The organism is Streptomyces sp. NPDC020747 (assembly GCF_044334695.1).
Taxonomy (GTDB): Bacteria; Actinomycetota; Actinomycetes; order Streptomycetales; family Streptomycetaceae; genus Streptomyces.
On sequence record NZ_JBIRTJ010000012.1, the window covers coordinates 57672 to 111769 of the forward strand.

The window sequence follows — 54098 nt, forward strand, 5'->3', positions numbered from 1 at the left end:
CAGCCCGCCGGCAAGGAAGGCGCCCCGCACGTCGGCGAATGGCAAGACGAGTGCCCCGAGTTCCGCGCCGGTCGCGATGATCTTTAACTAGGCCGTCTGACCTGTGGTTTCGCGGGTCGCATCGCCCACCTGTCCGCACCCGGTCCGCAGGGCGCCGAGAACGGCGTCCATGACGGAGCGGGTGCGGTCTTTTTGTTTCCAGCCCTGGGAGCTGATGCACCGGTCTCAGATGGCTCGGGATGTCGGTGCTCGGCAGCCGGCCGCCGTAGAAGACGGCCTCTTCGGCGAGGTCGAACCCGGTGGCTGCGACGTGGGCGATGTGATGTGACCGCCCGGGCTCAGCCCGACCACGCCGACGCGGTGGGTCATGCCGTGGCTGCCTTTGGGGAGAGGCGGCGCAGGTTGGCGGTGAGGATGCGGTCGAGTGTGCGGTCGGACAGGATCGGGCCCAGGCGCATGACCAGGGCGGCATCCCGGCCGGCGGTGTAGCGGGTGCGCGGCCTGCGGGTCGTCACGGCCTTCGCGATGACCCGGGCGGCGGCGTCGGCGGTCAGGCCCGATGCGGTGCCCGAGGCCATCAACTTGTTGTTCGCCTGGACCAGGCTGCCGTAGCGCTCATCCTGCTCGGGTGTCATCTTGGCCGCCAGGTCGTTGGCCGTCGCGATCCCGCGGTCGGCGATCTGTGTGCGGACGCCGCCGGGCTCGACCACGACGACCTGTACGCCCAGCGGTGCGACCTCGCGGCGGAGTGAGTCGCTGACTGCTTCCAGGGCGAACTTCGCGCCGGCGTACGCGCCGTATGTGGCCATGGCGTACTTGCCGCCGATCGAGCTGATGTTGACCACGCGGCCCTTGCTGCGGAGCAGCGCGGGCAGGAGCGCCTGGGTGACGGCGATGTGGCCGAACAGGTTGACTTCGAAGACGCGCCGCCACTCGGCCATCGGCAGGGCTTCGACCGGGGCGTTCACCTGGATTCCGGCGTTGTTGACGACTGCGTGCAGTGCGCGCGAGTCGTCGGCGACCCGCGCGGCGAGTGCCTCCACGTGCTCGGACTTGGTGATGTCGAGGATGACCGGCTCGATGCCGGTCGACCGGATGGCGTCGGCGTCGTGGTCGCGTCGCACGCCGGCCAGGACGTGGAATCCCTGCCGGGCCAGTTCGCGGGCGGCTGACGCGCCCATGCCCGTGGAGGCTCCGGTGACTACGACCAGCTTTTGGGTTTCGGTTGACGTCATGATGTGTCCAGTCGTGGGGGTTGGTCGGCTGGGCCGAGGAGAAGAACGATCGCGATCTGAATGTGCCGGGCTCGGTCGGCGGGCGGGACGGTGAGTTGCTTGACGCCGGCCGCGACGGCGAGCAACTGGAAGGCGAGGTCCTCGGCGGAGACACCTGGGATGCGCTCCGGTGCCCCCTCGGCACGGAGAACGTCGGCCACCGCATCGACGACGAAGCGCTCCAGGTCGTGCACGAGCGAATCCCCCAACGTGCTTGCTGCGGCGAGGAGTTCGTTCACCGCCTCGCTGGTCGCTGTGGCGGCGGGTCCATGCAACGCATGGAAGGCGCCCATCAGCCGCTCGTGCGCCGGCAGGTCCGCTCTGGCCAGTTCCTGGGCGACGGCGGCCTGGGTCTGGGCGACCGCGCGCCGCAGGCTGGCGTGGAAGAGCTGCTGCTTGTTCTTGAAGTGCAGGTACAGGCCCTGACGGGAGAGCCCGGCCGCCTCGGCGAGGTCGTCCATGGAGGTCTTGCGCAGACCGAAGCGCAGGAAGACCGGCATCGCGGCGTCCGCGATCTCCTCACTGCGCGACAGCGCCCGCCCGCTCTGGCTCGTCACGCGGGCACCTGCGCTTCCCGCCGCCTGAGGGGCGCGTGGTCCATACCCGTCAGGTCCGCGTTCGCCTCCCCGCGGCCGACGCGCCATTCGCGTCCTGGGCCCGTACGGCCCTGCGCCCTGCGCACGCTGGACCGCGACGGTCGTACGGATGGGTCCGAGTCCGCCCGTGTCGCGATCGGCGTTCGGCCGGCCATGTCCGAGATTCGGCTCCCGGTCCAGGTCTGCGTCGTCATCACACTCCTCACTAGACTCTGGCTCAAACTTGACACATTGAGCCTACATTGTCTACTCAGACAAGTGAGAGCCCGATGGCGACCACGCCACGGTCCACGCGCACGACGGTGCCGAACACTGACTCCCGGACGAACTCACCAGCGGTGGACCCAATCGCCGGCCGGTGGTCGGCTCTACGACAACGCGGCGGTCCGCACGGGGGACGGCCGGCGCCTCAACCGCGTAAAAGATCACCTCGACGTACCAGGAGAACACGCACCCGGCGAGCGCCGCCATGCCCCTGGACAGGCACGCCGGCGCCGAAGGCCGAAGTTCCACGCGCTTCTTGAGATGCGGCACGCGATCCCTCCGAACAGGAGGCGAAGCGCGGCGCGAGGCGCACGGGCCACCGTCCAGGCCAGGCGGGAAGCCACAGTGAGGGGAGGACGACCGGATGCCGCGGATCCGGGCAGCCGGCGTCGAGGAGCACCACGAGACGGTGTGGGCCGACCTCGCCGAGGCGATGTGCCGGCTGCCGCTCGAACGCGACTACGACTCGATCAACACAGGCCGTATCGCGGCCCGGTCCGGTTACCGTCTCGGTCCCGCGACGGCGTAGGCCGCGGTGCCGGCAACCGTGAGGACCAGGGCCGTCCAGGTGCCCGCTGCCGAGCCGGAAGGCAGCAGCAGCCATGTCGCCACCTCCAGCGGCACGCTCGTCGGGGGCGGGGCGAAGAACGAGTACAGGAGCCAGGCGAACGGCAGTGTCCACGCGTGGTGGCCACCGGAGAGCGCCGCGCCCAGAGCGACCAGTCCCATCAGGCCCGCGCTGTCCCGGACGACGAACGCGGTGGTGGCCATGGACGCGCCCATGGCCTGCAGTGTCAGCAGCGCCGCGGCGACGACCGCACCGGCGAGCAGCACGTGCGTCGCTCTGCGGGGCATCCAGCGGATCGCGGCCGTCCGGTCCAGCGCCACGTCCTGCCCGCCGAGCCCGATCGAGAAGGCCATCGCCCCCGTGGCGAGGACGAGCACGGGCAGCCGCGGATCACCGGGCCCCGCGCCCTCGTCCCGGGCGAGTGCCCACACCGCCACCACGCCGATCACCACCGCGGCGAGCGACGCGGGTATCTGACGCGAGCGCGCGTACAGCGTCAGCCATCTCACCGGGACGCACCGCCGGACAGCACCTCGAACGGGTCGCCCTCGCAGGAGAGCGCGGCGGCGCGCATCGCTTCGATCCGAGAGAGCTGCCCGGCCCGTGGAAGCGCCTTGAGTTCCTTCCACACCGGGCGGGTCTCGGCTTCGACCTCTCCGCGCATACTCGCCGGCGTGCCGCCGAGCGTCTTCAGGTCGCCGAGAACCCAGGCCACCGCGACGGTCTGCGCGTATTCGTCTCCCCCGAAGCCGCTCCAGCCGACGGGAGTGCACCCTGGCACCATGCCTTTGGCGATCAGGGCCCGGGTGAGCTCCTCGCCCTTCGCGGCGGCGACGATGTCGTCGTCGAAGTCCAGGAGCACGGTTTTGCGGGACCACTGTGGCGTGGAGCCCCACGGCAGTACGGCGGCGTTCTCCCGGACCGAGACCGGCGCCTGATCACCCAGGGCACCGTGCAGCAGGCGCAGCGCCTCCTTGCCGGGGCCCGCGAGGTCCGCGAGTCGTGCCTGCTGCGTCCTCGTCACGCACACCGGGCCGTCGCACACCATCTCGGCGGCGGCCTCGTCGACGACGTACATCCGTCGCGGGTCGGCGGGGAGGACGAGCAGGGCGATCGCCGCACCCGCCAGGACGGGCGTCAGCGCGGTCAGCCGGGCGCGCGGGGTCGCGGCGACGAGCAGCGCGAAGCCGGTCGTGGCCATGCCGAGCAGCCAGAGCGTCTGCCCGACGTGCACGGAAGCGGACAGCGTGACGAACGCCTCACGCACCTCCTCCACCGTCGGTGACAGCAGCGAGACCCGGTTCGGCTCCGTGCTCGTGAGCCCGTCCCCCGTGTCCGTCTCCGTCCGGCCCAGCGACATGTGCATGAGGGCTGTGAACACGAAGGCGCCCATGGCCAGCGCGGGCGGGGTGAGCGGGAACGGCAGGGCTCTCGCGGCCCCCATGCCCAGCACGGCCCCCGCGACGAGGAAGAGCACTCCCACCAGCGAGATCGGCAGCCACCCGAGGTGCGTGTACTCGGTGTGGGCGATCACCTGGACCCCGCCCACGAGGACGAGGAGCGCGAAGGCCGAGGCCAGCGTGATCGCCGTCGCGCCTGCCAGGGTGGCCGCGCGGTGCCGGGCGGGCCGCGGGGTGCTTGTCAGCAGTTCGGACATCTTCGAGCGGTGGTCGCGCAGTCCCTGCAGCGCCCCGAGCCCGATGGCGAGCGGCCAGAGGTAGAACAGCAGGGAGCGGGTCCACATGGCCAGTGGCGTCCACTGGGCCGTCCACGCCGTGGTGCCGTTCCACCAGGCGCCGCCCAGCACGTACAGGAACGCCAGCGCCGGCGCCAGGACCACGACGCCGGCCCAGGGGGCGACCGAACGCCTCAACTCGATACGCAGGACACGGCCGTTCACCAAGTGCCCCTTCCCTGCTCGGGGTTGAGCAGCAGCGCCGAGTAGCCGCGCTCCAGCGGGCTGTCGCCCACGTGCTCCGGGCCGCCCACCGAGACCAGTTCGTCCGGGGGACCTTGGAAGACCAGTCGCCCCTCGGCGAAGACCAGCACGTCGGTGCAGGCGGCGGCGACGTCCTCCACCAGATGGGTCGAGACGAGAACACAGGTGTCCGTACCCAACTCCTGCAGCAGTTCGCGGAAGCGCAGCCGCTGCGCCGGGTCCAGACCGACCGTCGGCTCGTCCAGGAGCAGGATCGTCGGGTCGTTGACGATGGCCTGGGCGATACCGACCCTGCGCACCATGCCGCCCGACAGGGCCTTCATCCTCTCGTCGGCCCGTTCCGCCAGACCCACCCGCTCCACGGCGCGCTGCACGGCGGCGGGGATGTCCGCCTTGGGCACCTCCTTCAGCCACGCCATGTACTCGACGAACTCGCGCACCGTGAAGCGCTTGTAGTAGCCGAACTCCTGTGGCAGATAGCCGATCCGGCGGCGCACCGCACGGTGCTCCCCCGTACCGCCCACGGACTCGCCGAGCAGCTCCAGGCTGCCCTCGGCGGGGCGCAGCACGGTGGCCAGCGCCCGGATGAGGGTGGTCTTGCCCGCCCCGTTGGGGCCCAGGAGGCCGTGCACGCCGGTGCCCAGCGACAGGTCGAGGCCGTCGACGGCCATCCGTTTCCTGCCGACCCTGACCTTCAGGCCTGTCGCCCGGATCTCCCAGGCGTAGGCCGTCGGTGCGATGTCGGCCGCGCTCACGGCGGACGTCATGTGATGTTCCCTTCCCATGTTCTTTCCGGTGGTCATCGATGAGTTCCCAGCACGGTGTACGCCCCTCTGCGGGCGATCACGACACCGATACCGAGCGCGAGGATCAGCCCCCACGCGGGCAGACCGCCCGTCTGCAGGGCGAAGGCCGTACGGCTGGTGGCCAGGGTCGGCGCCACGACCACGACGGCCCAGACAGTGGCCAGGGCGACGGCGGCGCGGGTCACACCGACGACACCGCCGAGCGCCAGGGTTGTCGAGGTGAAGGCCAGACAGGGCAACAGCCACTGGGCCACCATCACCCCTGTCGCCCAACCGCCCACCAGCAGCAGAGGGACGACCACACCGAGCACGGACGCGGTGCGGCGCAGCACCAGATAGAGCCCGGCCCTGGGCGCGGAGGCCGTCAGTTCGTACGCCGGGTCCAGACCGCGCGACCAGGACGCCGCGACACCGAGCACGGGCAGGACCGGCGCGAGCAGCAGCACCAACGACACCTCGCCCGAGCCCGTGTCGGACAGATCGAGCAGCAGGGCCAGCAGCGTCACGACCACCACCATGGCCAGCCACGGCACCATCGTGGGCGTCATCCACCTCGACAGCGGCGCCGACCAGCGCCGTCGGCGCGGCATCGTGGCAGTGACCGCGAGTTGGGGTTCGAGGCCGGACCACACGGTGTCGACGAGCGACGCCACGGCGGGCACCCCGGCACCGACAGCGGCGGACAACCGGTCACGGCAGACCCGGCACATCTCCAGATGCGCCTCCACGGCCCACACCTCGTCGGCGGAGAGATCCACGCCGCCGCGCGCATACCCCTCGATGATCCGCTTCGACGCGTGTTCGACACTCATGCCAGCGTCCTCCGCATCTCGATACGGGCCCGGCGGGCACGGGTCTTGACCGTGCCCTCGGGCAGCCCGAGCAGGACCGCGGTCTCCCGGACGGACAACCCGTCGAGGACCATCGCCTGCAGTACCTGTCTCAACTCCGGCGCGAGGCACCGCAGCGCGTCCCCGACATCGCCACCGACGGTCTCCGCGAGCGCCAACTCCTCGGCGGCGGGCGCCACGTCGGGCGGAGCGGCGGCCGGCGGCGGCTCCGCGTGGTGAGCCCTGCGCCGGAACGCGTCGACGAGGCGGCGTGCCGCTATCGTCCACAGCCAACCGACGGCCGTCCCCCCGACCGCGGCCCCGGCGAACGCACCCGCCGCGCGCCACACCGCCAAGTAGGTCTCCTGCATGACCTCCGCGACGATCTGCTCGTCCACACACCGGCGGCGCAGCCGTACCGCCATCCACGGCGACGTACGCCGGTACAGCTCCTCGAACGCGGCACGGTCGCGTTTTGCCACCAGCCGGACGAGACGCTCCTCGTCCATCTCGTGCAGCGCTGCCTTGATTGGTCTCACACCCGGTAGACGCCCGAGCCGGGCCGCGGGTTTTCCCTCCGGTGTGATCCCCGCCACACGCGGGAAGCCCCCTGGGCTCCGCTTGATCAAGCATCGCCTTCAGGACCGTCCGGCCCGGTCCGGACCACGCTCCCGGATCATCTGCCGCGGGCCCGTACGGGCCAGGACCCGCTCACACTCGTAGGCGTGACCGGCGAATGGCCGGAGCTGGGCGCGGCACGGTGATCGTGGCGGGCGACGCCGTCGCGGCCGGTCCCGCGACACTCCGGCGTCCGCCCGTCCGCGGCCCCTCCCAGGCGGATACCTCGTCGTCCGCAGCACCTTCTTCGGTCTCGGCGACCACAACGCGGGCCTCGGATTCCGCGTGAACGGCTGACTCCGAGCTGCGCGATGAGCCCGTACTCGCAGTCCCCGATGTCGCCGTCCTGTCCAACACCCGGTGTCGCCGTATCGGCATATGATCGCCCCTCAACTGACCGTTAGCGGTAACACCTGGCAAAGTACGGGGCGTTGAGCGGCTCCCCTGCCGCGGGAGCCGACTGGCGGCACCTGCCGAATCGGCCCCGCAGCAGGGGAAAGGAACCCACGGTGTCCGACGAAGGACGGCTGATAGCCGGCCGCTACCGCATCCTCGACCGGGTCGGCGGGGGCGGCATGACCACCGTCTGGCGCGCTCACGACGAGCTCCTCGGCCGTCTCTGACGATTCCCGTCGACCTCTGAGCATCCCGCCCCTCCCCGCCCCACGGTCAACTCCCTTGTGCGTCCGCACCGTTGACGCCGCCTCTCCCCCTCACTACCTTCCGAGAGCGCTCTCATGTTCGTTTCCCCAGCCCCGGCCTTCGCTCGCACCGGTGTCTTCCGCGAAGGAACGAGACCGGTCCCACGGCAAGGCTCAGGGGCGTTGCCCTGACAGAGAGGCCCCATGACTCTCCTTCCTGGACTCCCGATCCTCAAGCGGTCGGCGACGGCCCTCGCCCTGGCCCTGCTCGCGGGCCTCGCCCCGCAGTCGGCGTCCGCAACCGACACCGCCGCGGCGGCCACCATCTGCAACAAGTACTGCGACGCCCGCGACCCCGCCCTCTCCCCGAGCGAACGCACCCCGGTCACGGCGGCCGTCCACGGGCGGTCGATCGCCCTCCACTTCGACGACACCGACGCGATGGGCTGGGCGTCCATCGGCAACGGCAACCCGGGCGACGAGGTCTGGCTCGACCGCTCCTTCGACGGCGGGCGCACCTGGAGTTCGGGCAGCAAGCTCGGCGACACGACCGTCCCGGCAGGCCAACGCGGCTGGCGCACGCTCATGTACAACGTGGACGACTGGAACAACCGCGGTGTCGGCGCCCTGCGCGCCTGCGGCAAGGCCGGGGACCGTACCGAGATCGCGTGCACCCCGTGGGCCCGCACCACGTGGAACGCCGGCAACCGGCGCACCGCGGCGGCCACCGGGCTGATGACCTTCTACAACTACGGAACCGGCCTGTTCGACACCACCGGCTGGTGGAACTCGGCCAACGCCCTCAACGCCCTCGTCGACAACATCCGGGTGACGGGCATGAACAGTTACTCGTACGCGATCTCCCGCACGTACGACCTGAACCTGAACTCTCGCGACGGGCAGTTCCGCAACGAGTACATCGACGACACCGGCTGGTGGGGGCTCGCCTGGGTCGCCGCGTACGACCTGACGGGCGACCGCCGCTATCTGGACACCGCCCGCGCCGACGCCGACCACATGGCGGCGTACTGGGACGGCACCTGCGGCGGCGGAGTGTGGTGGAGCACGGCGAAGACGTACAAGAACGCCATCGCCAACTCCCTCTACATCCAGCTCAGCGCCGCCCTGCACAACCGCATCCCGGGTGACACGACGTACGTGAACCGGGCCCGGGCCGGCTGGTCGTGGTTCCAGGGCACCGGCATGATCAACGGCTCGAACCTGGTCAACGACGGAGTCGATCTGTCGACCTGCCGCAACAACGGCCAGGCGGTCTGGTCGTACAACCAGGGTGTCCTGCTCGGCGCTCTCACGGAGCTGAACAGGGCGACCGGCGACGGCGCACTGCTGACCCGTGCACGGCAGATCGCCGACGCCGCGACGACGACCTCCTCGCTGCACACCTCCGACGGCATCCTGCGTGATCCGTGCGAGGGTGGCGACTGCGGCGGCGACGGGCCGTCCTTCAAGGGCGCGCACGTGCGCGGTCTGGGCAAGCTCAACTCCGCGCTGCCGGACCACCCGTACACCGCCTATCTGCGACGCCAGGCGGACCGTGCCCATTCGAGCGACCGCAACGCCCTCGACCAGTACGGACTGCGCTGGTTCGGGCCGGTCGACAAGGTGGACGCGGCGCGGCAGCAGAGTGCCCTCGACCTGTTCAACGCGGCGCCATGAAGCGGGAGTTCACCGATCTCTCGACAACGTTGTCCGCACTTGGTCTGGTCAATCGGCCGGGTGAATGCTGTGGTGTTCGCGCAGCGAGTTCTCCCGTGTCGAACAAGTTCCACCGTCCTGCGGGCGGCGTTCCTCCGTGCGCCACCGAGACACTGGAGCGATCACCGTGCTGAGACCCACAGCGACCTGGCGGCGCGTCACGACCGCCGCCGCTGTGCTGGCACTCGCCGTCACCGGCCTCCTCTCCTCCGGCACGGCCCCCGCCGGCGCCACCGCGGTGGCCTGGACCCCCAAGCCCGCACCGATGACGACACCGTGGACCGACCAGGTCCCGGTCGACAACCCGCTGCCGGAGTATCCGCGACCGCAGCTCACCCGGCCCGACTGGGCCAATCTCAACGGCATTTGGGACTTCGCCGTCACATCTCGCGACGCCGGTCAGCCGTCGTCGTTCGGCGAGCAGATCCGGGTGCCGTTCGCACCGGAGTCCGCGCTCTCGGGCATCCAGCGGAAGATCACCGAGAACGACAAGCTCTGGTACAAGCGCACCTTCACGGTCCCGACCGGCTGGAGCGGCCGACGCGTCCAGCTCAACTTCGGCGCCTCCGACTGGGAGACCACGGTCTGGGTCAACGGGCAGCAGGCCGGGGCCGTTCACCGAGGAGGCTACGACTCGTTCTCGTACGACATCACGCCGCTGTTGACCACCGGCGCCACCAACACGATCGTCGTGTCCGCGTACGACGCCACGCAGACCGGCGGCCAGGCCGTCGGCAAGCAGCGCATCCAGGACGTGACCCCGCACGCCGGGCGCAGCATCTTCTACACCGCCACGTCCGGTATCTGGCAGACGGTCTGGCTGGAGCCGACCGCCGCCGCGCGCGTCACCCGGCTCGACATGGTGCCGAACCTTCAGGACAACACCCTGCGGGTGACGGTACGTGCTGCCGGGGCCGACGGCGCGAGCGCCAGGGTCGCCGTCTCCAACGGCGGCACGCAGGTCGGCACCGCCACCGGTACGGTCGGCCAGCAGTTCTCCGTACCGGTGCCGAACGCCCGCCTGTGGACGCCGGAGGACCCGTTCCTGTACGACGTCACGGCCGAGCTCTCCGACAGCGCGGGCGCCGACCGGGTCGGCTCGTACGCGGGCATGCGGTCGATCGCGGTGCAGAACGTGAACGGTGTCCAACGCCCCGTGCTCAACGGGTCGTTCGTCTTCCAGAGCGGCACCCTGGACCAGGGCTACTGGCCGGACGGCCTGCACACCGCTCCCACCGACGCGGCCCTCAGGTACGACCTGCTGAAGCACAAGGACCTGGGCTTCAACATGGTCCGCAAGCACATCAAGGTCGAGCCGCAGCGGTGGTTCTACTGGGCGGACCGCCTGGGGCTGCTGGTGTGGCAGGACATGCCGGCCATGGACAGCGGAAAGAGCCCGTCCGCCGCGGCCCGCACCCAGTGGGAGAGCGAGTACCGCGCCGTCATCGACGAGCACCGCAGCTCGCCCTCGCTGATCCTGTGGGTCAACCAGAACGAGGGCTGGGGCCAGTACGACCAGGCCCGCATCGCGGACATGGTCAAGTCGTACGACCCCTCGCGCCTCGTCGACAACATGAGCGGCGTCAACTGCTGCGGCGCCCAGGACGGCGGCAACGGCGACGTGGTCGACAACCACAACTACGTCGGTCCCGGCAACACCCCGACGGAGCAGGTACGCGCCTCCGTGCTGGGCGAATACGGCGGCCTCGGCATCCGGGTCACCGGTCACGAGTGGTATCCGGGCGGCGGGTTCAGCTACGAGGACCAGCCGAGCCTGTCCGCCCTCAACGACCGCCTGGTAGGGCTGCTCGACGGCATCCGGGAGAACTCGATGCCGGCGGGCGGCCTGTCGGCGGCCGTCTACACCCAGATCACGGACGTCGAGAACGAGGCCAACGGCCTGCTGACCTACGACCGTCAGATCCTCAAGGTCGACGAGCCCCGCGTCCGGGCGGCCAACCAGGCGCTCATCACTGCGTCCCGCACGCTCGGACCGACGGTCAAGCTGCCGGTGGAGCAGTACGTCTCGATCCGGGTCACCACGCCGGGCTACACCGACCGCTATCTGCGTCACAAGGACGGGCTCGGCTTCACCGAGGTGGTGAACGCGGGCAGCACTGCCCTGTTGAAGGAGGACGCCACCTGGAAGGTGAAGCCGGGGCTCGCCAACCGGCTCTGCTACTCCTTCGAGTCCCGCAACTATCCGGGCGAGTACCTGCGCCACCGCGAGTTCCGCGTCCGGCGCGACGCGAACGACAACTCGACGCTCTACAAGGAGGACGCGACCTGGTGCCCGGTGCAGGGCAGCGGCGGCATCCGCCTGTCGGCGTCGGGCTTCCCCCGCCAGTACCTGCGGCACATCAACGCGGAACTCTGGCTGGCCCAGCAGGGCGGCACGCACACCTGGGACAACCCGGCGAGCTTCGTCCCGGACACCACCTGGGCGATCTCGGCACCCTGGGCTCCTTGAGCACGACCGCTCCCGTACAGCAGGCGCTCTTCAAGGTGGCCGCCCTCCACGGGCGGCCACCCCTCCCTTCCGCGCACAGCCCTCACGGATTGGCGGTACGTCATGTCGGCGCGGCCCCACCCGGTCCTCGGCGGACCCCTGACCCTGTTCCTGGCGCTGCTCCTGGCCCTGACCGGCCTGGTCGCCCTCCCCGCTCCCGCCGCCCATGCCGCGACGCCGGTCTGTGCCCTGGCGTGCGACACCCTGGACCCCTCGAAGGCACGGCAGGACACCTTCCCGGTGCCGAACAGGACCATCAACGGCCGGATCGTCCGGCTGCACGTCTCCGACCCGGACAGCATGGCCTGGGCGAGCATCGACAACGGCGTGACGGGCGACGCGACCTGGCTGGACCGGTCCTGGGACCGGGGCGCCACCTGGGAAGGTCTGCTCGGCAAGGCGAGCATCCCCGGCACATGGACCGGCACCCGCACGCTGATGTACAACATCACCGACCCGGTGGGACACCGGCGCGGCTGGATCCGTGCCTGCGGTGACGCGGGCGGTGTCACCTGCACCGACTGGGCGTACCCGAAGGTGTGCGACGGCTCGTTCTGCGACGGCGCCGACCCCGCCACCGCGTCCGGCGACGACACCCCCGTGCCTCCGGCCACCCTCTTCGGGCGCACCATCAGCCTGCATGTCGACCAGCGCAACGGCATGGCCTGGGGCGTCGTCGGAGGCGGCGGCTCGGGCGACGAGATCTGGCTCGACCGCTCCTGGGACAGCGGCGCGAGCTGGCCCGAGGGCGCTTCCCTCGGCCGTACGAGCGTGCCGTCCGGGGCGGCTTCGACCCGGACGGCCATGTTCGCCACCCGGGACCCACGGGGCCTGCTGTACGGCGGGGCCGTCCGCGCCTGTGGCCGTGAGGCCTCCCACCAGGAGGGCAGCTGCACCACCTGGGCCAGACCGGCACCGACCCGGGCACGTGCGGGGGCGGACGCGCTGATGGCGTCGTACCAGACCAACGAGGGCTGGTGGCGCAGCAGTTGGTGGAACTCGGCCGTTGCCACCACCTCGATCATCGACTTCGCCGAACACACCGGACGACACGACTACGACTGGGCGATCGCCCGTGCCTTCGAGCAGAACCGGGGCATCTTCCCCGCGGGCGTGCGCAGTTCGGATCCGGTCGAGGGGCACTTCATCAGCCGTGCCATCGACGACGCCGCCTGGTGGGCCATCGCCTGGCTGGCGGCGTACGACCACACGGGCGAGCGGCGCTACCTGGACGAGGCCGTGACGATCGCCGACTACGTGCACCAGTACTGGGATCCGGGTACCTGCGGCGGCGGTGTGTGGTGGGACCGGGAGCGCTCGTACAAGAACGCCGTCACCAACGGGCAGTACCTGTGGCTGACCACCTCGCTGCACCAGCGGATCTCCGGTGACACCGTGTGGGGCTCGCGAGCGACCACGGCCGCGAACTGGTACCTGGGCAGCGGGCTGATCAACTCCTCCGGCCTGGTCAACGACGGGCTGAACGGGAGCTGCGGCAACAACGGCCAGACCGTGTGGAGTTACAACCAGGGCCTCGCCATCGGCGCCTTCACCCAGCTGTGGCGGTCCACCGGGACCAGCCGGTACCTGGACACGGCGAAGCGCCTGGCCGACGCCGCAATGGCCTCCCCGGCGCTGACCCGCGACGGCGTGCTCACCGAGTCCTGCGACGTCGGCACCGGTTCCTGCGACGACAACCAGAAACAGTTCAAGGGCATCTTCATGCGGCACTTCGCCGACCTGGCGGACGCCACCGGCTCCGCCGCCTACCGGGCCTACGTGACGAAACAGGCCGACTCGATCTGGACCACCGACCGGGACCCCCTCAACCGCCTGGGACAGCGCTGGTCCGGCACGAGTCCCAATCCGTCGGACTGGCGCACCCAGGCCAGCGCGCTGGGTGCGCTCACGGCCGCGGAAGGTCTGTCGGCCAGGCGATGAACTCCTTTGCCACGGAAGGGATGTGACGGGGAGGTCAGCCGGTCCAGGTCCAGTCGGTGACCTCGGGCAGGTCCGTACCGTGTTCGCGGATCCAGGCGTGGTGGCGGGTGCGGGTGTCCGCCATCCGCTGGCGTACGGCGGCGGCGCGGACGCCGAGGCCGGGAACGCGGTCGATGACGTCCATGACGAGGCGGTAGCGGTCCATGTCGTTGCGGACGACCATGTCGAACGGAGTCGTGGTGGTACCCATCTCCTTGTAGCCGCGCACATGGAGGTTGGCGTGGCCGGTGCGGCGGTAGGCGAGGCGGTGGATCAGCCAGGGATAGCCGTGGTAGGCGAAGATCACCGGTTTGTCGGTGGTGAACAGGCCGTCGTACTCGAAGTCGCCCATCCCGTGCGGGTGTTCCTCGCGCGGCAGCAGCCGGGCCATGTCGACGACGTTGACGACCCTGACGGCCAGCTCGGGCAGCTGGCGCCGGAGCAGATCGGAGGCGGCCAGGATCTCCAGGGTGGGAACGTCGCCCGCACAGGCGAGGACGACATCGGGTTCGCGGTCCGCGTCGGCGGAGCCCGCCCAGTCCCAGATGCCCGCTCCGCGTGCGCAGTGGGCGCGGGCCTGGTCCATGGAGAGCCAGTCGAAGCAGGGCTGCTTGCCCGCGACGATCACGTTCACGTAGTCGCGGCTGCGCAGGGCGTGATCGGCCACGGAGAGCAGGGTGTTGGCGTCCGGCGGCAGATAGACCCGTACGACCTCGGGGCTCTTGTTCAGGACGTGGTCGACGAAGCCGGGGTCCTGGTGCGAGAAGCCGTTGTGGTCCTGGCGCCAGACATGCGAGGTCAGAAGGTAGTTGAGGGAGGCGATCGGGGCCCGCCACGGCAACTCCCTCGACGTCTTCAGCCACTTGATGTGCTGGTTGACCATCGAGTCGACGATGTGCACGAACGCCTCGTAGCAGGAGAACAGGCCGTGCCGTCCGGTGAGGAGATAGCCCTCCAGCCAGCCCTGGCAGAGGTGTTCGGAGAGGATCTCCATGACCCGGCCGTGCCGGTCCAGGTGTTCGTCCACCTGGAGCAGCTGTGCCTGCCAGGCCTTGCCGCTGGCGTTGAAGACGGCGTCCAGCCGGTTGGACGCGGTCTCGTCCGGCCCGACGAGCCGGAAGTCGCGACGGGCCGAGGTGTCCCTCATGATCTGTTCGAGGAGGTCGCCGAGGACCCGGGTGGGCTCGTGCGAGGTGACGCCCGGCTTGTCGACGGGGACGGCGAAGCGGTCGAGGGAGGGGACGGGCAGGTCACGGACGAGCAGACCGCCGTTGGCGTGCGGGGTGGCACCCAGACGGCGGGTTCCCGCGGGGATGCAGGCGAGGACTTCCGCGGTGGGCCGGCCGTCGGTGTCGAATAGTTCCCCGGGACGGTACGAGCGCAGCCACGTCTCCAACTGCCGCAGGTGGTCGGGGTTCTCGCGTACGCCGGACAGCGGGACCTGGTGCGCACGCCAGGTTCCCTCGACGGGCTCCCCGTCGACCTCGCCGGGGCCTGTCCAGCCCTTCGGGGTGCGCAGCACGATCATGGGCCAGTGGACGCGCTCCGTCACGCCGTCCTCCCGTGCCGTGTTCTGCATCAGCGCGATGCGGTCGAGGGCGTGGTCGAAGGCGCCGGCCATGGCGCGGTGGATCTCGCGCGGGTCGTCGCTGGTGACGTGGATCGGCTCGTGTCCGTATCCCCGCAGCAGGGCGTCGAGTTCGTGCTCTGGAATCCGGGACAGCACGGTCGGGTTGGCGATCTTGTAGCCGTTGAGGTGCAGGATCGGCAGGACCGCGCCGTCGTGCACCGGGTCGAGGAACTTGTTGGAGTGCCAGGACGCGGCCAGTGGCCCGGTCTCCGCCTCGCCGTCACCGATCACACAGGCGACCAGCAGACCGGGGTTGTCGAAGGCGGCCCCGTACGCGTGGGCGAGGGAGTAGCCCAGCTCGCCGCCCTCGTGGATCGAGCCCGGCGTCTCGGGGGCCACGTGGCTGGGCACTCCGCCGGGGAACGAGAACTGCCGGAAGAGCCGGTCCATGCCCGCCGCGTCGCGCGAGACGTCCGGGTAGATCTCGCTGTAGCTGCCCTCCAGCCAGGAGTTCGCGAGGACGGCGGGACCGCCGTGGCCGGGACCCCAGACGCAGAGCGCGTCGAGACCGCGGGCCTTGATCACCCGGTTGAGGTGCGTGTGCACGAGGTTGAGGCCGGGCGAGGTACCCCAGTGGCCCAGCAGCCGGGGCTTGATGTGCTCGGGAGCCAGCGGCTCGGTGAGGAGCGGATTGGCCAGCAGGTAGATCTGGCCGACAGCAAGGTAGTTGGCGGCCCGCCAGTGGGCGTCCAGGGTGCGCAGTTCCTCGTCGGTCAGTACGGTGCTGTCCTGGTGTTCGACGTTGGTCATGGTGACTCCGTGGGTGTCATCGAAGGACGTCATCGAGCGGAGGAGGCGGCATGGCCGGCAAGAAGACGGCGAGGGTGCCGCGTGCGGCGTATGAGCAGGAGCTGCTGCGTCTGCAGACGGAGCTGGTGAAGCTCCAGGAGTGGGTGCGGGCGGAGGGCACCCGGCTCGTGGTGGTCTTCGAGGGGCGGGACGCGGCGGGCAAGGGCGGCACGATCAAACGGGCCTCGGAGCACCTCAACCCGCGCGTCGCGCGGACCGTGGCGCTGCCCAAGCCGACCGAGCGCGAGCGCACCCAGTGGTACTTCCAGCGGTACGTCGAGCATCTGCCCGCGGCCGGGGAGATCGTGCTGCTCGACCGCAGCTGGTACAACCGCGCCGGTGTCGAGCACGTCATGGGCTTCTGCACCAAGGAGGAGTACCAGCTCTTCCTCCGCCAATGCCCGATCTTCGAGCGAATGCTGGTGGAGGAGGGGATCCTGCTGCGCAAGTACTGGTTCTCGGTGAGCGACACGGAGCAGCAGAAGCGGTTCCGGCAGCGGCTGAAGGACCCCACGCGGCGCTGGAAGCTCTCCCCGATGGACCTGGAGTCGATCACCCGCTGGGAGGCGTACTCCCGGGCGAAGGACGAGATGCTGGTCCACACGGACATCTCGGAGGCCCCGTGGTTCGTCGTGGAGAGCGACGACAAGCGCCGGGCCCGCCTGAACATGATCGCCCATCTGCTGAGTTCCGTGCCGTACCACGAGGTGCCGCCGCCGGTGCTGGAGCTGCCGCCCCGACCGCCCTCGACCGGCTACCAGCGCCCGCCGCGCGATCTGCAGACGTACGTCCCCGATCACGCGGCGAGCCTCTGAGCCGGTCATCCCTGTTGGGGGACGACGGCGACGGGGCAGGCGGAGTGGTGCAGGACCGCGTGGGCGACACGGCCCAGCTGGAGCCCGAAATGGCCGTGGCGCCGCCGGGCCCCGACGACGAGCAGGTCTGCCTCGGCCGAGACGTCGAGGAGCACCTTGCGGGCCGGGCCCTCGACGACGCGCCGGTGCAGTTCCACCCCCGCCGGGGCGTCACGCAGCGCCGCTTCCAGGGTTTCCGTGGCCCGCTGTTCGTACAGGTGGGCGGGTTCGCCGGACATCAGAGGGTGGTCGGTCGACTCGTGCGCCGGGCAGCGCCAGGCACGTACTGCCTCCAGCGGTACCCGGCGTTCCCGCGCCTCCTCGAACGCGAACCGCACGGCGGCCGAGTTCTCGGGGTCCTCACCGACTCCGAGCACGATGCGCCGGCGCATCCTGGACGTCACCTGATGGTCGTGGCCGCCGCGCAGCACGATCACCGGGCAGTCGGCGCGGGCGGCCACGGCGAGGCTCACGCTGCCGAGCAGGAGCTCGGCGATTCCGCTGCGGCCGCGGGTGCCCAGGACCAGTGCGGAGGCGTTTCGCCCTTCCCGCAGCAGTGCGGGCACCGGCTCCTCGGGCAGCACCTCGGTGGAGATCTTCAGGTCCACCTCGCGGCGGTGCGCACGCTTGGCGGCAGCCTCGACGATGCTGTCGGCCAGTACCTGCTCCGAGGTCCTGCCCAGGTCCTGGGCCAGCGCGGCGCCCTCATAGCGCTCCCACAGCGAGGCGTACACCAGCCGCAGCGGTACGCCGCGCAGGGCGGCCTCGTCCGCCGCCCAGTCCACGGCGCTCATGCCGGGTTCTGAGCCGTCGACACCGACGACCAGGGGAAGTTCCACCGCCCTCACCTTCCTTCGCCGAGGTCGAAGACGATCCTTGCCTTGATCTCGCCGCGCAGCACCTCGTCGATGGACTCGTTGACGCTCGCGAGGGGGCGGGTCTCCTGGATCACCCTGGTCCGGCCCGCCGCGTGCAGCTGGAAGACCTCGGTCAGGTCCTGCCGGGTGCCGACGATGGAGCCGATCACGGAGATTCCGCCCAGGACGGTGTCGAAGATCGGGACCCGGATCGTGCCGTGCGCCGGCAGTGCGACCATGACGAGCTTTCCACCACGCCGGAGCCCTGAACAGGCCGCGGAGAAGGCCGCCTCGTTCACCGCGAGCGCAATGGCGGCGTGCGCACCGCCGTGCCGCCTGAGCACTTCGCCGGGGTCGTGCTCGCGGGCGTCGATCACGATGTCGGCGCCGAGTTCCGCGGCGAGTTCGAGCTTCTCGTCGGTGACGTCGATCGCCGCCACGGTCGCCCCTGCGATCTTCGCGTACTGCACCGCCAGATGGCCCAGTCCTCCGACACCGGAGATGGCGACGAGCTGGGTCGGCCTGACGTCGGCGACCTTGAGCGCCTTGTACGTGGTGACGCCCGCGCAGGTGAGCGGGGCCGCGTCGAGCGCGGAGATCCCCTGGGGCACCGGCTGCGCGAAGTCGGCCCAGGCGAGCATCTTCTCGGCGTACGCGCCATCGCATCCGTACCCGGTGTTGATCTGCTGCTCGCACAGCGTCTCCCAGCCGGACAGGCAGTGCTCGCACCGTCCGCAGGTCTTGCCGAGCCAGGGCACGGCGACCCGCTGCCCGAGAGCCAGATGGGTGACGCCGTCACCGAGAGCCTCGACGCGACCGACGCCCTCGTGGCCGGGGACGAAGGGCGGGTTCGGCTTGACGGGCCAGTCGCCGTGGGCGGCGTGGATGTCGGTGTGGCACAGCCCGGAGGCCTCGATCCGGACACGGACCTGGCCGGGGCCGGGCTCCGGATCGGGGCGCTCCTCGATGACCAGGGGCTCACCGAACGCACGTACGACCGCTGCCTTCATGGTTCTGGTTCTCCTCGGGATGCGTCAGCCGTGCGCGACGACGGCGACGGGGGCGGTGGCGTGATGCAGCACGGCGTGTGTGACCGAGCCGATGTGGGCACCGAGCGGGTTGTGGCGGACGCGGCGGCCAACGACGACCAGGGAGGCCTCGCGGGAGGCGTCGACCAGTTGGTTGGCCGGGCTGCCCGAGCGGGACTCCTCGACGACCTCCACATCCGCGTACTTCTGTCGCCACGGGCGCAATGTCTCGGTGAGCCGGGCGGTCTGCTGCCGGACGATCTCCTCGTGCAGGCCGAGGTCGGCGGACAGGCCGTAGGCGTAGTACGGCGGAAGGTTCCAGCCGTGCACGACCCTCAGGGCGGTGGCACGACGGGCCGCCTCCTCGAAGGCGAAGGCGAGCACCGAGTCGTCCGGGCTGTCGGGGTCCATGCCGAGCACGACGGGCCGGAAGGGCGTCGCGGCGGACGGGATGCCGGACGGATCCATCGCGTGCTCGTCGGCGGCCTGTTCACCGGCGCGGACCAGCACCACGGGCTGCTCGGCATGCGCCACGACGGAGAGGCCGACCGAGCCCACCATGAACCCGCCGAGCCGGCTCAGGCCGCGCGAGCCCAGGACGAGCAGCGCGGCGTCCTGGTCCGGGCGTGCCAGGACCTCGCTGGGCCGGCCGTAGACCTGCTCGGCGGTGATCTCGACCCCGGGGTGTCGCAGGCGCAGGCCCTCGGCGGCCTCACGGGGTATCTGTTCGCTCCAGTGCTGCTGGGTTGTTCCGGCATCGAGGAGCGGCTCCTGCGCCACGGGCCCGGGAGCGGGCTCCCAGACATTGACGAGCTTCAGCGCCAGTCCGCGCAGCTTCGCCTCCCGGGCCGCCCATTCGGCCGCGGCATGACTCTCGGGCGAGCCGTCGAGGCCCACGATGACGGTGCGGGGCATGGTTTCCACCTTCTGGATCGGAATCGGGGTCGGGGTCGGGGTCGGGGTCGCACGGTCCGGTTCCAGCGTCGTGTCGGATGAGTTCGTGGTGCAGGGGCCGTAGGTCCTCAGCAGGGGCCGACCGGCCCAATCGGGCCTGCGGGCGCGGCGGGCCCGTGACGGGTCCCACCGCGTCACGCCGCGTACCCCGTAGTCAGCGCAGCCAGCCGTTGGTGCGGACGAACGGCAGCTTGGCCCAGAGCTTGCCGACACCCCAGGTGTCACCGGCGGAGGCCAGGGCAAGCGCGATCAGGACGACGGCGTAGATGAGGTGGTAGTCCGCGAACGGGTTGCTGGACATGCTCGGCGACCCGTCGGAGAGGAGCTTGGCGGGCGGCCACTCGGCGACCCACATCAGCGCCATCATCGCGGTGCCCGCGACGGCCGCGAGCCGCAGCGCGAACCCGCCCACCAGGGCCAGTCCGATGCCGAACAGCGCGGCCATGAACAGCCAGTCCGCCCAAGTGGCACCGGCCCAGGAGTGGAAGGTGGACTCCATCGGCCCGGCGGCGACGCCGCTGAGGAAGCCGTCGGTCGGCGAGCCGCCGTCGATCCAGCTCTTGCCGGAGGGAGTGGCGTAGCCGAAGCCGAAGGTCTTGTCGAGGAACGCCCACAGGAAGACGAACCCGGTGAGCAGGCGCAGGCACGCGAAGGCGTGGGCCCGCGCCGTGTGCGTGTCGGTACGAGCCGACACGGCGGACTCGGAGGTGGCGGCGGTCCGGTTCCCGCGGAACGACGGCAGGTGGAACCCCGGACTCCGGTGAGGGTGCTCGTGCACGGCCATGGTGATGGTCCCTTCAGGGCTTCGGGGATTCGGGAATGGTCCGGTCGTTGTGCGACACCACTCACTCTGGTGGCGCCGGGCGGGCGTCGCCGGATGCCGAAGGTCCGCGGCGACGGGGCTGAACGGCCCTTTCCACAGGGCCGGTCGGGCTGCCGGTAGGAGGACCGCGGTGCCTGTGGGTTTCCTTCGGCCAGGTCCGCGTCTCGCGGCCGTCCGCCCCTCGGTGGATCCTGAGGGTCACGCGGCAGAAGGAGACTCATGGCAAGGAGCGCGGGCGGGCACGTTCCGGGGCGCCGTGCGACCCAGGGGCTCGGCACTGTCCTCGGGCACCTCGCCCCCGGACTCGGCACGCTCCTCGGCTACCGGCGCTCGTGGCTGAAGGGCGACCTGCTCGCCGGGGTGACCGTGGCCGCGTACCTCGTCCCGCAGGTCATGGCGTACGCGGGCGTGGCGGGCCTGCCGCCGGTCGCCGGACTGTGGGCGATCCTGCCCGCACTCGCGCTGTACACCGTGTTCGGCTCCTCACGCCTGCTGTCGGTCGGCCCCGAGTCGACGACCGCGCTGATGACGGCGACCGTGGTCGCCCCGCTGGCCGCCGGAGACCCGGACCGCTACGCCGCGCTGGCGGCCGCCCTCGCACTCACGGTGGGCCTGTTGTGCCTGCTGGCGTGGGCGGTGCGGCTGGGTTTCCTCGCGGACCTGCTCTCCCGGCCCGTCCTGATCGGCTACCTCGCGGGCGTGGCGCTGATCATGATCGTCGACCAGCTCCCCAAGCTCACCGGCGTGGACACAACGGGTTCCGCCTTCTTCGCCCAACTCTGGTCCTTCGTACGCCACCTGGCACAGGTCCATGGGGCGACGCTGCTGTTCGGCGCCGTCACTCTGGCGTTTCTCTTCGCGGTGGCGCGGTTCTTCCGGATGGTCCCCGGTCCCCTGCTGGCCGTGGTGCTCGGCACGGCGGCCGTGGCCGTGTTCGACCTCGACGACCGGTACGGCATCAAGGTGATCGGCGAGGTCCCGTCGGGGCTGCCCGGCCTCGCCGTGCCCGACCTGACCGAACTGGCGCATCTGGTCCTGCCGGCCCTCGGAGTCCTCCTCGTGGGCTACACGGACTTCATCCTCACCGCGCGTGCCTTCACCGTCGATTCCTCCGGCGACGAGGGCTCCGACCTCGACCCCAACCAGGAGTTCCTGGCCCTCGGTGCGGCCAACCTGGGTGCGAGCGCGCTGCACGGTTTCCCCGTGAGCAGCAGCGCCAGCCGGACCGCGCTCGCCGCCTCGGCGGGCGCCCGCAGCCAGGCGTACGCGCTGGTCGCCGGTGCGGCGGTCCTCGCCGTCCTGCTCTTCCTCAGCCCGCTGCTGACCCGCATGCCCTCGGCCGTACTGGGCGCGCTCGTCGTGTACGCCGCCGTCCGCATGATCGACCTGGCGGGCTTCCGCCGGCTGGCGTCCTTCCGCCACCGGGAACTGCTGCTGGCCCTCGGCTGCCTGGCCGGCGTCCTGGCCCTGGACATCCTCTACGGCGTGATCGTCGCCGTCGGCCTGTCGGTCGCGGAGCTGCTGGTCCGCGTGGCCCGTCCGCACGATGCCGTCGAGGGAGTGGTCCCCGGTGTGGCCGGCATGCACGACATCGACGACTATCCACAGGCCCGCACCATCCCCGGCCTGCTGGTCTACCGCTACGACTCGCCCCTGTTCTTCGCCAACGCCGAGGACTTCCGGCGCCGGGCCCTGGCCGCCGTCGACGAACAGGAGGACCCGGTCCGCTGGTTCGTCCTCAACACCGAGGCCAACGTCGAGGTCGACATCACCGCCCTGGACGCCGTCGACTCGTTGCGCCTCGAACTGACCAGGCGCGGCATCGTGTTCGCCCTCGCCCGCGTGAAGCAGGACCTGATGGACGAGCTGGTCGCGTACGGACTGACGAAGTCGGTCGGCGCCGGCCTGGTCTTCCCGACGCTGCCCACCGCTGTCGCGGCGTACCGGAAGTGGGGTCGTGCCCGGGGCGACACCCCGTAGGCCGACAGCCCCTACTCCCGGCGCATGACGCGGCGGAGTTCTTTCACGAGGTCGAGGGCGCGGCGCTCCCCCGCCCGACGGGAACGAGCAGCACCGGGCAGTGGGCCCGATGCATCAACGTCCGTGCCAGGGAACCGAAATGGCGGCCGTGCCCGCTCCGCTCGGGTCGGCAGGCGGTCACGACGAGGTCCGCCGTGCGTGTGGCCTCCAGCAGCGTCTGCGTCGGGGCGGCGGCAGCGTCGCGACTCCCCACCAGGACGAGAGGATGCCGCTCGCCGAACTCCGCCGGCACGCCACCGGCCGGGAGGTACGACACGGTCCACTCGCTCTGTCGGTGCGGCACGGGCACCGGAACCGGGTGCCGATCCTCCGGGGACCGGAAGATCCGCAGCGAAGCGCCACGGAGTTCCGCTTCCTGGAAGGCGAACGCCGCCGTGTCCGCGTCGTCCTCGGCGTCGAGGACGAGCAGTACCTCGTTGTGCAGGTGCGGCGGAGAGTCACCCCGCACCACCAGCAGCGGGCCGGGCGCGTGCGCGGCCAGGCGTCGGCTCACCGAGCCGAACACCGTGCCCGCGAACCCGCCGAGGCTCCGGCAGCCGACGACGGTCAGGGCGGCACCGCGTCCGCGTTCCGCCAGTACGGCCGCCGAGTGTCCCTCGGCGGGGACGGTGACGACCGGCAGGCACGGGTGGCGGTAGCCCACCCGCGTGGCGGCGGACGCCAGCACCGGGCCGGCTTCGTCGCGGTCGGGCACGGCGTACACGATCTCCAGAGTGGTGCCGCGCAGGGCTGCCTCGTCGGCGGCCAGGTCCAGTGCTCGTACGGCGACGACAGAGCCGTCCACGCCGACGATGACGTGACGTGTGGTCATGGCTGTTTCCTCCCTGGGCCGTTGGTGCCCTGAGCACCGTCACGGCGCCGCTTCAGTCGTGGGGGACGACGGCCACGGGGCAGCCGACGTGGTGCAGCACCGCATGAGTGACGGCGCCGATGTGCGTGCCGAGGTGGTTGTCCCGGATCCGGCGCCCCACGACGACGAGGGAGGCTCCGGACGACGCCCGCACCAGCGCGGTGGCGGGCCGTCCCTCGGAGACGGTCTCGACCACGTTCGTCTCTGGGAACTTCTCGTACCACGGGCGCAGGGTCGCGACCATGGCGTGTTCCTGTGCCGCGATCAGCTCCGGCCCGGTCACCGGGGCCCACGGTCCGTCGGCCGGCTGGACCTGCGGCGTGCCGAAGGCGTGGATCACGTGCAGCGTGGCGCCGCAGCGCCGTGCGGACTCGAAGGCGAACTCGATCAGCTCGTCACTGGGGCGCCGGGTGTCCAGGCCGAGGACGACATCGCGATACGGGGTCTCGGGTATCTCGTCGGGCGAGACGCCGTCCAGGGTGGTGAAGTGTTCGTCGGCGGCACTCTCGCCCGCACGTACGAGCACCAGGGGGCGGGAGGACCTGGCGACGAGCCGCTGGGACACCGAGCCGACCATGAATCCCGCGACGCCACTGAGACCACGGGACCCGAGCACCAGCAGCTCCTCGTCCTCGGCCGCCGCGAGAAGGGCGGCCACCGCGGAGTCGGCCACCAGTCGCTCGACGATCCGCAGGCCGGGGTGCGCGGCACGGATGCTGCCCGCCGCCCGGTCCAGGGTCTGTTGGGCCCAGTCGCGCTCGGTCCTGTCCGCGGGGACGGAGGGGGCGGGGCGTGGGTGCCACGTCCAGGCGTGCACGAGGTTCAGCGAGACTCCGCGACGCAGGGCCTCACGGGCCGCCCAGTGCGCGGCCGCGAGGCTCTCGGCGGATCCGTCGATTCCTGTGGTGATGTGCCGAACCATGGTGGGCACCTCCTGTGTCCGGTCCTGCCCGATCTCGTGCAGAGCCTCGTACAGGAACGCCCGCGTGCGCAGGGGCCGCACAGTCCCTTCCTGGGGCCGGGTGGCCCATGGCTCGGACCGAAACACGGGCACACGCTGGAAGCCGTAGGTCCGAACGCCCGTCCTGGAGGCCGGTCATGAACGCTCCGCCCACGTCCAGCATGCTGCGGGCACTGCCCGCCGAGCACCGGCAGCGACTGATGCACATCGCCCGGGAGGTGTCGTTCCCGCAGGGAGTCCGCCTCTTCGAGGAGGGCGGTCGCGCCGACCGGTTCTGGATCATCCGCACCGGCACGATCCGGCTCGACATGCACGTACCCGGCCGCCGGGCAGCGGTCATCGAGACCCTCGGCCACAACGAACTCGTCGGCTGGTCCTGGCTGTTCGCACCGCACTCCTGGCACCTGGGCGCCGAGACGACGAGCCCGGTCCGCGCCTACGAGTTCGACGCCACGGCCGTACGGGCGATGTGCCAGGACGACCCCGCCCTGGGCCACAGCGTCGCCCAGTGGGTGGGCGACATCCTCGCCCACCGCCTGCGCTCGGCCCGCACCCGGCTATTGGATCTCTACGCACCGTACGGCAGCGGCAGCCGCGTGTGACCGCACACCGAGCGGTCGTCTCCGGGACGGGTTTGATCCGGGGGCGACCGCGCCGGGCAGGGCGCATTGTGGGTTGGAGTGGGGCCGGTCGGCCCTAGTGCGTCCGGTCCCGGCGAGTGACGATCGTCGTCACGGACAGCCCGCAGTCCGTCAGTCGCCGGGAACGAGGGGTCGTCATGACCAAGGCACGCACCTTCACGGAGCAGGACCCGATCCGCGTCTTCCTGCTGGACGACCACGAGGTCGTACGACGCGGCCTGTCCGACCTCCTGGACTCCGAACCGGACATCTCGGTGGTCGGCGACGCCGAGAACGTCGAGCACGCACTCGTCCGAGGCCCGGCCCTCCGTCCGGACGTCGCCGTCCTGGACGTACGCCTGCCCGACGGCGACGGGATCACCGTCTGCCGCGAGCTGCGCAGCCAGATGCCGGAGCTGGCCGTCCTCATGCTGACCTCGTTCGACGACGAGGAGGCCCTGCTCGACGCGATCATGGCCGGGGCCTCGGGCTACGTGCTGAAGCAGATCAAGGGCTCCGACCTCGTCTCAGCGGTACGTACCGTCGCCTCGGGCCAGTCCATGCTCGACCCCGCGACGACCGCCCGGCTGATGGCCTCCCTGCGGGCGGACCCCGCCGGCACCCCGGCCGTGGCCCCCGAACTGGCGAGCCTGTCCCCCCGCGAACGCGACATCCTCGCCCTCATCGGAGACGGACTCACCAACCGCGAGATCGGCAAGAAGCTCTACCTCTCGGAGAAGACCGTCAAGAACCACATCTCCCGCCTGCTGGCCAAGCTGGGCGTCCAGCGCCGGGTACAGGCCGCGGTCCTCGCCTCCCATCTCGAACAGCCCGAATCCGGCGAGCGTCCCGCGAGGTGAACCGCATCCGGGCCGTCCGGCACGGCACAGGGCCGTACGGCCCCTGCTGCCGCGACACCCGGTGACCGCACGCTGGGAGCGGTCACCGATGAGCCCGGCCTGTCACTCGGCCCAGGGCGGGGAGGAGCTTGTGATGAGGTCCGCGACACTCGACGCCCCAACCCTGGAGAAGCTCATCTCCGCAGCCGTGGCCGCCCCCTCGATCCACAACACCCAGCCCTGGCGCTTCCGCCTCGACCCGGACACCGTCACCCTGGAGATCCGCGCCACCCCGGACCGCGGCCTGCGCCACATCGACCCGACCGGGCGTGCCCTGCACCTCTCCGTCGGGTGCGCGCTCCTCAACCTGCGGGTGGCGGTCGCGCACTTCGGCTGGGAACCGGTGTCCCGCCTGCTGCCCCGGCCCGACGAGCCGGACCTGCTCGCCGCCGTACGCCTGGGCGGCAGCGCCAGAACTGTCTCTTCCCCGCACCTGTACGACGCGGTGTGGCGCCGGCACAGCAGCCGCTTCCCCTTCTCCGAGCGGCCGTTGCCCGCTGCCGTCCTCACCGAACTCGCCGAGGCCGCTCACAGTGAAGGCGCGCTGCTGAGCCGTCCCGCGCCGCGCGAGACCGACCGCCTGCTGGAGCTGACGGCGGAAGCGGAGCGACGCAACACGGCCGATGCCGACCGGGCTGCGGAGAGTCGCCTATGGGTGCGCGATCCGAACCGGACGGACCTCGGAGTACCGCCGGAGGCACTGGGCGCGCGGGATTCCGGGGAACTGGTCCCTATGCGGGACTTCGGCGCACACCGACACCCGGCCGTGCCGGCCGCCCGCTCTTTCGAGAAGCGGCCGTCGATCGCCGTACTGTCCACCGCGCACGACCGCCGGACCGACTGGCTGCGCGCCGGTCAGGCGCTGGAACGCGTACTGCTGACGGCTACCGCTCGTGGCCTACGGGCATCGCTGCTGCACCAAGCACTGGAGTGGCCGGATCTGCGTGAACAGCTCGTGCCTTGGCCGAGCGACCGGCGCGATCACCCGCAGATGGTGATCCGTCTGGGGTACGGCCCGCAGGGGCCCTCTTCGCCCCGTCGCGGAGCGTCCCGGACACTGATCGAAGGAGCGCCGTCAGTCCCGCGCTGACACTGTCGGGACACGCCACACCAGGCGCGTACCGCCGCCCTGCGGCCGTTCGCCGAGTGTGAGCGTTCCGCCGAGCGCGCGGGCCCGGTCCTCCAGGTTCCTCAGTCCGCTGTGCGCCACACCGTCGGGCACTCCGCACCCGTCGTCCGTCACCGTCAGCGCCAACTCGCCCCTGGCGCACTGCAGATGGACGTCCACGGAGCGCGCCCCCGAGTGCCGGACCGCGTTGCTGAGCGCCTCGCCGAGGACCGCGAGGGCGTGGTCGGCCACCTCGCCGGGGACGTCCGTGTCGACGAGACCCTCCACCCGCAGCGCGGGAGCGAAGCCGAACGAGGTGGCGGAGACCTTCACCGCCTCGGACACCCGGCCGCGAAGACCCCCGCCCTCCTTGGCCCCGCCACCATGGGCGCGCAGACCGAAGATGGTCGACCGAATGATCTTGATGGTGTCGTCGAGATCGTCGACAGCCCGCGACAGCCGCTCCACGGCCTCGGGATGGTCCACGAAGCGCTGTGCGCTCTGCAGGGTCATGCCGGCCGCGAAGAGGCGCTGGATCGCCAGGTCGTGCAGGTCGCGCGCGATCCGGTCCCGGTCCTGCAGCAGCGCGAGCTGTTCCGCGTCCCGGCGGCGCTCGTCGAGCTCCAACGCCAGCGCAGCCTGTCCCGCGAAGCCGAGCAGAGGCCCGCTGTCGGCGTCGGAGAAGGGCGTACGGCCCGCCAGACGACCCAGAAGAAGCACCCCGCGGGCCTTCCCGCCGGCGCCGAGCGGCACCACGACCACGGGGCCGAGTCCGGCCCACTGCGACTCGCCCTCGCCGGTGCGCGCATCACGCTCGATATCGGCACTGACCACCGGCTCCGCCGTGGTGAGTGCGGCCGCGACAAATCCGTCCTGCGCGGAGACGACCAGCCCGCTGCGCCGCTCCGCGTCCGCCCCGACCGCGAGCACCGGCCGCAGTTCCGCCGCTCCGGTCACATGCTCCGCGATCATCCCCACGTCCGCCGAGGCGATCTCCCTGGCCTGTTCGACGATCAGCTCCAGCACCTCGGCGCCGGACGTTCCCGACAGCAGCGCGCTCGTGACCTCCCCACTCGCCCGCATCCAGCGCTCGCTCAGCCGCGTCTCCTCGTACAGCCGCGCGTTCTCGATCGCCACCCCGGCCGCCACGGCGAGTGTGGAGAGCACGGACTCGTCCTCGGCGTCGAACTCCGCCGCGCCCCGCTTCTCGGTGAGGTAGATGTTCCCGAACACCTTCTCGCGCACGCGGATCGGCACACCCAGGAACGAATGCATCGGCGGATGGTGGTCCGGGAACCCGTACGAGGCCGGGTGCTCAGAGAGCTCCGGCAGTCGCAGCGGCTCCGGGTGCCGGATCAGCTCGCCGAGAATGCCGTGGCCGCTGGGCAGTTCACCGATCTCCTCGCGCCGTTCCTCGCCGATGCCCACGGTCAGGAACTCCGACAGCCGGCTGTCGTCGCCGATCACGCCCAGCGCTCCGTACTCGGCGTCCACCAGCACCACGGCGGCCTCGACGATGCGCCGCAGCACCTGAGGCAGATCGAGCTCCCGTCCGACCGACAGAACGGCCTCCAACAGGCTGTGCACCCGGTCCTGCGTCCCGCGGGCCGCGTCGATGCGCGCCTGGAGCTCGTCGAGCAGCTCGTCCAGCCGCAACTTGGGCAGCTGCTGCCCGGAACTCCCGTGCTCTTCCCCGCTCATCGCTTCCTCCGACACACGCAGCCAGGGTGCCGTTCATCCGGTAGGCCTCATGCTCACCGTAGTGGCAGTCGGGCCAGGTCGAGGGTCTTGCCTTTGTCGGATGTGGCCCAGCACCGAGCCACCGTGCACCGACTGTGTCGTGCCACGGCGGGCGACGGCGCCCGCGCCTGTCCCCGGAATGCGGAACACAGCTGGAGCGGGGTGGTCATGGGCCGCGCTCCAGCAGCAGCAGTCGGACGTTCGCGAAGTCCGCGGTGCGTACCGTACGGAACTCCTCCCGCAGCAACCGCGACTTGTGTTGCCCCATGCCGGAGAACGGGTCCTTGCTCCGGCCGGCGGCGACGAGCCAGATCCGCTCGTATCCGGCGGCACAGCGGTGGGGGTCCGGACATTCCCCGGCTTCGTAGTCGGCGCGCTGCTGCGGGGGGTCGTGCAGAAAGACGTCCCGGGGGCTGGGACCTTCGCGAAGTTCGAAGTCCAGGGCTCGGCGTGCCTTGAGACGGTGGGTGTAGGCGATGCCGTCGCCGGGACGCTGGTCGGCAAGAACCCTGAGGGCGACGGAGTGATAGTCCGGCTCGCGGGGAGTATTGCGTGTGACGGTGTTCCGGTCGAACGGGGCGAACGCGGCGATGACGGCGACGAGCACGGCGGCGACGCGACGGACCACCCGGGGCCTGGCGGTGAGCCGGTGGACGCCGATGGTCGCCAGCAGGATCCAGGCCGGGACGGTGAACAGCAGATAGCGGTCGAGGAAGAGATGCAGCCAGCGGGCCGTTGCCACGGTGAGCAGGAACGGCGCCAGGGCCCACAGCGCGAGCGGCGTGAGACGGGTCCGCAGGCCGGGATCGAGGCCAAGATCGAGGACGGGGCCTGAATCGGGGCTGGAATCGGGACCACGATCAGGGCCGCGATCGGGTTCACTGCCCCGCCGGCGGCGAAACGCCGCGACCAGCGTCACGGCCGCGCCGCCGAGCACGACGGCGGTGGCCACCGGGGACCGGAAGAGCATGTAGGGCATGGCGGCGATGTCGTTCCAGGCCGGTGTGTTCCAGGCGATCTGCTGAGCCTGGCTGCGGGCGAGGACGACCAACGGCACGACCGGTGCCAGCCCTCCGCCCGCCGCGATCAACCACGCGCCCAGGACGTGTCGATCGCTCCGGCGCCGAGCGTCCAGCACGGCGGCGAGGTGGGCGACGAGCACGGTGAGGGCCACCAGGTGCGACCAGCCCATGAACGGGACGGTAAGGGCGTACAGCACCCACCGTCGTGGCACCGGGCGCTCCAGCGCGCGCAGCAGTGTGAGGAAGCCCAACAGGGCCGCCGTCATGGCGAAGGCGTACGGCCGCGCCTCCTGTCCGTGCCGTGCGACAGTCGGGACGAGCGCGAAGAGCAGGCCTGCGACGAGCCCGCCCTGTGTACTGCCGACCGCCCGACGTCCGAGGAGGCCCACCAGGCCACCCGCCACGGCCATGGCCAGGACGGAGGGCAGTCGCAGGGCGGTGAGGGAGTCGCCGAAGAGCGAGACCCACAGATGCATGAACACGTAGTACGGCGCGATGGCCAGGTCGACGTTCCGGGTGAGTTCGTGCAGGTCCTCGAACGACAGCGATGCCGCCCACCAGGTGGCGTGCTCGTCCCGCCAGGCGCTTCGCCGGCCGATCCCCCACAGACAGCTGAGCAGGGTCGCTGACGCGGGTAAGAGGAAGACCGGACCAGGTGCCTGGAGGACGCGGCGCGGTCGGGAACGACCGGCCGACGACGTGCTCCGGTCATCGTCCTCCGCGCCGACGACCGGTTGCGTGGTGGTCACAAGTCCCCCGCCCCGGAGCCCACTTCGACATCACCGCTACGACATCACCGCTACGACAATTGATCAGACCCTAACGCGGGCACTGCGAGCCTGCGCACCCCGGTTCTCGTGATCACGGGCCGGAACGGTCACGCGGCTGCGCACGTGGCCCAAATGCCTACGATTGACCGAAACTGCCATCGCTTCGCACGCGGCGCTGCTCGCTCAGCGACATACGACGCATCCTGAATCCGCCACTGCCGCCACGCCGCTCCGCTCCGTTCCGGGGAGGCGTCCGGCTCAGCCGGCCACGCTCATCGGGCCGTCGATTCCGCGTTGCCGTGCGCGAACGCGGGAAGCAGTCCTTCGTGGAGACGCCTTCACGCAGACATCACCGGACGCACACTTCCGGCCGAGCCTCGCTCCGTGTGTGTCCGTTGGAGAAGACGGAGCGTTCACGGTTTGCCGAGCCTCCCGGGTCATGCGATCAACACAGACGAGACGCATCGGTCTCGCCGGCATCCTCGCTCTTGTCCTCTGCAGCCTGGCCACGGCGGCCGGCGGCGTGCCGTGCTCCGGTACCGGACCCGCCAGCCTCGGCACCAACTACGGCGCCACCATCCCGCCCGGTCAGAGCCGGACCGTAACCCTCACCCTCCAGGTCGCCGCCGACTCCGGCCGCAACGGGAACATCGGCTTCTACTCGTACTTCTACGCCGAGTTCAGCGACAGCACGAGCACCAGCGGCGGTCCGGTCTACCCGCCCGGGACCCGCGTCCTCTGCGCCTGACCGCGTAGCCGGCGCCACCTCGGGGTGAGCCCACCCGGGGCTGAGCCATGGCACACCGCCGGCACCACACGACGTCAATGGCGGCCGGCCCACATGGGCCGGCCGCCACAGGTGCTCCACGTCTCGCGATGCGGGTCACGGGCGCCCGTGGGAGAGCCTGCGCGCCACCACGGGAATGATCACGGCGGCGGCGACCAGATGGGACACCGCCAGGACGACCTGAGTGGAGGTCGCGGTGTGCGGGGCCACCGCCGGACCGGCCATGGACAGCGCGGTGAGCACGACGGTGGTCACCACGAAGGTGCGGGCGGGCCGCTTCGCCCAGCGGGCCAGGGCCACCGCGAGGACGATGCCGACGACCGACCAGAACAGCACCCCTCCGAAGAAGCCGCCCACCGGGATCTCCGCCGCTTCCGTGGCGCCGGGGCTGGCCGCCTCCATCGGCACTCCGACGCCTCGGGCGACGAGCCCGAACGCCTCGGTCACGACGGCACCTGCGAGCGTGGCGAGTACGCCGACCAGCCACACGGGGCGTGCGTCGAGCAGCCGTGCGGACCGGGCGGAGGAGCGGGACGAGGTGGTGGAACGGGTCTGGGACGTGGTTGCGCTCATGGCACTGACTCCTGCTTCGTTGTGGGGTGTTGATGTCTTTCGCAGGGGTAGACCGGGGGCCGCTCCACAACTCATCGGTCACCGGGCAACTTCTTTCGCGGTACGTGCGAAGGGACTTCAAGAGGGGACCAGGAGAGGGGGCTTGGCGAGATCCACCGAGATCCTTCGGCGGGAACGGATTTCGCGATTGGATGGCTCCATGACTGAGGCTGCCGAGCGGTTCGATCCCGTGGTCCGGGAGATGATGCAGGCCAACCGGGCGAACTGGGACGCGCGAACTCCCGTACACCTGGCCAGCCGTTTCTACGCTGTGGAGGAACAACCCGATCCGTTCCGCTGGTTCGCCCCCTTCGAATGGGAGGACCTCGGCGAGTTGGCCGGGCGGGAGGTGGCGCATCTGCAGTGTCATCTGGGCACGGAGACCCTCGCGTTCGCCAGGCGTGGAGCGCGCACGGTCGGCCTCGACATCTCCGGGGCGTCGGTGGCGGCGGCCCGGGACCTCGCGGCGAAGGCGGACTGCGCCGTCGACTACGTCCGCGCCAATGTGTACGACGCGGTGGACGCGCTCGGCCGACGACGCTTCGACGTCGTCTACACCGGCAAGGGGGCACTGTGCTACCTGCCGGATCTGGACCGCTGGGCGGAGGTGGTCGCCCGTCTCCTCAAGCCGGGTGGACGGCTGTACCTCGTCGAGTTCCACCCCCTGCTCAACGCCCTCGGCCCCAAACCCGCCCCGGACGAGGGCCCGGACCTACTGCTGCGGCACGACTATCTCCAGGGGCGCGGCGCCATCCGCGGAAACTCCACCCACACGTACACCGACGGCCCGGCGGTCGACGGCGCGACGGAGAGCTTCGAGTGGAGGCACGGCCTGGACGAGGTGATCAACGCCCTGGCCGGAGCCGGCCTGCGCATCGTCCGCCTCCGCGAGAGCGAGGAACTCCCCTGGCCGCGCTTCCCGCAGATGATCCGCACCCCGTCCGGCTGGTGGCGCCTGCCCGACAGCGCGCCGCGCATCCCGCTCCTCTACGGGCTGCTCGCCTCCCTCTAGGCCTGCCGGGGTCCGCCGGCTCAGATCGGCATGAGCTTGCCGCGCTTGAGGCGGACCACCTCGTCGGAGGCGGCCGCGACGGCACGCGCGTGGGTCACCAGGATCACGCACTTGCCGTCGTCGTGCGCCAGCTTCCGGAACACCTCGATGATCCCGTCGGCCGTGTCCTGATCGAGACTGCCGGTGGGCTCGTCGGCGAAGAGGATGTCGACCTCGCAGGCAAGAGCCCGGGCGATGGCCACGCGCTGCTGCTGGCCGCCGGAAAGCTCCAGGGCCTTGCGGTGCTGATCGGCCTCGTCCACGCCGAGCAGACCCAGGAGTTCGACCGCGCGCTGCTTCTTCCTGACGCCCTTCACCCCGGTGATCTCCATCGCGGAGGTGACGTTCTGGACGGCCGTCATGTAGGTGAGCAGGTTCAACGACTGGAAGACCGTGGCCACGTGGCGGTTGCGGTACCGGCCGAGGCCTATCTCCGAGACGTCCCGGCCCCGGAAGCGGACGCTGCCCCTTGTCGGTGAGTCGAGTCCGCCGGCGAGGGAGAGGAGAGTGGTCTTGCCGCTGCCGGACGGACCGACGACGGCGTACATCCGGCCCTCCTCGAAGGAGTAGTCGACGTCCTTGAGGACGGTGCGGCGGCTGGTGCCGGACTGGTAGGCGCGGCTCAGTCCGGAGAGCTGCAGGATCGGCGTGGTCGTATCGGCCGGGGTGGTCACGTCAGTCGCCCTTCGTGAGGATGTCGCGCGGATTGAGGCGGAGGATCCGGATGCCGGGGACGATCGTGGCCAGGGCCGCGATACCGAGGCCGGTCGCGCCGACCGCGCCGAAGTCGCCCGCACCGAGCTTGATGTCCATCGAATCGATGGGCTCGGCCTGCGGGGTGTCCTCCTTCTCGATCCCGGTGGAATCGGACGGGTCCCGCTCCCGGCCCGAGTCGGCGGCGGAGTCCTTGGCCGACGAGACCTGGTCGGAGAGCAGCTGGTCCCCGATGCCCTGGGCGATGAACTGGCTGCCCGCGGCGGCGAAGCCGATCGCCAGGGCGGCGCAGGCGACCACCTCCACCAGGTGCTGCCCGAGCAGTTTGGGCTTCTTCTCGCCGAGGGAGAGCAGGATGCCCATCTCCTTGCGGCGTTCACGCATGTTCGAGGCGATGACCAGGGCGAGGATGGCGGTGCCCGCGATCGCGACCAGCCAGACGGTGACCGAGGCGAAGTCCGCCGTCTTGTTGATCGGGCCGACCATGGCCTTGTACTGCTTGTCGTTGACGCTCAGCGGGAAGATCCTGGTGTCGATGCCGGCCGCCTTCGCGTCCTCCTTCAGCCGGCCCAGGTCGTTGGGGTTGCGCAGGATGAAGGAGGCCTCACGGAGGGCCGCTCCGTCGGCGGTGGGTTCCTTGCCCTGCAGCCGGGTCGCACCCTCCGGCGTGACGTAGATCTGGTTCGAGGGGTCGGCCATCGCCGGTACGTACGAGCCGGTGTCGACGATGCCGTTCCTGAAGATGCCGCCGACGGTGAACTCGACCTTCTTGCTGCTCATGCCTCCCTTCCGGGGATCGACCTCACCCACCCTGACCTTGATCCTGTCGCCGACCTTGAGACGGTTGTCCTCGGCCACCCGTTCCTCGATGACGATGAGGCCGGTCTCGCTGTCCGGCTTGAGCCCGGAGCCGGAGACGATCTTCGAGTCGCCGTTGCGGAATTCCTTGACCGAGTTGATGTCACGGACACCGGCCGCCCTGAAGAGATCCGTGCCCGTGGTGTCCTGCCCGGCCGGCGGCTCACCCTGCCGGTGCAGCTTGACCTGGTCGGTGGGGGCCGCGCCACTGTCCACGGTGTAGTTGCACTGCGCCACGACCGACGACTTGCAGACCTTGTCCACGAGCTTGCTGTGCAGATCACCACCGGCGCCGATGGTGCCGGGCCGGGCGCCGTTGCTGTTCGACGCCCCGCCCGAGTTGATCAGCGCGTCCACGTCCAGCTGCATGGTGGCCACCACACCCACGCTGCTCTTGGCCGAGTCCGCGGCGCGGGCCGCGGCGGATTGGATCAGGAACCCGGACAGCACCAGGGTGCAGATGACGAAGAACAGCCCGACGAACATCACCGTCTTGCCCGGATGGCCCCGCAGTCGCCACCAGGCTCGCTTGAACAGATTCATGAACACGACGCTAGGAGAGCGGTGTTTTGAGGGGTGTTTGCGAGTTCCGGCCGCTGCCGGGCGACTCATACGCGGACCAAAGACGTCGTTTGATAGGACAGTTCCGGTACGGGTTCGATATCGGCGGTGTACGGAGAACACCCCCGCCGGATTCATGAGGGAACCGGATTCATGAGGGAAAAGGTTGTCGCGGGTGCGCGTGTTGGTGGTCGAGGACGAGCAGTACATGGCGCGGGTCCTGGAGATCGGACTGCGCCGGGAGGCCATCGCGGTCGACGTGGCACACGACGGGACCACGGCCCTTGAACGGGTCACGGTCTACGACTACGACGCGGTGGTCCTGGACCGCGATCTGCCCGGTGTGCACGGCGACGAGGTGTGCCGCCGGATCGTTGCCATGGACCTCGGCTGCCGCGTCCTGATGCTGACCGCGGCCGGACGTCTCGGCGACAAGGTCGAGGGCCTGGGCCTGGGCGCCGACGACTATCTCGCCAAGCCCTTCGACTTCCCCGAACTGGTCGCCCGGCTGCGCGCCCTGTACCGCCGCAGCCCCATGGCCCACGCCCCCGTGCTCACTTTCGCCGACGTGCGGCTCGACACCCATCGCCGCCGGGTCACCCGCGCGGGCGCCGAGGTCCGCCTCACCCCCAAGGAACTCGCCGTCCTGGAGCTCTTGATGCGCGCCGACGGCGGGGTGCTGAGCTCCGAGTACCTGTTGGACAAGGCCTGGGACGCGCACACCGACCCCTTCACCAACGCGGTACGCCTGGTCGTGCACACTCTGCGCAAGAAGCTCGGAGACCCCCAGCTGGTGCACACCGCGATCAGCGCGGGCTACTACCTGGAGACCGGGTGAACCGCCCCCGACGCACCAGGGCACTGAGCATCCATGCCCGCCTCTACCTCGGATTCGGGGCCGTACTCGGGGTGTGCGCCGCGCTCATGGCCGCGATCGTCTACGTCGGGATGCGCTTCCTGCCGACGTACGACCTCAGCAGGACCGTGGTCGCACCGCCCGGCTCCTCTTTCGTCCAGGCCTCGCCCGGAGCCCCGGCCGATCCCTCGCCCCGGTCCTCCGCCCCGCAGCTCTCGCCCAGCCGGAGCCCCGGCATCCAGCCGGGCTCCCAGACCAAGTACCTGGGCGACATCTCCAGCAAGGAGGACGTCTGGAACACGGTCCTGCTGGTGTCCCTCGGCGGCGTACTCCTGGTGATGGCAGTCGGCCTCGGAGCCGGCCGGCTGCTCTCCAGGCGACTGCTCGCACCCCTGCACACCATCAGCGAGGCCGCGGCGAAGGCGGCGGACGGCAACCTGAGGGACCGTATCGACGCCCAGGGCCCCGAGGACGAGCTCACGCGGCTCGCCGACACCTTCGACACGATGCTCGCCCGGCTGGAGGAGTCCTTCGCCGCGCACCGACGGTTCGCCGCGAACGCCTCGCACGAGCTGCTCACCCCGCTGGCCACCACCCGGGCCGCCCTCCAGGTCGTCGGCGACGATCCCACCGGCGCGGAGTTCGCCGAGCTCGCCCCGATGCTGCGGGAGACCAACGAGCGCAACATCAGCGTCGTACGCGCCCTGCTCGACCTGGCGGGCGCGGACCACGCCCCCTTCGACCCGGACCCGGTGGACCTGGCCGAGCTGGCGGAACTGGCCGCCGCCGAACGCTCCGAGCGGGCGGCGGCGCTCGGCATCCGCCTCGATGTGGACACCGAACCCGACCACGAGGGCTACCAGGGCTACGAGGCCACCGGAAACGCCACCCTGCTGCGGCAGTTGGTCCTCAATCTCCTCGACAACGGCCTCGCCCACAACGTCCCGGAGAACGGCACCGTCCACCTCTCCGTCTTCCGGGAGCGGGCCACGGCAGTGGTCGTGGAGGTCGAGAACACCGGCCCGCAGGTCGACGAGGCCGTGGTGGACCGGCTCTTCGAACCCTTCTACCGGGTCCGGGCCCGGGTCGGCAGCGACCGTTCGGGCCACGGCCTGGGCCTGGCCATAGTCCGCTCGATCGCCTCGGCCCACCACGGCACGGCCACCGCGAGTGCGAACCGCCGGGGCGGGCTCACGGTTCGGGTCGAGATCCCCGCGCCCCAGGTCGGCCGGCGGCGGCTTCCTCAGGAACGTCCATGACCTCCTGCAAGGTTGATCACGACGTCACACAGGCTCTGGGCAGGCTCGCCCCCGTGGAGTCGCCGCCCGGGGTTTCGGCCGCTTCGGCGTCGGCGGCCCTGCCGCGCAGCATGAGGTCCATCACCGCCATGAACCGCTGCGTACGCGGCCGGCCGAGCACGCAGGGGTTCGCTCCGTCGGGCCGGTTCCGGAGCTGCTCCGCGCGTTGGAGACCGTGGTCGTCGGGGTGGTTGGACAGTTCCACGTCCACGTTCGCCTGGCGGATCCGGTCCCGGAAGGAGTGGATGGACGCCAGGTAGGTGCGCAGCTCCGTGAGTGAGGTGGGCGGGTTCATGCCGCCCCACAGCATGGCGGAGTGGCGCTCGCGGCCCGCCCGCACGGGGGTGATCGGCGAGACTGTGCCCGAGGTGTGGCCCGGGGTGTGGTGCAGTCGGATCGTCGTGCCGCCGAGCGTGAGCCGTTGCCCGTCCGTGATCTCCAGATCCCGGGTGGGGGCATGGTCCGGACGGGTGCGGGCGATCAGGTCCCAGTCGGCCGGTGTTCATCACCACCCGTGCTCCGTAGCGGTCGGCGAGGTACTGCGCGCCGCCGAAGTGGTCGTCGTGGCCATGGGTGACGACGACGTACTTGATCGTCTCCTTCCGCCTCTTCCGCTCCGACGGCCACCGCCGGTGAGTCGAGTGCGAACGAGCCCGCACCGGCGGTGAGTCCGAGGGCGGCGAGCCGGCCGAAGCGACGCCTGGACGGGTGGCCGGTCGAGTCCTCGGGTCCGGGTAAATGGGTCATGGTGGGTCTCCTGACTGCCGTTCTGACACGTGAGCCGCAATCGGCGTCACGATAGGCAGCTGTGCCGGAACGAGTCGCGCCACCGTCCACGGCACCCCGTACGAGGCCCTCGTCGTGCCTGGTCGGTTCACTGCCGGGTGACGCCTGGGCCTCCCGCCCGACAGACGATCCGGTCCACCTACACTTCCGCCCATGATGCCTTTGGACGATCCGCGCTGGCCCGCCCTCGACCACCGGGGCTGGTCCAAGGGCCAGGGCAGCGCGCCCGACGCCCCCTTCGTGCCCGACGAGTTGCGCCACCTGATGGCCGACCCGGCGAACGGCGGACACTTCAACGACCTGTGGCCGTACCTGTGTTCCGAGGGCACCGCCTGGCCGGCCGCCTACGCCGCCGTGCCGTACGTCGTCACGATCGCGCGCGGGCTTCCTCCGGCCAAGCGCGACGACTACCTGTACGTCGTCGGCCTCGTGGCGATGTGCTCCGGCGAACTCGGCGAGACTCCGGCCGACCTGCCCGACGACATCGCGGACGCCTATCGTCAGGCGCTCCCCGAGGCCATGACCCTCCTCGCGGACACGTTGGCCACCGCGGAGCACGACCAGATCACCACTCGCTACCTGCTCGCCGCCGCGGCGGCCCTCAAGGGCCACCCCGAGTACGCCGAGATCCTCAACGATCTCGACGTCCACGCAGAGTGCCGGTCCTGCGGCGAACCCATGCTGGAGCTCCCCGAGTAGCCGCGTGCGGCAAGGGAACCGCCCAGGTGTCACTCCGTCAACTTGCCCTTGCGCAGGGTGAGTACGCGATCGGACTGGGTCGCCAGGCGCTGGGAGTGGGTGACGACCACCACGCACTTGTCCTGCTCGTGGGCCAGTTCGCGGAAGGTGTCGATGATGCCCTGGGCGGTGTCCTCGTCGAGGTTTCCGGTGGGTTCGTCGGCGAAGAGGATGTCTACGTCGCAGGCCAGGGCGCGGGTGATGGCGACGCGCTGCTGCTGGCCACCGGAGAGCTTCATGACGTTGCGCGTGGCCATGTGTCTGTCCAGGCCGACCTGCTCCAGGAGTTCGAGAGCGCGGGCCCTGCGGCCGCCACCGACCGGCTTCGCGCCGGTGATCTCCATGGCGGTGGTGACGTTCTGCAGGGCGGTCATGTAGGTGAGCAGGTTGTAGTGCTGGAAGATCGTGGCGGCGTGCTTGTTGCGGTAGCGGCCGAGGCCGAGCTTCGTCAGGTCCTGGCCGTTGAAGCTGATGGTGCCCCCGGTGGGTGCGTCGAGGCCGCTCGCGAGGCTGAGCAGGGTGGTCTTGCCGCTGCCCGAGGGTCCTAGGACCGTGTAGAAGGTGCCTCGCCGGAAGCTGTAGTCGATGTTCTTGAGCACGGTGGTCCGGCGGCGCTGGCCGACGTAGGTGTGGCTGACGCCGTCGAGCCGGAGGACGGGCGGGGGTTCGGTGGCGGTGGTGGGTTCGGTGGTCATGGTGATGGTCACTTGCCCTTCGCGAGGATGGTCCGCGGGCTGAGCCGCAGTACGGAGGCGGCCGGGATGGCGGTGGCGAGCAGTCCGAGACCGAGGCCGACGGCGCCCACGGTGGCGAGGGCCGCCGGGTCGAGGCGTATGTCGATCCTGTCGATGGGGTCGGCGTTCTCCACGGGCTTGTCGTTCGGGTTGATGCCCTGGTCGATGCCGGTGGTGCCGGGAGCCGGGGGCTTCCAGGAGTCGAGCTTGTGCCGGGCCGCGGCGGCCTCTTCGCCGAGCAGCGACTGACTCGCGCTCTGGGTCAGGCTCTGGGTGAACAGGGAGCTCAGGCCGATGGCGAGGACCGCGACCGCGACGATCTCCAGCGCCTGCTGGGCGATGAGTTTCCACTTCTTCTCGCCCATGGCCAGCAGTACGCCGTACTCCTTGCGGCGCTGCTTGACCGCGAGGTTGACGAGGAGCACGAGGACGGCGGCGCCCGCGATGCCGATCAGCCACATCGCGAGGGCGGCGGTGGAACCGATGCTGTCCAGAGGGCCCGTCATCTGCCGGATCGCCTTGTCGTTCGCGTCCAGTTGGAACCCGTCGAGCTCGGACCCCGCGATCCGCTCGGCCTCCGCCTTGAACCTCGCCAGGTCTCCGGCGTCCTGGAGGAGGAACGTGGCTTTCCTGACCTGGAGCGACGCGTCCTTGGTGGCGTTGAGCCCGGCGAAGCCGCCGATGGACGCGTACAGCATGTTGGCCGGGTCGCTGAAGTACTCGGGCTCGGGTTCGGAGCTGGGGCGCGGATCCCGGTAGATCCCGGTCACGGTGAACTCTGCCGTGGCCTTGCCTTCGTTCGCCCCCAGGGTGATCTTGTCGCCGGCCTTGAGGCCGTTCTTCCGGGCCAGCCTCTCCTCGATCAGCAGCAGGTGCTTGTCCTTGTCGGCGGCGGTGATGTGCGCTCCGGACAGGAGTTGGAAATTGCCGCTGCGGAAGTCGGGAAGGAGTGCCGAGTCGAGGACTCCGATGGTCGGGGTGCCGCCGGGACCCATGTCGGAGGCCCCGGTGTCCACTCCCCCGGTGACCAGCTCGGTGCCGCCCTTCACGACGCCGCGGTCGAACATGGAGTAGTTGTACTTGTGGACCAGCTTGGAAGCGCCCAGCTTCTCCACCGCCGCGGCGCTGATCTGGGGGGCCACCAGCCCTCCGCCGGCGTTCTGGCTGTTCAGGTCCATCTCCAGGTTGACCTCGGCGCCCACGGAGCGCTTGGCCTCGTTCTTGGCCTGGGCGGTCGCGTCCGCGATCAGTACGCCGGCCAGCACCATCACGGAGATGACGAGGAAGGTGCAGAGGGTGATCAGGGTTCTGCCCCTGCGGGACCACAGGCTGAGCCCTGCGCGTTTGACGAAGTTCATGTCGGTCGGCTCTCCGGTTTGTGTCGGTGCGGTGCTTATTCGCTGTCGGTGAGGATGGAGCGGGGGTGCAGGCGGAGAATTCCGATGCCGGGGACGACGGTGGAGACCAGGGAGATGCCGAGGCCGATGCCGGCGACCTTGCCGAGGTCGGACGGCTGGACGCGCATCTCGGGCGGATCGGCCGATGTGTCCGGGGATCCGGGCCCTGGGGAGGAGGCTGACTCCTCGTGGCTCAGCAGCGCGTCGCCCGCCTGCTGGGCGGCGACCTGACCGGCCAGGGCGGCGACGGCCACCGCCGGCAGGGCGACGGCGGCCACTTCCACGGTGTGCTGGCCGATGAGCTTCCACTTCTTCTCGCCCAGCGACAGCAGCATGCCGAGTTCGTCGCGGCGCTCCCGGATCTGCAGCATCACGATGAGCCCGAGAATCAGCGCCCCGGCCACGGCGATGAGCCGCACGATCAGCCCGGCGAGGGTACCGACCCGCTGGATCGGGCGGACCTGGTCCTTGTACGCCTTGTCGTTGACGCGGAAGTCGAACGACCCCGTGCCGAGAAGCCGCCGCGCCTCGGCGTGCAACTGCTCGGCCTGTTCCGGCGAGCCGATCCTGAAGACCGCTTCGGCCAAGTCACCGGCGCCGGGGCTCAGTTGCCGCACCGTGCGGACCGGTGCGTACAGCGCGTTGCCGGGCAGCAGATGCGGCGGCGTCCACCTCGTCGGGTCGGGCGTCGGGTCGCGGTAGATCCCGACGACCCTGAGCGGCACGGTGCGCTTGCCGTCGGCCGACCGCGCGCGGATGGTGTCGCCGACCTTGAGCCCGTTCTTCTCGGCCAGCCGTTTCTCGACCACGGCGACCTCGCGGCCGGCGTCCTCAGGGGTGATCCCCCGCCCAGCTGTGATCTTGTTCGAACCGTACGAGAAGGGCAGCAGCAGGCCCGAGTCCCGTACTCCGATCAGCGCCAGGGGATGCTGTGTCTTCGCCCCGGCGCGGTTGCCACGAGGCCGCGGGACGTCGGACTCCAGCGGCTCGATGCCGCGGGCGTCTGCCTCGATCGGGAGCCGCGGGTTGTAGCGGTGGACCTGCGGGGACGCCCCGAGCCGGTCCACCAGCGCCGGAGTGAGGGCCTTGCCCTTCAGCGTCACGTCGACGCCGATCGTCCGCTGTGCGTCCGCCTCCTGACGGGCGGTGGCGCCCTGCAGCAGGAAACCGCCCAGCAGCAGGGTGCAGATGACGACGAAGATCCCCAGCAGGACGGCGGTCCTGACTTTCCTGCCACGCAGGCTCAGCCCGGCGCGCTTGACGAAGTTCATGGCCACGACAGAAGCAGGGCGGCCTTTGCAGCGGGATAAGCGCGTTACAGGAGCGTAAGAGCGCTGTACGTGCGATGCGGGCGTGCCGCTGTCCTTACTCCGTTGCAATGCCACGCCGGGTTTGATGGGGCGCATGAGAGTTCTGGTAGCCGAGGACCATCGTGTCCTCGCCCGTACGATCGCCACCGGTCTGCGTCGGCAGGCGATGGCCGTGGATCTCGCCGTCTCCGGTGACGAGGCCGAGCGGATGTGCCTGCTCACGGATTACGACGTGCTGATCCTCGACCGCGATCTGCCGGTCATGACGGGCGACGAGGTGTGCCGACGGCTGCGCGAACTCACCGACCCGCCAAGGATCCTGATGCTCACCGCGGCCGGCGAGATCACGGACAAGGTGTACGGGCTCACGACGCTCGGGGCCGACGACTATCTGGCCAAGCCCTTCGACTTCGCCGAACTGGTCGCCCGGATACGGACGCTCGGCCGCCGAGTGCCCAAGTCGCCACCGGTGGCGCTGCGGCACGAGGGCATCACCCTGGACCGGGCGCGACACGAGGTGTCCGTGGGGGGCCGGCCGCTGGAACTGACACCCAAGGAGTTCGCGGTCCTGCGACTGCTGATGGAGGCTCAGGGCGTGGCGGTGCCGCACGACGAACTCGTACGCACCCTCTGGGACGAGCACCTCGACCCGCGCACGACCGTGGTTCGGGCCGTCGTCAGCCGGCTGCGCCGCAAACTGGGCGACCCCGGCCTCATCACCGCCGACAAGGGTCAGGGATACCGGCTGTGCGACTGAACCCGCGGGCGCTGCTGCGGGGCATGCCGTTCCGCGCCCGGCTGACCGCGGCCTTCTCCGTGCTCTTCCTGCTCTCGGGCGCGGCGCTGCTGGCCTTCGTGGTGCTGCTCGCGCGCTATGGAACGGCCCAGCAGGTCAAGGGAATCGAGATCACGAAGGACGTCGTGCCGAACGGCGGCGGGTTCACCGCAGGCCCCGCGCCCGACGGTTTCACCGCAGGACCCGCGCAACCCACGGACCCCCAGGGAACGTTTCCGCCGTCGCTCAGGCCTCGCGACGACTTCGCCCTGGTCCGGCAGGTGGACCAGACCGTACAGGCCGTGCAGGACACCGCCCTGCGGCAGATGGTCCTCTGGTCGGCCGTCGGGCTGCTCGTCATGGCACTGCTGGCCGGACTGGTCGGCCGGTGGCTGGCCGGGCGGGCACTCAGACCGGTCGCCGCGATGACGGAGGCCACTCGCCGGATCAGTGAGCAGAACCTGCATCAGAGGCTGGCGCTCACCGGCCCCGACGACGAACTCCAGCGCCTGGCCGACACCTTCGACACCATGCTCGACCGGCTGGAGAAGTCGTTCGAGAGCCAGCGGCGCTTTGTCGCCAACGCCTCCCACGAACTCAGGACGCCGCTCGCGGTCCAGCGCACCAGCCTGGAGGTCGGCCTCGCCGATCCCCTCCCCGAGGGTCTCGCCGACGTACGCGAGGATCTGCTCGCCGCCAACCGTGAGGCCGAGCGGCTGATCAACGCGCTGCTGCTGCTCGCCCGCAGCGATCGCGGCCTGGAGGAGACCGAAGCCGTGGACCTGTCGGCCACGGCCCGGCTGGTGGCGGCCGAGCTCGCCCCGCAGGGCAAGGACGAGCAAGTGGACGTAGAGGTGTCGGCGGACGGGCAGTTGACCGTCCTGGGTGATCCCGTGCTGCTGCGCCACCTGCTGACCAACCTCGTCCGCAACGCCGTTCAGTACAACCACACCGGCGGCCGAGTCCGGGTGGTGATCGACGGCCGTACGCTGACCGTGGCCAACACCGGGCCTCCGGTGCCCGCAGACCGGGTACCGGAGCTCTTCGAGCCGTTCCGTCGCCTCGCCCAGGACCGTGTCGGCACCACGGGGCACGGGCTGGGCCTCGCGATCGTCCGCTCCATCGCCGAGGCCCACGGAACCGAGGCAACGGCCGAACCCGGCCTGCCGGGCGGCCTCGTCGTCACCGTCCCTTTCCCGTGATCCGTGTTTCTTGGCCGCCCGCTGTCAGCCCCGGCGCCTCTCAGCCCCGGCGCCCGGTGATCCGTACGCCTCCGATCCCGCCGCCCGCGAGCAGTGTGCTCACCGTGTCGTAGAACCGGAGCAGCCGCCCGGCGAGCGGCTCACCGTGCAGTCGTACGCGTTCCTCGTAGCCGCGCCGGAAGGCGTCGGCGCGGTCGCGTACCCAGGGCAGCCACAGGCTGGTGGCGTCCGTCCAGGCCACGTCCGTGAAGCCGGCTCGTGCGAGGTCCTCGCGGTACCGGGCCTCGTCGGGGAGGTAGGGACAGGCGACGAGGCCGGCGAGGTCGGTCTGTTCTTCGTCGGTCAGGGGGCGGAGGGTGTAGAAGTCCTCGATGTAGAAGGTGCCTTCGGGTCGGAGAAGGTCTCGGCAGACGTCGAAGAGCTCGTCGCGTCGCGGAATGTGCAGGATCGCCAGGAGCGAGATCAGGTGGTCGTACCGCTGGGTCCAGTCGGCGCCCTTCAGGGTCAGGGCATCGGCCTCGACGGCGCGGACGCGCTCCGACAGTCCGCACAGCGAGGTGAGTTCCTCGCTCAACCGGTGGAGCTCCGGCTGCAGTTCGACCGCCGTGAGGCGGCACTCGTACCGCTCGGCGAGATAGCGGGCCGGTCCGCCGAGCCCGGAGCCGATGTCGACGACATCCGCGCCGGGGGTGATGTCCAGTCGCGCGACGGCGTGGTCGAGGGCGTGGTGACCGAGGTAGTGCAGCTGGTCGTACGGTTCGAGATCGCCCGGAGTGAGCGGGCCGAGGCGGCTCAGGAGAGGGGTCAGTGCGTTGCGGACGTACTGGAGGTCGTACAGGGCCATGTCGTCGAAGCGGGTGCTGTTCTGTTCCGTCACGCGGGCATCCTTCCCACGCAGGCGTGTTCCGGATGCCCCCATGCAGTCATAAATCGGGCGAAGTGGCGGCAGTTCGGTCCACGAAGACCGGATCGTGGGACCGGAGCCGCCCGGCGAGCGGAGGTAAGCCGTTCGCCGGGCGGTCCAGGATCAGGCGCAGCCGTTGGGAGTCGGCCGCGACACGTCGTTGATCAGTGCCTCGTGGGCCGCCTTGACGCGCTTCACATCGGGCTTGACGACCTTGCGGTCGTAGGTGATCAGCCCATTGAGCTCGCCCTCGACGTCCGCGATCTGGGTGTAGACCGCACCGTTGCCGCCCTTGCAGGCCAGGGCCTGCACCTCGGCGAGCTTGGTGAGGTAGTCGTCGGTGTACGTGGCCGGGTCGACGTCGACGTACGACTGCTGCACCGACCAGGCGTGTCCGGGCACCGCCAGGCCGAGGCCGCCGTACTCGCCCATGACCGTGGCCCGTCTGCCGTCCGGACGCGGTGGCAGCGCGGGGCTCGGGTAGCCGTGTTCGTCCATGATGTCGCCGGTGCCGCCGTCGGCGCCGAGGTTGAGGCCCGACTGGTTGTTGACCAGGCGGGTCGGGTCCCAGGCCTTGGCCTGTGTGGCGATGCGACCGACGTCGTACTGGCCCCACCCTTCGTTGAAGGTGACCCACATGACGATGGACGGGCTGCTGATGTGCTCGTCGATCATCTGCTTCATCTCTAGTTCGTACTCGGCGCGGGCCGCGGTGGACGGGTTGACGCCCGCCGTCATGGCCGGCATGTCCTGCCACACGAGCAGGCCGAGCCGGTCGGCCCAGTAGAACCAGCGGTCTGGTTCGACCTTGATGTGCTTGCGGACCGAGTTGAAGCCCATGGCCTTGTGCATCTTCAGGTCGTAGGCCAGGGCCTTGTCGCTGGGGGCGGTGTGCAGACCGTCCGGCCAGAACCCCTGGTCGAGGGTGGCCATCATGAAGACCGGTTTGCCGTTGAGGACGGTTCGCGGTGTTCCGTTGACGTTCTCGACGGCGATGGACCGCATCCCGAAGTAGCTGTTGACGCGGTCGGCGCCGACGCTGACCTTCAGGTCGTACAGGAACGGGTCGTCGGGCGACCACAGGCGGGGCTTCTTGATCTTCAGGGCGAGCGGGCTTCCGGTGCGTCCGGTGACGGTGGCGACCTTCCGCTTTCCGTCGTACGCGGTCGCGGTGACGGCGAGTCCGGGGCGTACGCCCTGCGGCTCGACGGTGAGGGTGCTCGTCGCGACGTCCGGGGTGAGCTTCAGCGAGTCGACGTGGTCGGTGGCGACCGGCTCCATCCACACGGTCTGCCAGATACCGGAGGACGGGGTGTACCAGATGCCGCTCGGGTCGAGGCGCTGCTTGCCGACGGGCGGGTTCTCGCCGCTCGCGGCGTCGGTCGGGTCGTAGACGCCGACGATCAGCTCCTGGGTGCGGCCGGGCTTGAGGGCGTCGGTGACGTCGGCGCTGAACTTGTCGTAGCCGCCCTTGTGTTCGGCGACCTTGGTGCCGTTGACGTAGACCTCGGAGCGCCAGTCGACCGCGCCGAAGTTGAGCTGCAGGCGCTTGGCGGAGCCGATCTTCCAGTTGGACGGGACGGTGAAGGTGCGCCGGTACCACATCCGGTCCTCGTGCCGCTCGATGCCCGACAGCTGGGACTCGACGGGGTACGGGACGAGAATCTTCTCGGCGAGTTTCCGGCCCACCGGGGGCTGCTCCCCCGCCTTCGCCGCGGCGAACTGCCAGCTGCCGTTGAGGTTCTTCCAGTCGCCGCGGGTGAGCTGCGGCCTGGGGTACTCACGGTGGGCGTTGGCCGGGGTGACCTTCTCGCCCCACGGAGTGCTCAGCTGGTAGGTGGACTTGTTGGCGCCGCTGCTCCAGAAGGCCTTGACAACGTTGCCGTCCTTGCCGGAGAGGCCCCCTGATCCGTCGTAGCGCACATCGGCGGCGCCACGCGCGGTGCCGGTCTTGTTGCCGACCACGGGTTCCTTGAGCGCGACCAGCAGTGATCTCGGGTTGGCCGGATCCAGGCGTGCCCGGCCGAGCGGCCAGGTGGCTCCGCCGATCACCGCGTCCAGGTGCTCGGTGAGACCGGCCGGCGCGGCCGCGAGTGCCTGGACGAAGTCGAGCCGCAGGGTGCGGCCGTCCTTGAGGACCGTGGCGGCGATGGCCCCGTTGTAGTCGTAGCCCTCGGGCAGCAGGAAGGCCGACTGCGGGACGGCGGACTTGGTGCCGCCGGGCGGTGTCCAGCGCACGTGGAGGTTGGAGCCTCCGTAGTGCTCGAAGTACTCGATCTTGATGTCGTAGGCCTTGCCGGCGGTCAACTCCACGGGGGCGCCGGTCTGTTCGCGGTCCCAGTCGTCGACCCAGTGGTCGATGACGGGTTTCCCGTCCACCCAGAGGCGGAAGCCGTTGTCGCCGATGATCGAGAAGGTGGTGGGACCAGTTTTCTCCGGCACGATCCGGCCGGTCCAGCGGACGGAGACGTCGTCCGACCGTCCGGTGGCCGATCGCAGACGGGGCTCCAGGTTGTCGAAGTCGAGCTGCGGGTCGAATCCGGTGGCTTTGAGTTCGTGGAAGTCGAAGGCGCCGGGGGCGGACTGGGTGTAGTACTCACCCTTGAGGCCGTGGATCTCGGGATCCTCCGCGGCCGTCGCGGCAGGTGCTGCGGCCAGTCCCGCGGCACCCAGCACTGCTGCGACGAGCAGGGCGAGGCTGTGTTTGATGGGTCTGATGCGCACGAATCCTCCTTGGTTGAGGAAGGGTGGCGGCTCGGTGCTTCAGTCTGTACAACGTTGGAAGCAGAGGCAGTTGGCATGAGAGCACGGCTCTCGGCCGCTGTCCAGGTCCATGACAAAGCTCCGGTCGCGGAGCCCCCGCCGATGCCGAGGAGATCCCTTGCGGGTCAGCCTGAAGGACGTGGCCGAACGGGCCGGCGTCTCGATCAAGACGGTTTCCAACGTCGTGAACAACTATCCGCACGTCACACCGGCGATGCGGGCCAAGGTGCAGGAGGCGATCGACGAGCTCGGCTACCGGCCGAACCTCACCGCGCGCCATCTGCGCAAGGGCCGTACGGGCATCATCGCGCTCGCCGTTCCCGAGCTCGGCAATCCCTACTTCGCCGAGCTGGCCGGCGCGGTGATCGACGCGGCGGCCCAGCATGAGTTCACGGTCCTGCTCGACCACACGCGCGGTGACCGCGAGCAGGAGCTGCTGGTCAGCCAGGGCTTCCGGGCCCGGGTGATCGACGGGCTGATCCTGAGCCCGCTGGAACTGGAGGCCGAGGACCTGCACGGCCGGGCCGACGACGTGCCGCTGGTGCTGCTCGGCGAGCGCGAGTACGACCTGCCGTTCGACCACATCGCGATCGACAACGTATCCGCCTCGCGAGAGGCGGTGCGCCATCTGCTCGGCCGCGGCCGGACCCGGATCGCCTACCTCGGTGCCCGCACCGACTCCGCGAACCGCCCCGCGCATCTGCGACTCGACGGCTGGCGGGCGGAGTTGACGGCGGCGGGCCTGCCGACCACGGACGACATGGTCGTGCCCGTCGACGGCTGGGACCGGGACGACGGGGCCCGGGCCATGGCCCGGCTGCTGGACTCGGGCATCCGGCCCGACGCGGTCTTCGCCTACAACGACCTCATCGCGATCGGCGCGATGCGGGTGCTGCACGAGCGCGGGCTCAGGGTGCCGTGGGACGTCGCCGTGGTGGGTTTCGACGACATCGCCGAGAGCCGCTTCGGAGCTGTCTCACTGACCACGATCGCGCCGGACAAGCAGGCCATCGCACGCCTCGCGATGGGCTCACTGCTGCGCAGCCTGTCGGGCCGTCAGGAACCCGGAGGGCGCGAACTGACCGCGGAATACCGGCTGGTGGAGCGGGAAAGCACCCTCGGACGACGCTGACGGCGGTCCGGACCAACTGGCCGAGATTTCGGACGGGAGGGTTTACAGCCCACTTCCAACGATGTAAAAAACTCCCCTGAACGACGTGCACGCCATGTTGACCGCAAGTGCCGAACTCCCCGGGAGCGCTCTCAGCGCCGGGGCCGCGCCGTTTGGGGACTCCCATGAAGCCCACCGCACTTCTCCGTCGTACCTCCGCACGAACCCTCCTCGCCACCGGCCTCCTGACAAGCCTCGTCCTGACCACCGGATGCACCAAGTCCGAGGACTCCTCCGACAGCGACAAGTCCGCACCCCAGCAGGGTGACGCCGGCCAGCAGGTCGCCTCGCCCAGCACCGGATCCGGGCCCGCCTGCACCATCGACGCATACGGAGGCGAGAAGCTCGACCTCAAGAGCGCCACCGTCGGTTTCTCCCAGTCCGAGAAGGCGGCCAACCCCTTCCGGATCGCGGAGACCGCCTCCATCAGGGCAGAAGCCAAGAAGCGGGGCGTCAAGCTCCTCACCGCCAACGCCCAGTCGCAGTTCTCCAAGCAGATCAGCGACGTCCAGGACCTCATCGCCAAGGGCGCCGACCTGCTCGTCATCGCACCGCTCAACTCGGACGGCTGGGAACCCGTGCTGCGCACGGCGGCGGCCAAGCACATCCCGATCGTCACGGTGGACCGCAAGATCAACGCCACCGCCTGCAAGGACTATGTGAGCTTCATCGGCTCCGACTTCGTAGAACAGGGCAAACGGGCCGCCGACGAGATGATCGAGGCGACCGGGGGCAAGGGCGACATCGCCATCCTGCTCGGCTCGGCGGGCAACAACGTCACGACCGAACGCACCAAGGGCTTCGTCGACCGGATCAAGGACAAGGCGCCCGGTCTCAAGGTGGTGTTCCAGCAGACCGGCGAATTCGCCCGCGAGAAGGGCCAGTCGGTCACCGAGAACCTCATCCAGTCCAAGCCCGGGATCAAGGGCATCTACGCCGAGAACGACGAGATGGGCCTCGGCGCCGTCAACGCCCTCAAGGGCGCGGGCAAGAAGCCGGGCGCCGTGAAGATCGTGACCATCGATGGCACCCGCAACGCCGTGCAGGCCATCGTGGACGGCTGGATACACGGCGTCATCGAGTCCAACCCGCGCTTCGGACCGCTCGCCTTCCAGACCCTCGACACCTTCACCCAGGGCTCCGAGGTGGCTCAGGACATCGTTATCAAGGACAGCGCGTACACCGAGGCCAACGCCCGGTCGGACCTCGACAAGGCGTACTGAGATGCTCGCTGTCACCGGCGTGTCCAAGGTCTTCCCCGGCGTGAAGGCGCTGTCCGACGTGGACTTCACCGCCCGCGCCGGGGAGGTCCACGCCCTCGTCGGCGAGAACGGCGCGGGCAAGTCGACCCTGATCAAAGTACTCACCGGCGTCTATCGGCCGGACGCGGGCGAGATCGTCCACGACGGCACACCGGTCCGCTTCGCCACACCCCTGCAGGCCCAGCAGGCGGGCATCTCGACCATCTACCAGGAGGTCAACCTCGTCCCGCTGATGAGCGTGGCCCGCAATCTCCTCCTCGGCCGCGAGCCTCGCGGCCGGCTCGGCCTCATCGACTTCCGGCGCATGCACCGGGAGGCGGACGAGGCACTGCGCGGCCTGGGCATCCGCGTCGACGTTAGCCGCCCGCTGCGCGAACTCGGCGTCGGCGCCCAGCAGATGGTGGCCCTCGCGCGTGCCGTCGCCATCGACGCACGTGTCGTCATCATGGACGAGCCCACCTCCTCGCTCGAACCGCGTGAGGTGCGCACCCTGTTCGACGTGATCCGCATGCTGCGCGAGCGCGGCATCGCCGTGGTCTACGTCAGCCACCGCATGGACGAGCTGTACGAGATCTGCGACATGGTCACCGTGCTGCGTGACGGCCGCGTGGTGCACACCGGCCGCCTCGCCGAACTCGACCGGCTGGCTCTGGTCTCGCTCATGCTGGGCCGGGAGATCGGCGAGGTCCGCAGCGAGGGCCTCACCAAGTTCACCGGATCCCACCACGCGTCGGCCGAACCCATGCTGCGCGCCGAGGGGTTGACGGTCCGTCATCAGTTGCGGGACGTGTCACTGTCCATCCGTCCGGGCGAGGTCGTGGGCCTGGGCGGGCTGCTCGGCTCGGGCCGCAGCGAGACGGCCAGGGCCGTCGCCGGGGCGCTCCCGACGGACTCGGGCCGGGTCTCGGTCGGCGGCACCGCCGTGCGCACCGGCTCCACACCGGCCGCGATCCGCGCCGGCATCAGCCTGCTGCCGGAGGACCGAAAGGCCGAGGGCATCGTCCCCGGCCTTTCGGTACGGGAGAACATCGCGCTCGCCGCCCTGCCCTCGCTGTCCCGGTTCGGCCTGGTGGACGACGCCCGTATCGACCGGATCGTCGACACCTTCGTACAGCGGCTGCGCATCAAATCATCCGGCCCGCACCAGAAGGTGGGCGAACTCTCCGGCGGCAACCAGCAGAAGGTGCTGCTGGCCCGCTGGCTCGCGCTGCACCCGAAAGTGCTGCTGCTGGACGAGCCGACCCGCGGGATCGACGTCGGCGCCAAGGCGGAGGTACAGGCGCTCATCGACGAACTCGCCGACGACGGACTCGCCGTGCTCCTGATCTCCTCCGACACCGAGGAGCTGATCGAGGGCAGCGACCGGATCCTCGTACTCAAGGACGGGGCGGTGGTGGACGAGTTGACCGGCGACGCCGTCACCGAGGACGCGTTGATGCGGGCTATCGCGGCCGAACCCGCCGGGAGCCACCATGACTGAACTCGCCCTCGCTCAGGGCCGGGTGGACCGCGACCGGCTGCTGCGCCTGCTCCAGGAGTACGGCGTCTACGCGGGCGTCGCCGCGCTCCTGGTCTTCAACTTCGCCTTCACCGATCACTTCGTCTCCGCGGAGAACTTCCGCACCCAGGCCGTCCAGGTCGCACCCGTCCTCATCGTCGCGCTGGGCATGGCGCTGGCGATCGGTACCGAGGGCGTCGATCTGTCGGTGGGTTCCGTGATGGCCCTGTCCACCTCGCTGCTGTCCCTCTATCTCGGCTACGGGCCGTGGGCCGCCGTGCTCGTGGCGGTGGCGGGCGGCATCCTGATCGGGCTCGCGAACGGAACGCTGGTCGCCCACCTGGGAGTTCAGCCGATCGTCGCCACACTCGCCCTCATGGTCGCCGCTCGCGGCCTGGCCCTGGTCCTGCTCCCCCAGCTCAAGGACGTACGCGATCCGGGCATGACGGCGCTCGGCTCCGGCGACGTGCTGGGTGTGCCGTATCTCGTCCTCATCGCCGTCGCCCTCGCCCTGGTGGTGGCCTTCGTGGTGCGCCGCACCACCTTCGGGCGGCAGTTGCTCGCCATCGGGGACAGCCGGCCGGCGGCCCGCCTCGCCGGCCTGCCCGTCCGCCGGGTCCTGATCGTGGTGTACGCCTGCTCCGGCGCCCTGGCCGCGGTGGCGGGCGTTCTCGCCACCGCCCGGCTGACGGCCAGTGACCCGACCTCGCTGGGCACGCTGATGGAGCTTTCGGCGATCACCGCCGTGGTCGTCGGCGGCACTCCCCTGTCCGGCGGCCGGGTCCGGATCGGCGGCACGGTCGCCGGTGCCGTCCTCATCCAGCTGCTGACCACCACGCTCGTCAAGCACGACCTGCCGCCGTCGTGGACGCAGCTGGCCCAGGCCGTGGTGATCGTCGGCGCCGTCTACGCGGCCCGCGAACGGGGGAAGCGATGACCACCGAGACCACGGAAGCCGACATGCAGCCCGACGCCGTCCGAAAGGTCACCGACGAGGACCCGGGACCGAGCCGCACCGACCGCTTCAGCGCCCTCGCCCAGCAGCACGGGGCCCTGGTCACCCTCCTGGTGGCCATGGTGGTGGCGTCGCTGAGCTTCGACACCTTCCTGACCGGCGACAACCTGGAGAACATGGCGCTGTCCTCGGCCTTTCTCGCCGTGGTCGCGCTCGGCATGACGTTCGTCATCGTCACCGGCGGGATCGACCTGTCGGTCGGCTCGCTCTTCGCCCTCGGCGGAGTGGTGGCTGCCTGGGGCTCGCAGTACGGCTCGGCGGTGGCCCTGCTGCTCCCGCTCGCGGTGTGCGGGCTGATCGGCCTGGTCAACGGCCTGCTCATCGCCCGGTCGGGACTCGCCCCGTTCATCGTCACCCTGGCCGCCATGCTCGGCGCACGCGGCATCCTGCTGGCGATCACCGACGAGGGCTCGCGTACCTACCTGGTGGACAAGGACTCGTTCCTCGCGACGCTCGGCCAGGGCTCACTGCTCGGGATCGGCGTGCCCGTCTGGATCACGGTGGCGCTGTTCGTACTGGGAGCCGTCGTACTGCGACGCACCAGATTCGGCCAGTACGTGTACGCGGTCGGCGGCAACGAGGACGCGGCGGCCCTGATGGGTGCCCCCGTGGCCCGGACGAAGATCGCGGTGTACGCCGTCTCGGGGCTGTGCGCCGGCCTCGCGGGCGCGCTCAACGCCGCCTGGCTGCTGTCGGGTGTGACGATCCTCGGCTCGGGCATGGAGCTGGAGGCCATCGCGGCGGTCGTCATCGGCGGCACCTTGCTGTCCGGCGGTTTCGGCTTCGTCAGCGGATCGCTGGTCGGGGTGCTCCTGCTGAAGGTGATCCAGAACGTCATCAACCAGATCGGCTCCCTCGACTCCGCCTACCAGCAGGTCGTCAGCGGCGCCTTCCTCGCCGTCGTGGTGGTGGCCCAGACCTGGCTCGGGCGCAGACGACGGGTCCTGTGACCGCGGCCTTCTTCGTGACTCCGTGACGACGACCTCGATGTGCGGCGCGGGGGGGCCCCCGCCGGCCCGCCCCCCCCCCCCGCGGCCCAGCCGGGCGCCCCCCCGTAGGGCGGGGGACCCGGGCGGCCCGGCCCCCCCCCCGGAACCCCCCCCCCCAACCCCACCCCCCG

Annotated in this window: 45 protein-coding genes and 2 pseudogenes; 21 read left to right on the forward strand and 26 right to left on the reverse strand. The window is 70.3% G+C overall.

The genetic code is table 11. From position 1 onward, the window contains the following. Positions 1 to 365: 365 nt before the first annotated feature. On the reverse strand, positions 366 to 1235 hold the full coding sequence (locus ACH4YP_RS29075; RefSeq protein ID WP_398493480.1) for an SDR family NAD(P)-dependent oxidoreductase: 870 nt from the start codon (positions 1233 to 1235) through the stop codon (positions 366 to 368). Beyond that, positions 1232 to 1831, reverse strand: a complete 600-nt coding sequence (locus ACH4YP_RS29080) for a TetR/AcrR family transcriptional regulator (RefSeq protein WP_398493482.1) — start codon at positions 1829 to 1831, stop codon at positions 1232 to 1234. The genes ACH4YP_RS29075 and ACH4YP_RS29080 overlap by 4 nt, the downstream gene beginning before the upstream one ends. Positions 1832 to 2498: 667 nt before the next feature. Between ACH4YP_RS29080 and ACH4YP_RS29085 the strand changes: the two genes are divergently transcribed. Beyond that, the gene (locus ACH4YP_RS29085; protein WP_398493484.1) at positions 2499 to 2663 is read left to right on the forward strand and encodes a hypothetical protein; all 165 of its coding nucleotides are present in this window, start codon (positions 2499 to 2501) and stop codon (positions 2661 to 2663) included. Here ACH4YP_RS29085 and ACH4YP_RS29090 read toward each other — a convergent pair. From ACH4YP_RS29090 to ACH4YP_RS29110, 5 genes are read right to left on the reverse strand one after another with little or no spacing between them, the layout of a single operon-like run. Further along, the gene (locus ACH4YP_RS29090; protein WP_361060346.1) at positions 2636 to 3211 is read right to left on the reverse strand and encodes a hypothetical protein; all 576 of its coding nucleotides are present in this window, start codon (positions 3209 to 3211) and stop codon (positions 2636 to 2638) included. The two genes, ACH4YP_RS29085 and ACH4YP_RS29090, sit on opposite strands and share 28 nt — an antisense overlap. Next, a complete protein-coding gene (locus ACH4YP_RS29095; protein WP_361060344.1) occupies positions 3208 to 4602 on the reverse strand; it encodes a hypothetical protein in 1395 nt (464 codons plus the stop codon). The genes ACH4YP_RS29090 and ACH4YP_RS29095 overlap by 4 nt, the downstream gene beginning before the upstream one ends. Beyond that, positions 4599 to 5408: an ABC transporter ATP-binding protein gene (locus ACH4YP_RS29100; RefSeq protein ID WP_398493486.1), complete on the reverse strand. Its 810-nt coding sequence runs from the start codon at positions 5406 to 5408 to the stop codon at positions 4599 to 4601. Before ACH4YP_RS29100 ends, ACH4YP_RS29095 begins: the two co-directional genes overlap by 4 nt. A gap of 32 nt (positions 5409 to 5440) precedes the next feature. Then, the gene (locus ACH4YP_RS29105; RefSeq protein ID WP_398493488.1) at positions 5441 to 6259 is read right to left on the reverse strand and encodes a zf-HC2 domain-containing protein; all 819 of its coding nucleotides are present in this window, start codon (positions 6257 to 6259) and stop codon (positions 5441 to 5443) included. Beyond that, on the reverse strand, positions 6256 to 6786 hold the full coding sequence (locus tag ACH4YP_RS29110) for an RNA polymerase sigma factor (RefSeq protein ID WP_361060371.1): 531 nt from the start codon (positions 6784 to 6786) through the stop codon (positions 6256 to 6258). Before ACH4YP_RS29110 ends, ACH4YP_RS29105 begins: the two co-directional genes overlap by 4 nt. Before the next feature lie 954 nt (positions 6787 to 7740). Between ACH4YP_RS29110 and ACH4YP_RS29115 the strand changes: the two genes are divergently transcribed. The 3 genes from ACH4YP_RS29115 to ACH4YP_RS29125 all read left to right on the forward strand — a co-directional run bounded on the left by ACH4YP_RS29115 (position 7741) and on the right by ACH4YP_RS29125 (position 13702). Next, entirely contained in the window at positions 7741 to 9213 is a 1473-nt protein-coding gene (locus ACH4YP_RS29115; RefSeq protein ID WP_398493490.1) for a glycoside hydrolase family 76 protein, read from the forward strand. Positions 9214 to 9427: 214 nt separating this feature from the next. Beyond that, positions 9428 to 11722, forward strand: coding sequence for an AbfB domain-containing protein (locus ACH4YP_RS29120; RefSeq protein WP_398493816.1), 2295 nt, complete (start codon positions 9428 to 9430; stop codon positions 11720 to 11722). Positions 11723 to 11824: 102 nt separating this feature from the next. Then, positions 11825 to 13702, forward strand: a complete 1878-nt coding sequence (locus ACH4YP_RS29125) for a glycoside hydrolase family 76 protein (protein WP_398493492.1) — start codon at positions 11825 to 11827, stop codon at positions 13700 to 13702. Between the two features lie 34 nt (positions 13703 to 13736). On the opposite strand, the gene ACH4YP_RS29130 is transcribed toward ACH4YP_RS29125, so the two are convergent. Next, positions 13737 to 16121, reverse strand: a complete 2385-nt coding sequence (locus ACH4YP_RS29130; protein ID WP_398493494.1) for a phosphoketolase — start codon at positions 16119 to 16121, stop codon at positions 13737 to 13739. A gap of 50 nt (positions 16122 to 16171) precedes the next feature. On the opposite strand from ACH4YP_RS29130, the gene ppk2 reads away from it, so the two are divergent. Then, positions 16172 to 16975, forward strand: a complete 804-nt coding sequence (gene ppk2, locus ACH4YP_RS29135) for a polyphosphate kinase 2 (protein ID WP_361060332.1) — start codon at positions 16172 to 16174, stop codon at positions 16973 to 16975. Between the two features lie 5 nt (positions 16976 to 16980). Here the strand turns inward: ppk2 and ACH4YP_RS29140 are convergent, their stop codons facing one another. The 4 genes from ACH4YP_RS29140 to ACH4YP_RS29155 form a co-directional block, all read right to left on the reverse strand. Then, complete coding sequence (locus ACH4YP_RS29140; RefSeq protein WP_398493496.1) at positions 16981 to 17853, reverse strand: universal stress protein; 873 nt, start codon at positions 17851 to 17853, stop codon at positions 16981 to 16983. A 5-nt stretch (positions 17854 to 17858) separates the two neighbouring features. Further along, positions 17859 to 18881: a zinc-dependent alcohol dehydrogenase gene (locus ACH4YP_RS29145; RefSeq protein ID WP_398493498.1), complete on the reverse strand. Its 1023-nt coding sequence runs from the start codon at positions 18879 to 18881 to the stop codon at positions 17859 to 17861. A 24-nt stretch (positions 18882 to 18905) separates the two neighbouring features. Beyond that, a complete protein-coding gene (locus tag ACH4YP_RS29150) occupies positions 18906 to 19814 on the reverse strand; it encodes a universal stress protein (RefSeq protein ID WP_361060326.1) in 909 nt (302 codons plus the stop codon). 193 nt (positions 19815 to 20007) lie between these two features. Continuing rightward, the gene (locus ACH4YP_RS29155) at positions 20008 to 20637 is read right to left on the reverse strand and encodes a hypothetical protein (protein ID WP_398493500.1); all 630 of its coding nucleotides are present in this window, start codon (positions 20635 to 20637) and stop codon (positions 20008 to 20010) included. Between the two features lie 258 nt (positions 20638 to 20895). Here ACH4YP_RS29155 and ACH4YP_RS29160 point away from each other — a divergent pair, with 258 nt between their 5' ends. Further along, positions 20896 to 22656, forward strand: coding sequence for a SulP family inorganic anion transporter (locus ACH4YP_RS29160; RefSeq protein WP_398493502.1), 1761 nt, complete (start codon positions 20896 to 20898; stop codon positions 22654 to 22656). Positions 22657 to 22699: 43 nt separating this feature from the next. On the opposite strand, the gene ACH4YP_RS29165 is transcribed toward ACH4YP_RS29160, so the two are convergent. Together ACH4YP_RS29165 and ACH4YP_RS29170 are read right to left on the reverse strand one after the other, a co-directional pair. Further along, positions 22700 to 23527: a universal stress protein gene (locus tag ACH4YP_RS29165; protein WP_398493504.1), complete on the reverse strand. Its 828-nt coding sequence runs from the start codon at positions 23525 to 23527 to the stop codon at positions 22700 to 22702. A gap of 52 nt (positions 23528 to 23579) precedes the next feature. Beyond that, positions 23580 to 24488 (reverse strand): universal stress protein, encoded by a 909-nt coding sequence (locus ACH4YP_RS29170; RefSeq protein WP_398493818.1) that lies wholly within the window; start codon positions 24486 to 24488, stop codon positions 23580 to 23582. Positions 24489 to 24664: 176 nt separating this feature from the next. Between ACH4YP_RS29170 and ACH4YP_RS29175 the strand changes: the two genes are divergently transcribed. The 3 genes from ACH4YP_RS29175 (at position 24665) to ACH4YP_RS29185 (ending at position 27136) form a co-directional block, all read left to right on the forward strand. Next, on the forward strand, positions 24665 to 25129 hold the full coding sequence (locus tag ACH4YP_RS29175; RefSeq protein WP_398493506.1) for a Crp/Fnr family transcriptional regulator: 465 nt from the start codon (positions 24665 to 24667) through the stop codon (positions 25127 to 25129). Between the two features lie 176 nt (positions 25130 to 25305). Beyond that, complete coding sequence (locus tag ACH4YP_RS29180) at positions 25306 to 26007, forward strand: response regulator transcription factor (protein ID WP_361060316.1); 702 nt, start codon at positions 25306 to 25308, stop codon at positions 26005 to 26007. Between the two features lie 133 nt (positions 26008 to 26140). Further along, positions 26141 to 27136 carry an Acg family FMN-binding oxidoreductase gene (locus tag ACH4YP_RS29185; protein WP_361060314.1) on the forward strand — a complete coding sequence of 332 codons (996 nt, stop codon included), beginning with the start codon at positions 26141 to 26143 and terminating at the stop codon, positions 27134 to 27136. On the opposite strand, the gene ACH4YP_RS29190 is transcribed toward ACH4YP_RS29185, so the two are convergent. Next, a complete protein-coding gene (locus ACH4YP_RS29190) occupies positions 27122 to 28855 on the reverse strand; it encodes a GAF domain-containing protein (protein WP_361060312.1) in 1734 nt (577 codons plus the stop codon). The two genes, ACH4YP_RS29185 and ACH4YP_RS29190, sit on opposite strands and share 15 nt — an antisense overlap. Positions 28856 to 29060: 205 nt before the next feature. Further along, on the reverse strand, positions 29061 to 30665 hold the full coding sequence (locus tag ACH4YP_RS29195; protein ID WP_398493509.1) for a glycosyltransferase family 39 protein: 1605 nt from the start codon (positions 30663 to 30665) through the stop codon (positions 29061 to 29063). 517 nt (positions 30666 to 31182) lie between these two features. Between ACH4YP_RS29195 and ACH4YP_RS29200 the strand changes: the two are divergent. After that, positions 31183 to 31434, forward strand: a pseudogene (locus ACH4YP_RS29200) (hypothetical protein); the annotation flags it as partial. 135 nt (positions 31435 to 31569) lie between these two features. Here ACH4YP_RS29200 and ACH4YP_RS29205 read toward each other — a convergent pair. Then, positions 31570 to 32046: a DUF6069 family protein gene (locus ACH4YP_RS29205; protein WP_361060308.1), complete on the reverse strand. Its 477-nt coding sequence runs from the start codon at positions 32044 to 32046 to the stop codon at positions 31570 to 31572. Positions 32047 to 32245: 199 nt separating this feature from the next. Here ACH4YP_RS29205 and ACH4YP_RS29210 point away from each other — a divergent pair, with 199 nt between their 5' ends. Next, positions 32246 to 33097 carry a class I SAM-dependent methyltransferase gene (locus ACH4YP_RS29210; RefSeq protein ID WP_361060306.1) on the forward strand — a complete coding sequence of 284 codons (852 nt, stop codon included), beginning with the start codon at positions 32246 to 32248 and terminating at the stop codon, positions 33095 to 33097. Positions 33098 to 33117: 20 nt separating this feature from the next. Here the strand turns inward: ACH4YP_RS29210 and ACH4YP_RS29215 are convergent, their stop codons facing one another. Together ACH4YP_RS29215 and ACH4YP_RS29220 are read right to left on the reverse strand one after the other, a co-directional pair. Beyond that, positions 33118 to 33810, reverse strand: coding sequence for an ABC transporter ATP-binding protein (locus ACH4YP_RS29215; protein ID WP_398493511.1), 693 nt, complete (start codon positions 33808 to 33810; stop codon positions 33118 to 33120). 1 nt (position 33811) lies between these two features. After that, entirely contained in the window at positions 33812 to 35251 is a 1440-nt protein-coding gene (locus ACH4YP_RS29220; protein ID WP_398493513.1) for an ABC transporter permease, read from the reverse strand. Positions 35252 to 35444: 193 nt separating this feature from the next. Here ACH4YP_RS29220 and ACH4YP_RS29225 point away from each other — a divergent pair, with 193 nt between their 5' ends. Further along, positions 35445 to 36107 carry a response regulator transcription factor gene (locus ACH4YP_RS29225; protein ID WP_361060300.1) on the forward strand — a complete coding sequence of 221 codons (663 nt, stop codon included), beginning with the start codon at positions 35445 to 35447 and terminating at the stop codon, positions 36105 to 36107. After that, entirely contained in the window at positions 36104 to 37384 is a 1281-nt protein-coding gene (locus tag ACH4YP_RS29230) for a HAMP domain-containing sensor histidine kinase (RefSeq protein WP_361060298.1), read from the forward strand. The genes ACH4YP_RS29225 and ACH4YP_RS29230 overlap by 4 nt, the downstream gene beginning before the upstream one ends. A 16-nt stretch (positions 37385 to 37400) precedes the next feature. On the opposite strand, the gene ACH4YP_RS29235 is transcribed toward ACH4YP_RS29230, so the two are convergent. Together ACH4YP_RS29235 and ACH4YP_RS29240 are read right to left on the reverse strand one after the other, a co-directional pair. Beyond that, positions 37401 to 37718, reverse strand: coding sequence for a hypothetical protein (locus ACH4YP_RS29235; RefSeq protein WP_398493843.1), 318 nt, complete (start codon positions 37716 to 37718; stop codon positions 37401 to 37403). 121 nt (positions 37719 to 37839) lie between these two features. Continuing rightward, positions 37840 to 38082 (reverse strand): annotated as a pseudogene (locus ACH4YP_RS29240) (MBL fold metallo-hydrolase); the annotation flags it as partial. Between the two features lie 280 nt (positions 38083 to 38362). Between ACH4YP_RS29240 and ACH4YP_RS29245 the strand changes: the two are divergent. Continuing rightward, a complete protein-coding gene (locus tag ACH4YP_RS29245) occupies positions 38363 to 38908 on the forward strand; it encodes a hypothetical protein (protein ID WP_361060295.1) in 546 nt (181 codons plus the stop codon). Between the two features lie 29 nt (positions 38909 to 38937). On the opposite strand, the gene ACH4YP_RS29250 is transcribed toward ACH4YP_RS29245, so the two are convergent. From ACH4YP_RS29250 to ACH4YP_RS29260, 3 genes are read right to left on the reverse strand one after another with little or no spacing between them, the layout of a single operon-like run. Then, positions 38938 to 39642, reverse strand: a complete 705-nt coding sequence (locus ACH4YP_RS29250) for an ABC transporter ATP-binding protein (RefSeq protein WP_361060293.1) — start codon at positions 39640 to 39642, stop codon at positions 38938 to 38940. Positions 39643 to 39650: 8 nt separating this feature from the next. Continuing rightward, a complete protein-coding gene (locus tag ACH4YP_RS29255) occupies positions 39651 to 41039 on the reverse strand; it encodes an FtsX-like permease family protein (RefSeq protein WP_398493516.1) in 1389 nt (462 codons plus the stop codon). Between the two features lie 35 nt (positions 41040 to 41074). After that, on the reverse strand, positions 41075 to 42349 hold the full coding sequence (locus tag ACH4YP_RS29260; protein ID WP_398493518.1) for an ABC transporter permease: 1275 nt from the start codon (positions 42347 to 42349) through the stop codon (positions 41075 to 41077). 133 nt (positions 42350 to 42482) lie between these two features. On the opposite strand from ACH4YP_RS29260, the gene ACH4YP_RS29265 reads away from it, so the two are divergent. After that, positions 42483 to 43145 carry a response regulator transcription factor gene (locus ACH4YP_RS29265; protein ID WP_361060287.1) on the forward strand — a complete coding sequence of 221 codons (663 nt, stop codon included), beginning with the start codon at positions 42483 to 42485 and terminating at the stop codon, positions 43143 to 43145. Further along, the gene (locus ACH4YP_RS29270; protein ID WP_398493520.1) at positions 43136 to 44365 is read left to right on the forward strand and encodes a sensor histidine kinase; all 1230 of its coding nucleotides are present in this window, start codon (positions 43136 to 43138) and stop codon (positions 44363 to 44365) included. The genes ACH4YP_RS29265 and ACH4YP_RS29270 overlap by 10 nt, the downstream gene beginning before the upstream one ends. Positions 44366 to 44405: 40 nt before the next feature. On the opposite strand, the gene ACH4YP_RS29275 is transcribed toward ACH4YP_RS29270, so the two are convergent. Together ACH4YP_RS29275 and ACH4YP_RS29280 are read right to left on the reverse strand one after the other, a co-directional pair. Further along, entirely contained in the window at positions 44406 to 45242 is an 837-nt protein-coding gene (locus tag ACH4YP_RS29275; protein WP_361060283.1) for a methyltransferase domain-containing protein, read from the reverse strand. A 150-nt stretch (positions 45243 to 45392) separates the two neighbouring features. Continuing rightward, the gene (locus ACH4YP_RS29280; RefSeq protein ID WP_398493522.1) at positions 45393 to 47993 is read right to left on the reverse strand and encodes a PA14 domain-containing protein; all 2601 of its coding nucleotides are present in this window, start codon (positions 47991 to 47993) and stop codon (positions 45393 to 45395) included. A 157-nt stretch (positions 47994 to 48150) separates the two neighbouring features. Here ACH4YP_RS29280 and ACH4YP_RS29285 point away from each other — a divergent pair, with 157 nt between their 5' ends. The 5 genes from ACH4YP_RS29285 to ACH4YP_RS29305 all read left to right on the forward strand — a co-directional run bounded on the left by ACH4YP_RS29285 (position 48151) and on the right by ACH4YP_RS29305 (position 53928). Next, the gene (locus tag ACH4YP_RS29285) at positions 48151 to 49164 is read left to right on the forward strand and encodes a LacI family DNA-binding transcriptional regulator (protein WP_398493524.1); all 1014 of its coding nucleotides are present in this window, start codon (positions 48151 to 48153) and stop codon (positions 49162 to 49164) included. Positions 49165 to 49328: 164 nt separating this feature from the next. Beyond that, positions 49329 to 50426 (forward strand): ABC transporter substrate-binding protein, encoded by a 1098-nt coding sequence (locus ACH4YP_RS29290; protein ID WP_398493526.1) that lies wholly within the window; start codon positions 49329 to 49331, stop codon positions 50424 to 50426. Between the two features lies 1 nt (position 50427). After that, the gene (locus tag ACH4YP_RS29295; protein ID WP_361060275.1) at positions 50428 to 51945 is read left to right on the forward strand and encodes a sugar ABC transporter ATP-binding protein; all 1518 of its coding nucleotides are present in this window, start codon (positions 50428 to 50430) and stop codon (positions 51943 to 51945) included. After that, the gene (locus ACH4YP_RS29300; RefSeq protein ID WP_361060273.1) at positions 51938 to 52900 is read left to right on the forward strand and encodes an ABC transporter permease; all 963 of its coding nucleotides are present in this window, start codon (positions 51938 to 51940) and stop codon (positions 52898 to 52900) included. Before ACH4YP_RS29295 ends, ACH4YP_RS29300 begins: the two co-directional genes overlap by 8 nt. Further along, a complete protein-coding gene (locus ACH4YP_RS29305; protein ID WP_388466349.1) occupies positions 52897 to 53928 on the forward strand; it encodes an ABC transporter permease in 1032 nt (343 codons plus the stop codon). Before ACH4YP_RS29300 ends, ACH4YP_RS29305 begins: the two co-directional genes overlap by 4 nt. Positions 53929 to 54098 lie beyond the last annotated feature (170 nt).

Bases quoted from the DNA above. Each gene is read 5' to 3' on its own strand.
- ACH4YP_RS29075 (WP_398493480.1), bottom strand. From the start codon at position 1,235: ATGACGTCAACCGAAACCCAAAAGCTGGTCGTAGTCACCGGAGCCTCC.
- ACH4YP_RS29085 (WP_398493484.1), top strand. From the start codon at position 2,499: ATGCCGCGGATCCGGGCAGCCGGCGTCGAGGAGCACCACGAGACGGTG.
- ACH4YP_RS29100 (WP_398493486.1), bottom strand. From the start codon at position 5,408: ATGACGTCCGCCGTGAGCGCGGCCGACATCGCACCGACGGCCTACGCC.
- ACH4YP_RS29105 (WP_398493488.1), bottom strand. From the start codon at position 6,259: ATGAGTGTCGAACACGCGTCGAAGCGGATCATCGAGGGGTATGCGCGC.
- ACH4YP_RS29110 (WP_361060371.1), bottom strand. From the start codon at position 6,786: ATGGACGAGGAGCGTCTCGTCCGGCTGGTGGCAAAACGCGACCGTGCC.
- ACH4YP_RS29115 (WP_398493490.1), top strand. From the start codon at position 7,741: ATGACTCTCCTTCCTGGACTCCCGATCCTCAAGCGGTCGGCGACGGCC.
- ACH4YP_RS29125 (WP_398493492.1), top strand. From the start codon at position 11,825: ATGTCGGCGCGGCCCCACCCGGTCCTCGGCGGACCCCTGACCCTGTTC.
- ACH4YP_RS29130 (WP_398493494.1), bottom strand. From the start codon at position 16,121: ATGACCAACGTCGAACACCAGGACAGCACCGTACTGACCGACGAGGAA.
- ppk2 (WP_361060332.1), top strand. From the start codon at position 16,172: ATGGCCGGCAAGAAGACGGCGAGGGTGCCGCGTGCGGCGTATGAGCAG.
- ACH4YP_RS29145 (WP_398493498.1), bottom strand. From the start codon at position 18,881: ATGAAGGCAGCGGTCGTACGTGCGTTCGGTGAGCCCCTGGTCATCGAG.
- ACH4YP_RS29150 (WP_361060326.1), bottom strand. From the start codon at position 19,814: ATGCCCCGCACCGTCATCGTGGGCCTCGACGGCTCGCCCGAGAGTCAT.
- ACH4YP_RS29155 (WP_398493500.1), bottom strand. From the start codon at position 20,637: ATGGCCGTGCACGAGCACCCTCACCGGAGTCCGGGGTTCCACCTGCCG.
- ACH4YP_RS29160 (WP_398493502.1), top strand. From the start codon at position 20,896: ATGGCAAGGAGCGCGGGCGGGCACGTTCCGGGGCGCCGTGCGACCCAG.
- ACH4YP_RS29165 (WP_398493504.1), bottom strand. From the start codon at position 23,527: ATGACCACACGTCACGTCATCGTCGGCGTGGACGGCTCTGTCGTCGCC.
- ACH4YP_RS29170 (WP_398493818.1), bottom strand. From the start codon at position 24,488: ATGGTTCGGCACATCACCACAGGAATCGACGGATCCGCCGAGAGCCTC.
- ACH4YP_RS29175 (WP_398493506.1), top strand. From the start codon at position 24,665: ATGAACGCTCCGCCCACGTCCAGCATGCTGCGGGCACTGCCCGCCGAG.
- ACH4YP_RS29180 (WP_361060316.1), top strand. From the start codon at position 25,306: ATGACCAAGGCACGCACCTTCACGGAGCAGGACCCGATCCGCGTCTTC.
- ACH4YP_RS29185 (WP_361060314.1), top strand. From the start codon at position 26,141: ATGAGGTCCGCGACACTCGACGCCCCAACCCTGGAGAAGCTCATCTCC.
- ACH4YP_RS29190 (WP_361060312.1), bottom strand. From the start codon at position 28,855: ATGAGCGGGGAAGAGCACGGGAGTTCCGGGCAGCAGCTGCCCAAGTTG.
- ACH4YP_RS29205 (WP_361060308.1), bottom strand. From the start codon at position 32,046: ATGAGCGCAACCACGTCCCAGACCCGTTCCACCACCTCGTCCCGCTCC.
- ACH4YP_RS29210 (WP_361060306.1), top strand. From the start codon at position 32,246: ATGACTGAGGCTGCCGAGCGGTTCGATCCCGTGGTCCGGGAGATGATG.
- ACH4YP_RS29220 (WP_398493513.1), bottom strand. From the start codon at position 35,251: ATGAATCTGTTCAAGCGAGCCTGGTGGCGACTGCGGGGCCATCCGGGC.
- ACH4YP_RS29235 (WP_398493843.1), bottom strand. From the start codon at position 37,718: ATGAACCCGCCCACCTCACTCACGGAGCTGCGCACCTACCTGGCGTCC.
- ACH4YP_RS29245 (WP_361060295.1), top strand. From the start codon at position 38,363: ATGATGCCTTTGGACGATCCGCGCTGGCCCGCCCTCGACCACCGGGGC.
- ACH4YP_RS29250 (WP_361060293.1), bottom strand. From the start codon at position 39,642: ATGACCACCGAACCCACCACCGCCACCGAACCCCCGCCCGTCCTCCGG.
- ACH4YP_RS29255 (WP_398493516.1), bottom strand. From the start codon at position 41,039: ATGAACTTCGTCAAACGCGCAGGGCTCAGCCTGTGGTCCCGCAGGGGC.
- ACH4YP_RS29260 (WP_398493518.1), bottom strand. From the start codon at position 42,349: ATGAACTTCGTCAAGCGCGCCGGGCTGAGCCTGCGTGGCAGGAAAGTC.
- ACH4YP_RS29265 (WP_361060287.1), top strand. From the start codon at position 42,483: ATGAGAGTTCTGGTAGCCGAGGACCATCGTGTCCTCGCCCGTACGATC.
- ACH4YP_RS29290 (WP_398493526.1), top strand. From the start codon at position 49,329: ATGAAGCCCACCGCACTTCTCCGTCGTACCTCCGCACGAACCCTCCTC.
- ACH4YP_RS29295 (WP_361060275.1), top strand. From the start codon at position 50,428: ATGCTCGCTGTCACCGGCGTGTCCAAGGTCTTCCCCGGCGTGAAGGCG.
- ACH4YP_RS29300 (WP_361060273.1), top strand. From the start codon at position 51,938: ATGACTGAACTCGCCCTCGCTCAGGGCCGGGTGGACCGCGACCGGCTG.
- ACH4YP_RS29305 (WP_388466349.1), top strand. From the start codon at position 52,897: ATGACCACCGAGACCACGGAAGCCGACATGCAGCCCGACGCCGTCCGA.